This window comes from Mesorhizobium sp. WSM4847, from assembly GCF_055811335.1.
Genome location: NZ_JBVVPY010000014.1, coordinates 56,976 through 114,646, shown reverse-complemented (window position 1 = coordinate 114,646; position 57,671 = coordinate 56,976). Strand labels below are relative to the sequence as shown.

The 57,671-nt window shown below is 64.1% G+C and carries 39 protein-coding genes and 1 pseudogene (2 of these 40 cut by a window edge); 28 read left to right on the top strand and 12 right to left on the bottom strand.

Going from position 1 to position 57,671, the window contains the following annotated elements; all coding sequences use genetic code 11:
* A protein-coding gene (gene pbpC, locus AC0L28_RS20915; RefSeq protein WP_473479973.1) for a penicillin-binding protein 1C crosses the window boundary here: on the bottom strand, positions 1-1,408 show its 5' portion. Its footprint begins 698 nt before the window's first position; only the first 1,408 of its 2,106 coding nucleotides appear in the window; its start codon is at positions 1,406-1,408; the stop codon falls past the left edge of the window.
* Positions 1,409-1,600: 192 nt separating this feature from the next.
* On the bottom strand, positions 1,601-7,081 hold the full coding sequence (locus AC0L28_RS20910; protein WP_473479971.1) for an alpha-2-macroglobulin family protein: 5,481 nt from the start codon (positions 7,079-7,081) through the stop codon (positions 1,601-1,603).
* A 304-nt stretch (positions 7,082-7,385) separates the two neighbouring features.
* Between AC0L28_RS20910 and AC0L28_RS20905 the strand changes: the two genes are divergently transcribed.
* From AC0L28_RS20905 to AC0L28_RS20880, 6 genes are all read left to right on the top strand, one after another.
* On the top strand, positions 7,386-9,314 hold the full coding sequence (locus tag AC0L28_RS20905) for an autotransporter assembly complex protein TamA (protein ID WP_128170172.1): 1,929 nt from the start codon (positions 7,386-7,388) through the stop codon (positions 9,312-9,314).
* Positions 9,314-17,236, top strand: a complete 7,923-nt coding sequence (locus tag AC0L28_RS20900; RefSeq protein WP_473479969.1) for a translocation/assembly module TamB domain-containing protein — start codon at positions 9,314-9,316, stop codon at positions 17,234-17,236. The genes AC0L28_RS20905 and AC0L28_RS20900 overlap by 1 nt, the downstream gene beginning before the upstream one ends.
* A 390-nt stretch (positions 17,237-17,626) precedes the next feature.
* Positions 17,627-19,282, top strand: coding sequence for an ABC transporter substrate-binding protein (locus AC0L28_RS20895; RefSeq protein ID WP_473479967.1), 1,656 nt, complete (start codon positions 17,627-17,629; stop codon positions 19,280-19,282).
* A 223-nt stretch (positions 19,283-19,505) separates the two neighbouring features.
* Positions 19,506-20,540, top strand: coding sequence for an ABC transporter permease (locus tag AC0L28_RS20890; protein ID WP_287292385.1), 1,035 nt, complete (start codon positions 19,506-19,508; stop codon positions 20,538-20,540).
* Between the two features lie 12 nt (positions 20,541-20,552).
* A complete protein-coding gene (locus AC0L28_RS20885) occupies positions 20,553-21,710 on the top strand; it encodes an ABC transporter permease (protein WP_091600286.1) in 1,158 nt (385 codons plus the stop codon).
* 51 nt (positions 21,711-21,761) lie between these two features.
* Positions 21,762-23,990, top strand: a complete 2,229-nt coding sequence (locus tag AC0L28_RS20880; protein WP_473479964.1) for a dipeptide ABC transporter ATP-binding protein — start codon at positions 21,762-21,764, stop codon at positions 23,988-23,990.
* Positions 23,991-24,003: 13 nt separating this feature from the next.
* Here the strand turns inward: AC0L28_RS20880 and AC0L28_RS20875 are convergent, their stop codons facing one another.
* Entirely contained in the window at positions 24,004-24,594 is a 591-nt protein-coding gene (locus tag AC0L28_RS20875; RefSeq protein ID WP_128174262.1) for a transglycosylase SLT domain-containing protein, read from the bottom strand.
* Positions 24,595-24,812: 218 nt separating this feature from the next.
* Between AC0L28_RS20875 and AC0L28_RS20870 the strand changes: the two genes are divergently transcribed.
* Together AC0L28_RS20870 and AC0L28_RS20865 are read left to right on the top strand one after the other, a co-directional pair.
* On the top strand, positions 24,813-26,351 hold the full coding sequence (locus tag AC0L28_RS20870) for a trimethylamine methyltransferase family protein (RefSeq protein ID WP_473479962.1): 1,539 nt from the start codon (positions 24,813-24,815) through the stop codon (positions 26,349-26,351).
* Positions 26,352-26,596: 245 nt separating this feature from the next.
* Entirely contained in the window at positions 26,597-29,038 is a 2,442-nt protein-coding gene (locus AC0L28_RS20865) for a GcvT family protein (RefSeq protein WP_473479960.1), read from the top strand.
* A gap of 105 nt (positions 29,039-29,143) precedes the next feature.
* Here AC0L28_RS20865 and AC0L28_RS20860 read toward each other — a convergent pair whose 3' ends face one another.
* Positions 29,144-29,920 carry a VOC family protein gene (locus AC0L28_RS20860; RefSeq protein ID WP_287249478.1) on the bottom strand — a complete coding sequence of 259 codons (777 nt, stop codon included), beginning with the start codon at positions 29,918-29,920 and terminating at the stop codon, positions 29,144-29,146.
* Positions 29,921-30,137: 217 nt separating this feature from the next.
* Between AC0L28_RS20860 and AC0L28_RS20855 the strand changes: the two genes are divergently transcribed.
* The 5 genes from AC0L28_RS20855 (at position 30,138) to AC0L28_RS20835 (ending at position 34,574) form a co-directional block, all read left to right on the top strand.
* Complete coding sequence (locus tag AC0L28_RS20855; RefSeq protein ID WP_287249480.1) at positions 30,138-31,502, top strand: NAD(P)-dependent oxidoreductase; 1,365 nt, start codon at positions 30,138-30,140, stop codon at positions 31,500-31,502.
* Positions 31,503-31,504: 2 nt separating this feature from the next.
* Positions 31,505-32,818 carry an NAD-dependent dihydropyrimidine dehydrogenase subunit PreA gene (gene preA / locus AC0L28_RS20850; RefSeq protein ID WP_128167225.1) on the top strand — a complete coding sequence of 438 codons (1,314 nt, stop codon included), beginning with the start codon at positions 31,505-31,507 and terminating at the stop codon, positions 32,816-32,818.
* Between the two features lie 324 nt (positions 32,819-33,142).
* Positions 33,143-33,661 (top strand): RrF2 family transcriptional regulator, encoded by a 519-nt coding sequence (locus AC0L28_RS20845; RefSeq protein ID WP_287249484.1) that lies wholly within the window; start codon positions 33,143-33,145, stop codon positions 33,659-33,661.
* Positions 33,662-33,672: 11 nt separating this feature from the next.
* A complete protein-coding gene (locus AC0L28_RS20840; protein WP_091600277.1) occupies positions 33,673-34,131 on the top strand; it encodes a carboxymuconolactone decarboxylase family protein in 459 nt (152 codons plus the stop codon).
* Positions 34,132-34,196: 65 nt separating this feature from the next.
* Entirely contained in the window at positions 34,197-34,574 is a 378-nt protein-coding gene (locus tag AC0L28_RS20835; RefSeq protein ID WP_287228200.1) for a DoxX family protein, read from the top strand.
* Positions 34,575-34,655: 81 nt separating this feature from the next.
* Here AC0L28_RS20835 and AC0L28_RS20830 read toward each other — a convergent pair whose 3' ends face one another.
* Positions 34,656-35,285, bottom strand: coding sequence for a TetR family transcriptional regulator C-terminal domain-containing protein (locus AC0L28_RS20830; protein WP_128174246.1), 630 nt, complete (start codon positions 35,283-35,285; stop codon positions 34,656-34,658).
* A 254-nt stretch (positions 35,286-35,539) separates the two neighbouring features.
* Between AC0L28_RS20830 and aptA the strand changes: the two genes are divergently transcribed.
* The 4 genes from aptA to hydA all read left to right on the top strand — a co-directional run bounded on the left by aptA (position 35,540) and on the right by hydA (position 40,246).
* Complete coding sequence (gene aptA, locus AC0L28_RS20825; protein ID WP_473479957.1) at positions 35,540-36,868, top strand: omega-aminotransferase AptA; 1,329 nt, start codon at positions 35,540-35,542, stop codon at positions 36,866-36,868.
* A gap of 56 nt (positions 36,869-36,924) precedes the next feature.
* Complete coding sequence (locus AC0L28_RS20820; RefSeq protein ID WP_473479956.1) at positions 36,925-38,175, top strand: Zn-dependent hydrolase; 1,251 nt, start codon at positions 36,925-36,927, stop codon at positions 38,173-38,175.
* Between the two features lie 154 nt (positions 38,176-38,329).
* Positions 38,330-38,710 (top strand): endonuclease domain-containing protein, encoded by a 381-nt coding sequence (locus AC0L28_RS20815; RefSeq protein ID WP_280944170.1) that lies wholly within the window; start codon positions 38,330-38,332, stop codon positions 38,708-38,710.
* A gap of 84 nt (positions 38,711-38,794) precedes the next feature.
* Positions 38,795-40,246, top strand: coding sequence for a dihydropyrimidinase (gene hydA / locus AC0L28_RS20810; RefSeq protein ID WP_473479954.1), 1,452 nt, complete (start codon positions 38,795-38,797; stop codon positions 40,244-40,246).
* A gap of 77 nt (positions 40,247-40,323) precedes the next feature.
* Here the strand turns inward: hydA and AC0L28_RS20805 are convergent, their stop codons facing one another.
* Positions 40,324-40,728 carry a cupin domain-containing protein gene (locus tag AC0L28_RS20805; RefSeq protein ID WP_027153830.1) on the bottom strand — a complete coding sequence of 135 codons (405 nt, stop codon included), beginning with the start codon at positions 40,726-40,728 and terminating at the stop codon, positions 40,324-40,326.
* Positions 40,729-40,838: 110 nt separating this feature from the next.
* On the opposite strand from AC0L28_RS20805, the gene AC0L28_RS20800 reads away from it, so the two are divergent.
* The 6 genes from AC0L28_RS20800 to AC0L28_RS20775 all read left to right on the top strand — a co-directional run bounded on the left by AC0L28_RS20800 (position 40,839) and on the right by AC0L28_RS20775 (position 45,947).
* On the top strand, positions 40,839-41,630 hold the full coding sequence (locus AC0L28_RS20800) for an ABC transporter ATP-binding protein (RefSeq protein WP_287237206.1): 792 nt from the start codon (positions 40,839-40,841) through the stop codon (positions 41,628-41,630).
* 111 nt (positions 41,631-41,741) lie between these two features.
* Complete coding sequence (locus tag AC0L28_RS20795; protein ID WP_473479952.1) at positions 41,742-42,260, top strand: endonuclease domain-containing protein; 519 nt, start codon at positions 41,742-41,744, stop codon at positions 42,258-42,260.
* Positions 42,260-43,138, top strand: coding sequence for an ABC transporter permease (locus AC0L28_RS20790; protein WP_023798697.1), 879 nt, complete (start codon positions 42,260-42,262; stop codon positions 43,136-43,138). Before AC0L28_RS20795 ends, AC0L28_RS20790 begins: the two co-directional genes overlap by 1 nt.
* A complete protein-coding gene (locus AC0L28_RS20785; RefSeq protein ID WP_473479950.1) occupies positions 43,135-44,271 on the top strand; it encodes an ABC transporter permease in 1,137 nt (378 codons plus the stop codon). The genes AC0L28_RS20790 and AC0L28_RS20785 overlap by 4 nt, the downstream gene beginning before the upstream one ends.
* A gap of 82 nt (positions 44,272-44,353) precedes the next feature.
* A complete protein-coding gene (locus AC0L28_RS20780) occupies positions 44,354-45,325 on the top strand; it encodes an ABC transporter substrate-binding protein (RefSeq protein ID WP_023798699.1) in 972 nt (323 codons plus the stop codon).
* Between the two features lie 172 nt (positions 45,326-45,497).
* The gene (locus tag AC0L28_RS20775; RefSeq protein ID WP_287249500.1) at positions 45,498-45,947 is read left to right on the top strand and encodes a CHRD domain-containing protein; all 450 of its coding nucleotides are present in this window, start codon (positions 45,498-45,500) and stop codon (positions 45,945-45,947) included.
* Positions 45,948-46,035: 88 nt separating this feature from the next.
* Here the strand turns inward: AC0L28_RS20775 and AC0L28_RS20770 are convergent, their stop codons facing one another.
* From AC0L28_RS20770 to AC0L28_RS20760, 3 genes are all read right to left on the bottom strand, one after another.
* A complete protein-coding gene (locus AC0L28_RS20770) occupies positions 46,036-47,685 on the bottom strand; it encodes a thiamine pyrophosphate-binding protein (protein ID WP_473479947.1) in 1,650 nt (549 codons plus the stop codon).
* Positions 47,682-48,857 carry a CaiB/BaiF CoA transferase family protein gene (locus AC0L28_RS20765; protein WP_128246389.1) on the bottom strand — a complete coding sequence of 392 codons (1,176 nt, stop codon included), beginning with the start codon at positions 48,855-48,857 and terminating at the stop codon, positions 47,682-47,684. The genes AC0L28_RS20770 and AC0L28_RS20765 overlap by 4 nt, the downstream gene beginning before the upstream one ends.
* A 151-nt stretch (positions 48,858-49,008) precedes the next feature.
* Entirely contained in the window at positions 49,009-49,944 is a 936-nt protein-coding gene (locus tag AC0L28_RS20760) for an alpha/beta fold hydrolase (protein ID WP_473479945.1), read from the bottom strand.
* 199 nt (positions 49,945-50,143) lie between these two features.
* Here AC0L28_RS20760 and AC0L28_RS20755 point away from each other — a divergent pair, with 199 nt between their 5' ends.
* The 5 genes from AC0L28_RS20755 (at position 50,144) to AC0L28_RS20735 (ending at position 55,875) form a co-directional block, all read left to right on the top strand.
* Positions 50,144-51,169: a ribonuclease T2 family protein gene (locus AC0L28_RS20755; RefSeq protein WP_473479943.1), complete on the top strand. Its 1,026-nt coding sequence runs from the start codon at positions 50,144-50,146 to the stop codon at positions 51,167-51,169.
* Between the two features lie 157 nt (positions 51,170-51,326).
* Complete coding sequence (gene ettA, locus AC0L28_RS20750) at positions 51,327-52,976, top strand: energy-dependent translational throttle protein EttA (RefSeq protein ID WP_027153822.1); 1,650 nt, start codon at positions 51,327-51,329, stop codon at positions 52,974-52,976.
* 44 nt (positions 52,977-53,020) lie between these two features.
* Entirely contained in the window at positions 53,021-53,791 is a 771-nt protein-coding gene (tam, locus tag AC0L28_RS20745; RefSeq protein WP_473479941.1) for a trans-aconitate 2-methyltransferase, read from the top strand.
* 207 nt (positions 53,792-53,998) lie between these two features.
* A complete protein-coding gene (locus AC0L28_RS20740) occupies positions 53,999-55,120 on the top strand; it encodes a beta-ketoacyl-ACP synthase III (RefSeq protein ID WP_128167198.1) in 1,122 nt (373 codons plus the stop codon).
* A 137-nt stretch (positions 55,121-55,257) separates the two neighbouring features.
* Positions 55,258-55,875, top strand: a complete 618-nt coding sequence (locus tag AC0L28_RS20735; RefSeq protein ID WP_287259754.1) for an MOSC domain-containing protein — start codon at positions 55,258-55,260, stop codon at positions 55,873-55,875.
* Positions 55,876-55,887: 12 nt separating this feature from the next.
* Here AC0L28_RS20735 and AC0L28_RS20730 read toward each other — a convergent pair.
* The 3 genes and pseudogenes from AC0L28_RS20730 to tsaA all read right to left on the bottom strand — a co-directional run.
* A pseudogene (locus AC0L28_RS20730) lies at positions 55,888-56,846 on the bottom strand (aminotransferase class IV).
* Between the two features lie 101 nt (positions 56,847-56,947).
* Complete coding sequence (locus tag AC0L28_RS20725) at positions 56,948-57,259, bottom strand: DUF2293 domain-containing protein (RefSeq protein WP_128167195.1); 312 nt, start codon at positions 57,257-57,259, stop codon at positions 56,948-56,950.
* Positions 57,256-57,671, bottom strand: partial view of a tRNA (N6-threonylcarbamoyladenosine(37)-N6)-methyltransferase TrmO gene (gene tsaA, locus AC0L28_RS20720; RefSeq protein WP_473479938.1) — the 3' portion only. 175 nt of this gene lie beyond the right edge of the window; 416 of the gene's 591 nt are visible here — the last part of the coding sequence; the start codon falls outside the window, past its right edge; its stop codon occupies positions 57,256-57,258. Before tsaA ends, AC0L28_RS20725 begins: the two co-directional genes overlap by 4 nt.

Here is a 57,671-nt window from a genome sequence, read left to right as displayed (position 1 = left end):
CGCCATTGGCGAGCCCGGCATAGAGCTGGACGAGGTCGCGCAACGTCACGCCGACGCCGCCAAGGCCGATGGCGAGACCCGGCGCCTTGTTGACGGGCAGGATCGGCGTGACGCCGGCCTGCCGGAAGCGCGCGAGCAGCCGCGCCGGCCCGACCGCGTCGAGCACACTGATCGCCGGCACGTTGAGCGACAGCTGCAGCGCCTGCCTGATGCTGACGTCGCCCTGATAGCCCATGTCGAAATTCTTCGGCCGATAGCCGGAGAAATCCGTCGGCCTGTCATCGATCAGCGTTTCCTGCGCCACCAATCCCTGCTCGAAGGCGAGCCCGTAGATGAACGGTTTCAGCGTTGAACCGGGCGAGCGGGCGATCCTGGTCATATCGATCCAACCAGAGCGGCTGGCGTCGAAATAGTCGGCGGAGCCGACTTCGCCGAGGATGTCGCCGGTGCGGGCGTCGGCCAGCACCATGGCGACGGACAGGCGAGGGCCGAGCCTGGCGGCGGCATCCCTGGCCACCTGTTCCAGCCCTTCCTGGACACTCTTGCGGATCGTCAGCCGCAGCTTGTGGCCGGGGACGGCCCGGGGCAGCACTGCATAAGCGGCATGGGCGGCGAGTGCCGGCAGCGGGCGGCGGCTGGCGGGAACATCGTCGAGCGCGGCACGTGCGGCCTCGCGCTCGCCGAGCAGGCCTGATGCGACCATGCGCGTCAGCACCCGGTCGCGGGCGGCGTGAGCGATTGCCAGGTTGCGGTCGGGCCGGCGCTTTTCCGGCAGTTGCGGCAGCGCGACGAGCAGCGCCGCCTCCGAGACGTCCAGCCGCTTCGGCTCCTTGCCGAAATAGGCCAGCGAGGCGGCGCGCACGCCTTCGAGATTGCCGCCATAGGGCGCCAGCGTCAGATAGCGTTCGAGGATCTCGCCCTTGCTGAGCCGCCGCTCGATCTGCAGGGCGCGCAGCAGCTGCTTGAGCTTGGAGCCGAGGCTGCGGCTGTCGCGCGGTTCGGTCAGCCGGGCGAGCTGCATCGACAGCGTCGAGCCGCCGGAGACGATACGGCCATTGGTCGCGAACTGGCCGGCGGCGCGGGCCAGCGCCAGCACGTCGACGCCTTCATGATCCCAGAAGCGCTTGTCCTCGTAAGTCACCAGCATGTCGACGAACTGTCTGTCGACCTGGTCGAGGCGGGTGGCGAGCCGCCAATAGCCGTCCGGCGTGGCGAAGGCCCGCAACAGTTGGCTGTCGCGGTCCTGGACTTCGGTCGATACCGTCAGCGCCGCCGGCAGCGGCGGCGGAAAGGCGCGGTCGAGCTGCCAAAGGGTGGCGGCGGCGATTGCTGCGAAGCCGGAGAGGGAGGCGGCGGCGATGGCTGAACGGCGCAGGAATTTTTTGGAGAGCACGGCGCTGCCCCTCATCCGCCTGCCGGCACCTTCTCCCCGTATAGCGACGGGAAGAAAGGGGCTGTCACGGCCCACGGCGGCTTTTCTGCAGCGTTCGAATTTGGCGAAAACTTCGGCGCAGGCCTCTTTCTCCCCGTCACTATACGGGGAGAAATGCCTGGCAGGGCAATGAGGGGCAGCGCCATCGCCATGTTCGTGTTCGCCGCCTTACGGCGCCCTGACCTCCATCATGCCGGTCGCGGTGCGGGCCGAATATTGCGGCCGGTACATGTCCTCGACGGATGCCGCCGGGTGGGCATAGGTGCCCGGCGTCACCGCACGCACGACATAGGCGAGCGTGATGTTGCGCTCGCCTTCGCCGTCGTTCGGATTGAAAGCGGCGACGAAACGGTCGTCGCGGAATTCGAGATGGGCGGCGTCGGTCTGGGCCAGCCAGGAGAAATTCGACAATTGGGCGCTGGAAACCAGGCCCGGATTGTCGATCTCGAAGCCGGCCGGCAGCAGATCGGTAATCACCAGCCGCGACGGCCATTTGTTCTGCTCATAGACATTGAGCACGACGACATAGCGTTCGTTCTGGGTCGCCTGCGTGACATTGGCTTCGGTGCCGTCGAGCTTGTAGTAGGTGCGGCCGATGGTGAAGCCGTCGCCGCTGGCCGGCAGCGGCTGGATCGGCGAGGCCACCGTGGTGACGACCGCCTGCAACGGGTTGCTGCCGTTGTTGGCGACGGTCAGCGGATTGTCGGCAATGTCGCTGCCGGCGATCTGGTCCGAATAGGCGCCGGCATGCGGCGCGCCATTGATGGTCAGCGCGATCGCATCATTGCCGGCCTTTAGGGCACGCGCCGCCAGCAGCATCCAGGACTCGTCCTGCGTGCTGGTCCATCTGACGGCGGCGCGTTCCTGCGTCACCCGCTTGATCAGCACCGGCACGATCGTCGGCACCGGCTTGGATTCGGCGGCAAGCGCCAGCATCGCCGCGCCGTCACGCAGCGGCGAGCCATAATCGGACCTGTAGTAGTCGTATGCCGAGGTCGAATTGGCCAGTTGCAGGGCGGCCTGGAAGGTGGCTTCCGAGCGCTGCGTATCGCCATAGAGCGCCAGGCCCGCCGCCAATTGGGCGACGGCCATCGGGCTGGTAAAGGCTTCGAGCTGGGTGTCGGCATAGTAGCGCAGATCGCCGATCGAGGCCTTCTTGTTGCGGGCCAGCACATAGAGCGCATAGGCGATCTCGCTGCCGCGATCCTTGACGTCCTGGTCATAGCCGATCGCGTTTTGCAGATTGCTCAGCGCCTGGTTCATCGCCAGCGCCGGCACGTCATATTTCTGCTCGTGCGCCCGGGTCAGGAAGTCGGTGACATAGGCGTCGAGCCACAAATCGCCGGAGCCCGGGCCCCACAGGCCGAAGCTGCCGGCCGAGGCCTGATAGCTCAGCACCTTGTAGATGGCGTCCTGGATGCGGCCGTACAGATCGGCGTCGCTGGCCATGCCGGCGCCCGACGCCATCTCGTTGACATAGAGCAGCGGCATGGCGCGGCTGGTGGTCTGCTCGGCGCAGCCATAGGGGTAGCGGTCGAGCGTCATCAGCAGCGAGGGCACGTCGAAGGCCGCCGCCTGTGAAACGCCGACGCTGACCGAAGCACCGTCGAGCAGGCTTGCCGCCAAGAGCTCCTTGTCGACGCGCAGCGAGCCGCCATTGCCCTTGAGGTCAACCACCATGCGGGTGGTCACCGGCAATTGCGCCGGGCGCACCGGGACATAGAGCGTCTGCTCGACAGCGGTGCCGTCGGCATGGGCGAGCTTGATGGTGATCCAGGCGTTGCCCGGCGTCTCAGCGATCAGCGGCACGGTCAGCGTCTGCCGCTTGCCTTTGGCCAGTGTCAGCTTTTCGGGCAGGGCGGCACTGCCGGTCGAAAGATCGCCTGACGTGTCGATCGACAGCGCATAGTCGCCCTCCGGACCGTCGGCGTCGGTGACGTCGAGCCGCATGACGGCCGAATCGCCGGGCGCCAGGAAGCGCGGCAGGCCGGCGGTGATCACCACCGGATCGCGCACGATCACGTCGGATTGGGCATGGCCGACCCCGTCCTCGGTCCAGGCGACGGCCATGACACGCACGGTGCCGTTGAACTGCGGGATGTCGAAGTCGACCCGCGCCTTGCCGTCGGCGTCGAGCTGGACCGGACCGGAGAAGAAGGCGACCAGCTTTTCGGTCGGCGGGCTGCCTTGCGACTGGATGTTGGCGCCGTCGCCGCCGCTGCGCAGCTTGCCGGTCGTGCCCAGCGAGCCGTCGATCAGGCGGCCGTAGAGGTCGCGTACTTCAAGGCCGAGCATGCGCTGGCCGAAGAACCAGGTCTCCGGATCCGGCACCTTGTAGTTGGTCAGGTTGAGGATGCCGACGTCGACGGCCGCGACCATGACATAGGCGTTGGCGCCCGGCTGCACGCCGGCCACCGAAACCGGGATCGACAGCTGCTGGCGCGGCATGGTCCTGTCCGGCGGCGTCAGGCTGACCGCGAGTTTTTTCGAGCCCGGATCGACCTTCAGCCATTTGACGCCGATGGCGCGCGCCGGCATGCGGGTTTCCTGCGCATCACCCGGCCTGAACAGCGTTGCCGTGACATAGGCGCCGGCGCCCCAGTCGTCGCCGACCGGGATGTCGATGGTGCTGCCGCCGGCCGGCACGCTGGCGGTGACGGTCTTCAGGAGCTTGTCGGCGCCGATGGTGACGAGCAGCTCGCCGGCAAAATGCGGCGACACTTTGAGCTTGGCCACTTCGCCGGCCGCATAGCTGTCCTTGTCGAGGGCGATTTCGAGGCCGTCGGGCGTTTCGGTGGTGGTGGAGCTCACATACCAGCCGGCGTCGAACTCGTAGCTGGTCGCCGGGCCCTCCGGGTCAGACGTCTCGATCTCGAGCCGGTAGCGGCCCCAGTCGACCGGCAGCGAGACGGTGGCCTCGCCGTCGGCGGTCATGTCGACCTGGCCGCTGGCCACCGACTTGGTGAAGGTCACCGGCTCATAATTCCAGGAATTGCTGGAGCGGTACCATTGGTAATTGCGTTCGACCTTGACCAGCGACCATTGCGCGCCCTGCAGCGCCTCGCGCTTGCCGTCGGGGTCGACAGCAATCAGGCCGAACTTCGCCGTGCCGCCTTGCGGCACCTCGTCGCCGTCGAAATCCGGGCGGATGCCGATCATCTGGCCCTGCGGCCGGATGGCGATGTTGAGCGAGCGTTCGACGGCGCGGCCGCCGGTCTCGCGCATCCTGACCGTAACCTTGGCGTCGACCAGCCTGGTGGTCGAGGGCAACTGGTCGACGGAAACCGGGAAGGTCGCCTTGCCGTCGTCGCCGACCACCGGCAGGCCGGTGAACGGGGTGACTGACGGTTCCGCCGACTGCTCGTCGGCGAGGCCGAAGGAATAGCCCTTGAAGCGGTCCCAGGCGCGGGTGGTCGACAGCGTCAGTTCGCCTTCGAGCGCCAGCCCGGCGGCCGGCGCGCCATAAAGGAAGCGGCCGTCGACGGTAACGTTGGCGGTTTCGCCCTGCGCGATCTCCTGCTTGTCGGAGGACAGGTCGAACTCGATGCGATCCGGCACGAAATCCTCGACCAAAAACATCTGGCTGGCGACCGCCGCCTGCTTGGGGTCGGTGTGGATCGCCACCGTCCAGGTGCCGCGCATGGCGTTGGCTTCGAGCGGTAGGTCGACGGCATGGCCGCCGGCCGATGCGCCGTCGCTGACGATGCGGCGGTTCTCGACGCCGTCGGGACGGGTGAAGATGAAGGTCAGCGGCAGGTTCTCGACCGCCTTGGCGGCGCTGTCGCGGGCAAGTGCTGCGACATGGACGTCCTCGCCGGCGCGGTAGATGCCGCGTTCGGTCCAGGCATAGACGTCGAGCGCGCCCGGCGCCGGACGCCCGGTGACGCCGCGATCGGAAAGATCGAAGCCGGCGCGGCCCATGTCGAGGAAGACGAAGTCGCTGTCACCCTGCTTGGCTGTCAGCACGGCCGGCACCATGCCGCCGTCGCCGCGCGTCAGTCCGGGGTTGAAGACGGCGCGGCCTTCCGCGTCCGTGGTCGCGGTGCCGAGGATCTCGTTGTTCCTGGCCAGCAGCGTCAGTTCAGCACCTGATATCGGCTTGGCGGTTGCGAGCGAACGGGCAAAGACGTTCAGCCCGTCCTGCCCGGTATAGGTCGACAGGCCGATATCGGAGACGACGAACCATTGCGTGGCGCGCGAATCATAGTCGTCGTCGTTCTCGTCGACCGGTTGCGCGGTCAGCACATAGACGCCGGGCTTGCGCTGCGGCAGCGCCTCGTCGACCGGGAAGGAGGTGGTGACTTCCTTGTTCAGGTCGTTGGCGATGTCGAGCTGGCCCTGCCAAACCGGCTCGCCCATCTGATCGGAAATGTTGGAGATGTCGTAGCCGTCAAGCTGGCGCAGGAACTGGTAGCCGGACAGAAGCTGGGTCAGCGAGCGATCGCCGATGCGAAAAAGCTTCATTTCGGCGGCGCTCATGTTGACGGTGACGACCGGGATGCCGCGGCGCGTGCCGGCCGGCAGCACGAAGCTGTCGCCGGTGAAACGGGCGGACGGGGCGCGGTCCTGCACATAGATCGACAGCACCACAGGGGTGGAGATCACCTCGCCGATGGCGGCCGGCAGGCCGGGACGGAAGGTCACGTCGTAATGCTGGCCGTGCTCGAGCCCCTCGACGCAGATCTGCTTGTCCTTGGCCTCGACGCCCTTGGGGGCGGCGTTGTCGACAGTGACGAATTGCGCGTAGTCGACGCCGGTCTTGACCAGGTCTTCGGAAAATTGCGCGCAGATGCGTGGCGCGCTGGTGTCGGCGTCGACCGTGTGATCGACGACGCGGAAGCCCTTGCGCGCCTTGAGGTCGTGGTAGGCGGCCGTGACCCAGGGCGAACTGACCAGCGCGAGGCTCGCTTCGTAGGCCTGCAGGGCCGGCCGAGCGAGGTCGCGGCGATCGAGCCCGTCGCCAAGCAGTGCCAGCGCTTCGGCACGGGTTTTTGTGGTGCGCAGCAATTTGTAGGCGTTGAAGCCGGCGGAGGTGGCGTTCGTCGGCAGGGTCGACGCCTCGGCGCTGTTGGCGGTCGGCTGCACGGCAAGTGTTTCCCGCGCCAGTTCAAGCCAGAGTTGGCCATCGTCGGGCAATACCGAAACCAAAGCCTCGTATTTTTGAACGGCCAAGCGGTGGTCGCCGGTCTGCGACGCTTGCCTTGCCGCCTCCCGCAGCGCCGTCAGTCCTTCGGTGGGCTTGGTGTAGGCCGGGCCGGTGAGCCTGTTGCGGTATTGCTGGGCCTGGTCGGCCATCCAGGCGGGGAAGAAGGCGAGCGCCGGCGGCGCGCCGATGTCGGGGTCGCCTTCGACGTTGACGACCTTGCCGGCGACGGCGCCCTTGAAGGGCTTCAGCGTGTTATAATCGGATTTGAGAAAACACCATTTGGCCTTGGGGTTGTAGGTGAAGGCGCGGCAGGCGGGATCGCCGAGACATGTCGTCGTGCACTGATCGAGGCTGACGTTCTGGTCGGATCTGAGATCGAAGCCGAAATAATCGGAATTGTCCGATGTCACCACCCGGCGCGCTTCGGCCGCTTGCGCGACACTGCCCCAAGCGAAAAAGAGAAGAAAAAGAATCGACAGACCACGAGCCGCGCGCATTGCCATGACACCCCTCCGGACACTGCTTACGTTACGTCCACGTTACGCCCAGACATGTTCAAGCTTCGGTCCAGCTTGTCAACACAAGGACGCGGCAGGTTCCCGCCTGCCAACGGTTTCCTTTCCGGCCGATGACCGGTAGTACCTCCACAGGACAGGGATCACGCTTTCTTGCGGCGACGCAGAAGGTGTGAATTCCAAGCCCTGTCCATTTCAGACAGTTGGATTGTGGCATTTGGATTGTGGCCCGTTTACGAGCAATTCAGAACTTCATTCCAATTTTAGCTTTGGCCGCTAGTGTAGAGTTGTAATGTCGGCGTATGAAAGGCAGATGTCGGGAGGAACCGCGCCACGGCGCGTGTTTTCGCTCGCCTTGCTTTCCGCCTTGCTATGCTCGACTGCACTGATTGGCGCGAGCGGAAATGCGGCCGCTTTCGAGATCTTCGGGATCAAGCTGTGGGGATCGTCGGAGGATGAAGATGCCGACATCGTCGATCCGCTGCGCTATGCGGTGACCATCGAGGCGCCCGACGCCGACGAGGATCTCGCCGAAAAGCTCGAAAACGCCTCGGCGCTGAAGGACGACGAAGAACGTCCGGTCTCCGGTTCGCTCGGCCTGCTGGCCAAGGCGCGTGCCGACCGCGATCAGCTTGTCGCCGCCCTTTATGCGGACGCCCGCTACGAGGGCGTCGTCACCATTACCATCGAAGGCAAGCCGCTCGACGATTTGCCGCCGGACGCCGAATTCTCGGGTCCGCAGCCGATTCCGGTGGTGATCAACATTGCGGCCGGGCCGAAGTTCACGCTTGGCGACATCAGGCTGGAGGGCGATGCGGCGGGGCTGTCGGGCGCCGATTTCGGCCTGATCGCCGGCGGCGATGCCGGTTCCGGTGCCGTGCTCAAGGCCGAGGCGTCGATCGTGCGGGCGCTCAAGGAGGACGGCAGGCCGCTGGCCAAGGTGACCGCCCGCGAGATCGTTGCCGATCACGCCACCTCGACGCTCGACGTGGCGCTGACCGTGGCCGCCGGGCCGGTTGCCGGCTATGGCGACACCACGGTCGAAGGCACCGAAAAGGTCGACCGCGATTTCACCGAATACATGACCGGCCTGAAGCGCGGCCGCCAATATTCGCCGGAAGAGGTCGATGAGGCGCGCGACCGGCTGCTCCGGCTGGAAGTCTTCAACAGCGTCACGCTGAAGGAGGCCGACAGTCTCGACGCCGGCGGCAACATCCCGATCGGCGTCGAAGTAAGCGAGCGCAAGCCGCGCTATTTCGGCCTTGGCGGTACCTTCTCCAACACCGAGGGGCTCGGCCTCGAAGGCTATTGGGGTCACCGCAATCTGTTCGGCCGTGCCGAAAAACTGCGCATCGAGGGTGAAATCAGCGGCATCGGCAGCAACGAACTGACCGAGCTCAACTACAATGCCGGCATCATGTTCGAAAAGCCGGGCGTGGTCGGGCCGGCGTCTAAATTCTTCGCCGGCGCCAACACCGTGCTGGAGCATCCCGACGCCTACGACCGTTTCTCGGTCAAGGGCAACACCGGCCTGTCGTATGACCTCGACCGGCAGCAGACGGTTTCGGCGGAAGTCGCGCTCGACTATTCGAAGATCACCGATTCCTTCGGCAAGCACACTTTTCTGATCGCCAGCATTCCGCTGCGCTATGTCTACGACAACCGCGACAACCGGCTCAACCCGACGACCGGATTCAGGGCGCTGGCCTATGCCGAGCCGAGCTACGACATTTTGAACGGTGCCGCCTTCGTCAAGCTTAGGGGCGAAGGATCGGCCTATCAGTCGCTCGACGCGGCCTCGAAGTTCGTCCTGGCCGAACGCGTCGTCATCGGCTCGATCATCGGCGCCGGCCTTCAGGATGTTCCGGCCGACCGGCGCTTCTATTCCGGCGGCGGCGGCTCGGTCCGCGGGTATGCCTATCAGGGCATCGGTCCGAAGGACGCCGACGGAGAGCCGATCGGCGGGCTGTCCTTCTTCGAGACCTCGTTCGAGATGCGCATCGCCATCAACGACACGATCGGCGTCGTGCCGTTCGTCGATGCCGGCACCGTCTCGACCGATCAATTCCCGGATTTTTCCGGCATGAAGGTCGGCGCCGGCGTCGGCTTGCGCTATATTACGCCGTTCGGACCGTTGCGCATCGATGCGGCGGTGCCGCTCAACCCGGATCCCGACGACCCGGATTTCGGCATCTATGCCGGTATCGGCCAGGCGTTTTGATGACAATGTTCAAGCGCATCCTTCGCATCGCCCTTTACACGCTGCTCGTCCTGGTGGCGGCGGTGGTCGGTGCGCTCGTCGTGCTGACCAAGACCGAGCGCGGCCGCGCCAATCTCGCCGGCATCATCTCGACCGTGGCGTCGACCGATGACCAGAAGGTCACGGTCAGCGGCATCGACGGCATCTGGTCCGGCGCCCTGACGGTCGACCATGTGGTCCTGGAGGATCGCCAGGGCGCCTGGCTGGTGGCGCGCAAGGTGGCGGTCGACTGGTCGCCGCTGGCGCTTCTGTCGAAAAACTTCAGCGCCGGCCGCATCGGCGCCGATCGCATCGAGCTGGCGCGGCTGCCGGTGGCCGGCACGCAGCCGAGCCAAGGTGGCGCCACCACGCTGCCGGTGTCGCTCGACATCAAGCAGATCGACCTGCCGGAAATCGCGCTCGGGCAGGCGCTGGTCGGCAGCGGTATCGCCGAGCTCGCCGCCAAGGGATCGTTCAAGGCCGATGCGGCGCCATTGGCGCTCGCAACCAGCCTCAACATCACCCGCCGCGACGGCAAGCAAGGCAAGCTCGACGCCAACATCCATTTCGCGCCCGCCGACAACAAGCTGGACCTCGATCTGAAGGCGTCGGAGCCGGCCGGCGGCATCATCGCCAATCTGCTCAAATTGCCGGATGCGCCGCCGGTCAACATCGTCGTCACCGGCACCGGGCCGGTCGCCAATTGGAGCGGCATCGGTACCTTCGTCGTCGACGGCCAGATCGTCACCCAGCTCACAGGTCGCCACCAGCTCACCGACAAGGGCAACTATGTCGAGGCCAAGGGCGACGGCGACTTCCAGCGCTTCTTGCCCGACAATCTGAAATCCTTGTTTGCCGGCAAGACCAGCTTCGACCTCGCCGGAACCGCGATCGTGACGGGCGGCGTCGAGGTCGAGCGCGCCAGCATCGACAGCGATGCCGTGCATGGCACCGCCGCGGGCATCATCGACCCCAACGGCGCCAGCGACCTTTCGGTGGAACTCGCCGCCAAGGGTCCACCAATCGTGCTCAGCCTCGGCGCCGCGGCGCAGCCGGTGACGGTCGCGATCACCGGCGCCACGGCTCGCGCGTTCGGCGGCGGCAAAGCGCCGATAATCGACATCGGCGCGTCCCTGGTCTCGGTGGTGGCGGGCGGCACGCGGGTGGACGATCTGGTGGCCGAAATCCATTCCGACGGCTTTGACATCCAGGACCGCAGCGGACCGGTCACCATCAAGCTTATCGCCGGCGGCCTGAACACCGACGTGGCGACGCTGGCGCCGCTGGTGACCGGCAGGGTCACCGCCGACCTCGCCGGGTCGGTCAGCAATGACGAGATCGTCGTCGATCAAGGCACGCTGCGCAGCGATGCGCTCAATGCCTCGGTGACATCCAAGGTGACGCTGGCCGATCTGGCGATGACGCTCAAGATGAATGCCGATGCCGTCTCGACTGCGCTGCCGCCGCAGATCCGCCCGGTTCTCGGCGAGCGTGTGACATTCTCGGCGACCGCGACCCGCGACCCGCAAGGCTTGTTTGCCGCCAATGCGCTGCAACTCAATTCGGGCTCGCTCAGCGCCAGCGGCACCGCCAGCGCGACGGGCACCGACATCCAGGCCGACATCAGGGGCACGCTCGGCGATGTCTCGGTGCTGTCGCCGATCGTTGGCGTACCGGTCGGCGGGGCCGTCAATTTCGCGCTGACGGCGAGCGGCGCGCGCTCGGCACCGGATTTCTCGGTCTCGGCCGACAGCGACAGCCTGACCGCGTCGGGCCGGACGGTCAAGACGATCAAGCTGACAGCGACGGGCAAGGCCGACATCGTCAATCCCGCTGCCGATGTCGCACTGACAGGGTCCGTCGACGACCAGCCGCTCGATCTCAGGGCATCTTTGGTGACGCGTGACGGAACGCGTTCCCTCAACGGGCTTAGCCTGTCGCTGGCCGACAACAAGGTCTCGGGCGATCTCGTGCTCGACGACAGCTTGCTGCCGCTCGGCACGCTGACCCTCGAAGCGCCCGATATCGGCCCGCTGGCCGCGCTTGCCGGGCAGACGGCGGCCGGCGACGTGCAGGGCAGCATCCGCCTCTCGAATGATAATGATGGTGGCGCGCCGACGGTAGTCATCGATATGACGAGCGGGTCTATTTCCCGCGGCGATCTGGCGGCGAAGACCATCGCCGTCAACGCGCTGGTCGCCAACTTTCTCAAGGCGCCGGCGATCTCCGGCACGATCAAGGCCGATACGGTCACATCAGGCGCCACCGTGATCAGCGGCATCGGTGTCGATTTGAAGCGCGACGGCGACTGGACCGGGTTTTCCGGCGGCGCCACCGTCGCCGGCATTCCGGCCAGGGCCGAAGGCAGGGTGAAGATCGCCGACGGCACGACAAGCGTCGAGATCGCTTCCGGCGAAGCGACCATTCGCGGCATCAAGGCGGCGATCGCGCAGCCGTCGACCCTGAGCATCGCCAATGGCAACGCCAGCATCGAGAAGCTGATGCTCGATGTCGGCGGCGGATCGGTGACCGTATCCGGCACCGCCGGCCAGACGCTCGACCTTGCGGCAGAGTTTTCCCGGCTGCCGGCCGCCCTGGCCAATGATTTTTCACCCGGCCTCGACGCCGTGGGCACGCTCGGTGGAACGGCGCAAGTGACGGGACCGTCGGCAGCCCCTGACATTCGTTTCGATGCGCAGCTCAACGACGCCGAGACCAGCCAGACCCGCCAGGCGGGGCTTGGGCAGCTCAACCTCGATGCGGCAGGCAGCTTCTCCTCCGCCGGCGGCGTCGCCATCGACAACGCGACGCTTGCCGGGGACAAAATTTCCGGCAAGGCTGCCGGCACCATCAATCCGAACGGCGCCAGCGATTTTTCGCTCGACCTGGCCTCGACCGGCCCGAGCCTGCCGCTGGCGCTTGGCAGCACCGAGAGCCCGATCAAGCTCGAGTTGCAGGCGCTGTCTGTGGAGGTCGCGGGGCAGGGCACGCAATCGACGCTGAATATCTCCGCGACACTGCCGTCGGTCGCCACCAACCTCGCCAAGGCCGAAGGCATCGCGCTTGCGCTCCATTCCGACGCCTTCGATCTGAAGAGCCGAACAGGGCCGATCTCCGGTACGGTGACGGCGGGCAAAATCGGCCTGGACAATCCGACCATCGCGCCGCTGCTCGCCGGAAAGATTACTGCCAAGGTCGCCGGCGATCTCGCTACCGATACCATCGTCATCGACAGCGGCTCGGTAACGAGCGAGGTACTGGACAGCGGCTTTAATGGAAGGGTCTCCCTGGCCGATGGCGCCATCGATCTCAACCTCAGGGCGGTTGCGGCTTCCGCGGCACTGCCGGCGGCAGTGCGCGGCGTGCTCGCCGAGCGGACGCAGCTCAGCGCTGCACTGAAGCGCGACGCCAACGGCAATGTTATCGCCAACGCCATCAGGCTGGTATCAGGTGCATTCAGCGCCGACGGGCAGGCCAGCCTCGCCGACAACAAGGTCAGCGCCGACGTCAAGGGCGCGCTCGCCGACATCTCGCTTCTGTCCGGGGATGCCAAGGGCGCCATCACCTTCGCGCTGAACGCGCAAGGCGCCAACACCGCGCCCGACCTGTCGCTGACGGTCAACAGCGACCGGCTTTCGGTGGCGGCGCGAGAAATCACCGGGCTAAAGCTCACCGCGACGGGGAAGGGCGACATCGCCAGCCCGGCGGCCGATATCTCGCTCACCGGATCCGTCAATGACGAGCCACTCGATTTCAAGGCGTCGCTGGTAACGCGCCAGGGAAAGCGGTCCATAAACGGACTAAGCCTGTCACTGGGCGACAACAAAGTTTCGGGCGACCTTGCTCTCGACGATCGATTCCTGCCGCTCGGCACGGTTGCGCTGGATCTACCCGATATCAGTCCGCTCGCAGCCCTGGCGCTGGAAAAAGCTGACGGCGACGTGCGTGGCACGATCGTCTTCTCGAAGACCGGCAATGCGCCTCATGTCGCCATCAAGGCGACCACAGATTCAATTTCGCGCGGCGATCTTTCGGCAAAGACGGTCACCATCGATGCGCTGATTGCCAACTATGTCGCCGCACCGGCGATCTCCGGTAAAATCCGTGCCGACAGCGTCACCTCCGGCGGCACCGTGATCAGCGGCATCGATGTCGATTTGACGCGCGACGGCGACTGGACCGGGTTTTCCGGCGGCGCCACCGTTGCCGGCATTCCGGCCAGGGCCGAAGGCAGGGTGAAGATCGCCGACGGCACGACAAGCGTCGAGATCGCTTCCGGCGAAGCGACCATTCGCGGCATCAAGGCGGCGATCGCGCAGCCGTCGACCCTGAGCATCGCCAATGGCAACGCCAGCATCGAGAAGCTGATGCTCGATGTCGGCGGCGGATCGGTGACCGTATCCGGCACCGCCGGCCAGACGCTCGACCTTGCGGCAGAGTTTTCCCGGCTGCCGGCCGCCCTGGCCAATGATTTTTCACCCGGCCTCGACGCCGTGGGCACGCTCGGTGGAACGGCGCAAGTGACGGGACCGTCGGCAGCCCCTGACATTCGTTTCGATGCGCAGCTCAACGACGCCGAGACCAGCCAGACCCGCCAGGCGGGGCTTGGGCAGCTCAACCTCGATGCGGCAGGCAGCTTCTCCTCCGCCGGCGGCGTCGCCATCGACAACGCGACGCTTGCCGGGGACAAAATTTCCGGCAAGGCTGCCGGCACCATCAATCCGAACGGCGCCAGCGATTTTTCGCTCGACCTGGCCTCGACCGGCCCGAGCCTGCCGCTGGCGCTTGGCAGCACCGAGAGCCCGATCAAGCTCGAGTTGCAGGCGCTGTCTGTGGAGGTCGCGGGGCAGGGCACGCAATCGACGCTGAATATCTCCGCGACACTGCCGTCGGTCGCCACCAACCTCGCCAAGGCCGAAGGCATCGCGCTTGCGCTCCATTCCGACGCCTTCGATCTGAAGAGCCGAACAGGGCCGATCTCCGGTACGGTGACGGCGGGCAAAATCGGCCTGGACAATCCGACCATCGCGCCGCTGCTCGCCGGAAAGATTACTGCCAAGGTCGCCGGCGATCTCGCTACCGATACCATCGTCATCGACAGCGGCTCGGTAACGAGCGAGGTACTGGACAGCGGCTTTAATGGAAGGGTCTCCCTGGCCGATGGCGCCATCGATCTCAACCTCAGGGCGGTTGCGGCTTCCGCGGCACTGCCGGCGGCAGCGCGCGGCGTGCTCGCGCAGCGGACGGAACTCAGTGCCGCGCTGAAGCGCGACGCCAATGGCAATGTCACCGCCGATGCGATCAGGCTGGTATCCGGCGCGCTGACCGCCGACGGGCAGGCCAGCCTTGCCGACAACAAGCTCACCGTCGACATCAAAGGCGCGCTGGCCGACATCTCGCTTCTGTCAGGGGACGCCAACGGCGCCATCACCTTTGCGCTGAACGCGCAAGGCGCCAGCACCGCGCCCGACCTGTCGCTGACGGTCAACAGCGAGCGGCTTTCGGTTGCCGAACGCGAGATCACCGGGTTGAGCCTCACCGCCACCGGCAAGGCCGATGCCGCCAACCCCTCGGCCAATGTCCAACTGACCGGAAACGTCGCGGGCCAGCCCCTGCAAGGCAGCGCCGTGCTGGCGACGTCAGACGGCAAGCGCGCCATCGACGGGCTTTTGCTGTCGCTCGGCAAGAATCGGATATCAGGCGACCTGGCGCTTGACGAGGCGTTCGTGCCTGAAGGCACCGTGGCGCTCGACCTACCTGACATCGGACCGCTGGCAGCGCTTGCGCTGGAAAAGGCGGAAGGCGACGTGCGCGGCACGATCGTGTTCTCGAAGACCGGCAATGCGCCTGGCGTCACCGTCAAGGCTTCGACGGCGTCGATTAAACGCGGTGATGTTTCGGCGAAGACGGTGACCATCGATGCATCGATCGGCAACTATCTCGCGGCACCGGTGATCTCCGGAAAAATCCGGGCCGACAGCGTCACCTCCGGCGACACCGTCATTCGCGGCATCGATGTCGATCTCACCCGTGACGGCGACTGGACCGGCTTTTCCGGCGGCGCCACCGTCAAGGACATTCCGGCCAAGGCGGCCGGCCGCGTCAGGGTCGCCAATGGCACGACGACGGTTGAGCTCGCCTCCGGCCAGGCGACGATGCGCGGCATCAAGGCGGCGATCGCCCAGACCTCGACCATCACCATCGCCAACGGCACCACCAGCCTGGACAGGCTCGCACTCAACCTCGGCGGCGGCACGGCGACGGTTTCGGGCAAGGTCGGGGAGGCGCTCAATCTCAACGCGACGCTGGCGCGGGTGCCGATGTCGCTCGCCAACAGTTTCTCGCCCGGCCTCGATGCCGCCGGCACGATCTCGGGCACGGTGAAGGTGACGGGCGCGCCGGCCAATCCGGCCGTCGCCTTCAAGGTCGACGCCGCAGGCGTCCAGACGTCGCAGACCCGCGGCGCCGGTTTCGGCGGCATGGGCGTTTCGTCCTCCGGCACGTTTTCCGGCAACCGACTGACCTTCGAGGCCAACATGAGCGATGCCGCCGGTCTCGGCCTCAAGGGCGGCGGCACGATGACGACATCAGGCACGCCGACGCTTGATCTCGACTTTTCCGGCAAGGTGCCGTTCGCCTTCCTGACCCGGACACTGGCCGCACAAGGCCTGTCGTTGAGCGGCACTGCCGACGTCAATCTGAAGGTGCGCGGCCCGGCGACGGCGCCGGTGATCACAGGCACGGTCCGCACGTCAGGTGCCCGCCTGATCGATGCGCGCTCGGGACTTGCAATCAACGACATCACCGCCGATGTGGCGATCGGCGATGGCGTCGCCAGGATCAACCGCCTGACCGGCAATTTGTCGACGCGCGGCAGCCTGTCGGCCAGCGGCACGGTCGGCATCAATCCGGCGCAAGGCTTTCCGGCCGACCTGTCGGTCAAGCTCGTCGACGGTCGCTACACCGACGGCAGGGTGGTCACCGCCAATCTCGGCGGCGACCTGACCATCAAGGGGCCACTCGCATCGGCGCCGTTGATCTCGGGTACGATCAACCTGGCCAAGACCGTCATCACCGTTCCCGAAAAGTTGCCGGGCTCGCTGGCGGCGCTCAACATCAGGCACAAGAACGCACCGGCCGCCGTGCGCGCGCAAGACAAGGCGTTGCGTCCGGCGACGGCGAGCAGCAGCAGCGGTGGTGGCGGCCTCAACCTCGATGTCACGGTCAACGCGCCCAGCCAGATCTTCATCCAGGGCAGGGGCGTCGATGCCGAGCTTGGCGGTTCGCTGCGGCTGACCGGCCCGGCATCGTCGCCGCAAGCGGTCGGCACCTTTGACTTGCAGCGCGGTCGGCTGTCGATCCTGGCCAAGCGGCTGACCTTCACCGAAGGCACGGTCGGCTTTTCGGGGTCGCTGGTGCCCTATCTCAATCTCACGGCGACATCGACGACGAGCAGCACCACCGTCACCATCGTGGTGTCGGGCGAGGCGACCAATCCGAAATTCAACTTCTCGTCGGTGCCGGCATTGCCAGAGGACGAGGTCCTGGCGCAACTGATTTTCGGCCGCTCGATGTCGAACCTGTCGCCGCTGCAGATCGCCCAGCTTGCCGAAGCCGCCGCGCAACTGGCCGGCATCGGCGGCTCGACCTCGCTGCTCCAGAACCTGCGCAGCGCCATCGGCGTCGACGATCTCGACGTCGTCACCGACGAGGAGGGCGGCACCGCGGTCTCGGCCGGCAAATATCTCAACGACCGCACCTATGTGACGATCCAGAAGGGCGACAAGCCGGGTTCGGGCAAGGCGGCGATCGATCTCGACGTCGGCCGCGGCGTCAAATTGCGCGGCGAAGCCACCGATGCCGGCGAAGCCAAGGGTGGCATTTTCTACGAACGCGAGTACTGAAGCCGGCCTGCGTGATAGGGGCCGGCAGTCCGACAGGCCTCGTCGCCGTTCTGGCACTCATCCGCGATCGGCCGGCGCGGTGCAAAGCTTCGCGCATGACCGCGAGAATCGAAATCGATTTCGGCGCAAAATCAAACCGCTACAGCGTCCGTTGCGCGCCCGACGGGACGTGCGGCGCGGTAGTGAATGTCTCAGTTTGATCGATGCCGGAGATTCGAACGAAATCTGCCGGGCAATAGCAATTTTGCGCCAAGACTGTCGTTATCACGCGAACTGCTTCCCTTCCAAAGTTGCACATTCCTTGGCATGTTCCCAATCCGGTGCCGTTTTTGACATCACGGCCCGGATGCGGAATGGTAAAAGGCAGAAAGCCAACAATGGGAGTTCTCGATGACAATCTACAAGAGTAATGGCGACCGCGTTCCGGATCACATCCATGCGATGGCCCAGGAAGCCAGGGCCGGACGTGTCGATCGCCGCGAGTTTCTCGCTTTGGCCAGCATCTTCGGCGCGTCCACGGCGATGGCCTATGGCATGCTCGGCCTCGCCGACCCGACGCCGGCGAGAGCGCAGGACGCGCAGGGCAAGAAAGGCGGCATACTGAAGGTCGCTATGTGGATCAAGGATCCGAAGGATCCGCGCAAGGCCGACTGGTCGGAGATCGCCAATGCCGAGCGCCAGGCGCTCGAGCCGCTGGTCAAGTACACGAACGAATACACGTTCCGCCCCTACCTGCTCGAGAGCTGGGACGTCAACGACGACGCCACCGAATACACGCTGCATGTGCGCAAGGGCGTCACCTGGAACAACGGCGATCCGTTCACCGCCGACGATGTCATCTTCAACTTCAAGCGTTGGGCCGACAAGAAGGCCGAAGGCAATTCCATGCCCGGTCGTCTCGGCTCGCTGGTCAAGGACGACAAGCTGGATGAGAGCGCCGTCACCAAGGTCGACGAACACACGGTCAAGCTGACGCTCAGCTCGCCGGATATCGCGCTCATCCCCAACGTGTGCGACTATCCCGGTCTCGTCGTCCACAAGACCTTCGACGAAAAGGGCGGCGATTTCAAAGCCTGCCCGATCGGCACCGGCCCATTTGAACTGGTCTCCTACGATGTCGGCCAGAAGGTCGTCTACAAACGCCGCGAAGACAACAAGTGGTGGGACGGTGAGGTGTTTCTCGACGGCGTCGAGTTCATCGACTATGGCACCGATCCGGCGGCGATGGTCAGCGCTTTCGAAGCCGGCGAAGTCCATACCAATTTCGAGACGTCGGCCGACTATGTGTCGATCCTCGACGGTGTCGACCTGGTCAAGTCCGAGGTGGTCACCGCTTCGACGATCGTCTGCCGCACCAATGTGACCAACAAGCCGTATGACGATCAGAAGGTTCGCAACGCGCTGCAGCTTGCGGTCGACAACGCTGTCGTCCTGCAGCTCGGCTACGGCAATGCCGGCACAGTTGCCGAAAACCACCATGTCTCGCCGATCCATCCGGAATACTTCGAGCTGGCGAAGATTGCCCGCGATCCGGCCAAGGCTAAGGCGCTGATGGCTGAAGCCGGCCAGGCCGACTTCGAGCACGAGCTGATCACGGTCGACGAAGACTGGCACAAGAACACCGGCGATGCGATCGCCGCGCAGATGCGCGACGCCGGCATCAAGGTCAAGCGTACGGTGCTGCCGGGCTCGACCTTCTGGAACGACTGGACCAAATACCCGCTGTCGATGACCAACTGGAACATGCGGCCGCTCGGCGTCCAGGTTCTGGCGATCGGCTATCGCACCGGTGAAGCCTGGAACGAGACAGGCTGGGCGAATGCGGAGTGGGATGCCAAGCTCAACGCTGCGCTCGCCGTTGCCGACCCCGCCAAGCGCAAGGAAATGATGAAGGACATCGAGCAGATCCTGCAGGATGCCGGCATCATCATCCAGCCTTACTGGCGCAAGCTCTACAGCCATTCGGTCGCTTCCGTTAAGAACTACGCCATGCACCCGACCTTCGAGCGCGACTACGGCAAGGTCTGGCTCGACGAGGAGGCCTGATCGGATCGATCGTGGAAGGGGCGGTTCGCCCCTTCCACCCACGCCATGCATGATCCCACAACCGCAGGTCGGCGCAGAAAAAAGCGCAGACTCTTCGGAAAGGGGCGTGCAATAAGACAGGGTTGATCGCATTCTGAGGGTCCGTTTGACAGCCAGCTCTGCCGATTGCGGCCGAACTGGCTCCGAGCCGGCCTCAACCCCAACCAGCCGGCAGGGGACCGCCATGCTTTCTTTCATCCTTCGACGCCTCGGCACCATGGCATTGACGATGCTGTGCCTGACGATGGTCGTGTTCTTCCTGATCAATCTCGATCCCAATCTGAAAAAGCTGGCGATTAGCCAGACCGAAATGCACACCTCGGCCGAGCAGCTCGAAAACTGGCTGGTCAACCATGGCTATCGCCAGAATTTCTTCTCCCGCTATGGCCAATGGCTGGGTATCGTGCCCAAACAGCCGGTCACAGATCCGGCGACGGGCAAACCCACGCGACGTTTTGCCTTCTGCAACGATCCTGTCGAGCCGACCTTCTCCGGCGTGCTGCAGGGTGACTTCGGCTGCTCGACCAAGTTCAAGACGACGGTGGCGTCAAAACTTTTCCCGGCGCTCAGCGCCACCGGAATCCTGATGTTCTGGGTGCTTGTGGTGATGGTGCCGATCTCGCTGCTGATCGGCATACTCGCCGGCATGCGCGAAGGCTCGCGAACCGACCGGACATTGTCGGTCGCCTCGATCGCCTCGACGGCGACGCCCGAATATGTGTCCGGCGTCATTTTCACCGTTATCTTCGCCTCATGGCTCGGCCTGCTGAACGGTTCGGCGGCTTCCGCCAGCCGGGGCATCACCTTCTACAACTTCACCTTGCCTGTGATGACGCTGGCGATCTATGGCATCGGCTATATCGCCCGCATGACCCGCGCCTCGATGGTCGAGGTGATGACGCAGCAATATATCCGCACCGCCCGGTTGAAGGGCCTCTCCTTCGGCAGCGTCGTGGTCAAGCACGCGCTGCGCAACGCGCTGATCGCGCCATTCACCGTCATCATGCTGCAATTTCCCTGGCTGCTCACCGGCGTCGTCATCGTCGAGGTGATGTTCCGCTACCAGGGGTTTGGCTACACGCTGGTCGAAGCGGCCGGCAACAACGATATCGATCTTTTGCTCGGCTGCTCCCTGGTCTCGGTGTTCATCGTCCTGATCACGCAGCTCATTTCCGATGTCGGCTACGCGTTTCTCAATCCGCGTATCAGAGTTCAATAGGGGATCGAGCGGATGCAGCTTGAATATATCGGCGCCTTCAATGTGGTGCTTGGCGTGCTTGCGCGTTTCTGGCCGGTCTGGATCGCTCTCGTCCTGGTGATGGGGGCGAGCTTCGCCTACAAGAAGAGGCTTGGCCTCTACGGTCAGCTCTTCGACAGCAGCGTCGGCATCGTCGGCGTCGGCATCTGTCTATTCTGGCTGTTCACGGCGATCTTCGCGTCGACCGTCTCGCCCTTCAATCCGCTTGTCCAGATCCCGATCATGAAGGACGCGCTGCCGGGCGCGGTCGAGCCGCAATCGGGACTTGTCTACCTGTTCGGCGGCGACAAGCTTGCCCGCGACGTGTTCAGCCGCATGGTCTACGGCAGCCAGATCGTGCTGATCATCGCGCCGGCGGCGACCGGTTTTGCGCTGATGGTCGGCATCACGCTCGGCCTGCCGGCCGGCTATTATGGAGGCAGGATCGATACGGTGCTGTCATTCCTCGCCAATCTGGTGCTCGCCTTCCCGGTGATCCTGCTGTTCTACCTCCTGGTGACGCCGGGCATCATGGAGACACCGATCCCCTATGCGATGGCCGGCCTGTTCTTCATGTTCCCGATCATCTTCTTCAGCGTGCTGTTCTGGACGCGCTACAAGAAACGGCCCGACCGCCTTTACATCCTGCTGGGGCTGACGCTGATCATTGGCGGCTGGGTCTATGCCGGCCTGGTCTTCGATGCCGATCCGTTCAGGATCATCCATATCGATCCCAACCAGCTCAACATCTTCGTGGCGGTGGTGTTCGCCTCCAGCCCCGGCGTGTTCCGCATCGTGCGCGGCCTGGTCATGGACATCAAAACGCGCGACTATGTGGCGGCGGCGCAGACGCGCGGTGAATCGCCCTGGTACATCATGCTGTGGGAGATCCTTCCCAACGCACGCGGGCCGCTGATCGTCGATGCCTGCCTGCGTATCGGCTACACCACGATCCTGCTCGGCACGCTCGGCTATTTCGGCCTGGGGCTGGCGCCCGAGAGCCCGGACTGGGGCACTGCGATCAAGGATGCCAGCCGGCTGCTGCGCTCCTTCATCCATCCGGCGCTGCCGCCGACGATCGCGCTGATGTCGTTCGTGCTGGGCCTTAACCTGCTGGCCGACTCGCTGCGTGAGCAATCGATGAAAGATTGATGGACGGGTTCTCGACCCGATATGCTGAAAGAACAAGGATTGGAGCGACCCATGAATGAGGCAGTTCGAAATCCCCCCAAGCCGACCAACGGGCCGACCAACGGGCCGATCATCGAGATCGAGAACCTGTCGATCTCCTTCTTCACCCGCAAGGGCGAGATACCGGCCGTCATGGATTTTTCCTGCACGGTCATGCCTGGCGAAGCGATGGGCATCGTCGGCGAATCCGGCTGCGGCAAGTCGACCGTGTCGCTCGGCATCATGCGCGACCTCTCCAACATCGGAAAGATCGTCGGCGGCCGGATAAAATTCCAGGGCAAGGACATGGGCGAGCTGTCCGACGAGGAACTGCGCGCCATCCGCGGCAACAAGATCGCGATGATCTACCAGGAGCCGATGGCCAGCCTGAACCCGGCGATGAAGGTCGGCCAGCAACTGATGGAAGTGCCGCTGATCCACGACAAGGTGTCGAAGGAAGAGGCTTACAGGCGCGCGCTGGAAATGGTGCGCGCGGTCAGGCTGCCCGATCCGGAGCGCATGATGCGCTCCTTTCCGCACCAGCTTTCCGGCGGCCAGCAACAGCGCATCGTCATCGCCATGGCGCTGCTGTCGAAGCCGGCGCTGCTGCTGCTCGACGAGCCGACGACGGCGCTCGACGTGACGGTCGAAGCCGGCATCGTCGACCTGGTCAAGGGGCTCGGCGAGAAGTTCGGCACCTCGATGATCTTCGTGTCGCACAATCTCGGCCTGATCCTGGAAACCTGCGACCGCATCACGGTGATGTATTCGGGCGAAGCGGTGGAGACCGGCAAGATCAAGGACGTCTTCGACCGGATGCGCCATCCCTACACGCAAGGCCTGTTCCGCTCGATCCCGCTGCCCGGCGCCGACAAGAATTCGCGGCCTCTGATCTCAATCCCAGGGCAATTGCCGCTGCCGCATGAGCGGCCGAAGGGCTGCAATTTCGGCCCCCGCTGCCACCATTTCGTCGAGGGCGTCTGCAACGCTGCAGAAATCCCGATGATCACGGTCGACGGCCATGAAGGCCATTTTTCGCGTTGCGTGCGCTTCAACGAGATCGACTGGGAAGCGCTGCCGCCCGGCGCCAAGAAGGTCAACGAGCGCGTCGAGCCCGGTGCGCCGGTGCTCAAGATCGAGGATCTCAGAAAGTACTACAAGGTCGGCGGCAGCGAGGTGTTCGGCTCGAGCGAGGGCCGCGTCGTCAAGGCCAATGAGACGATCTCCTTCATGGCGCGCGAATCCGAGACCGTCGCCATCGTCGGCGAGTCCGGCTGCGGAAAGTCGACGCTGGCCAAGGTGCTGCTCGGACTGGAGACGGCAAGCTCCGGCAGCGTGACGCTCGGCAACCAGCAGATCCAGTCGATCGGGGTCGAGAACCGCAGCGTCGAGACGGTGTCGTCGATCCAGATGGTGTTCCAGAATCCGTTCGACACGCTCAATCCCAGCCATACGGTCGGCTCGCAGATCATCCGCACGCTGGAAAAATTCAATGTCGGCAACACCGTTGCCGATCGCCGCAAGCGCATGCTGGAACTGCTCGACCTGGTGAAGCTGCCGCGGGCGTTCGAGACCCGCAAGCCGCGCCAGCTTTCCGGCGGCCAGAAGCAGCGCATCGGCGTGGCGCGGGCTTTTGCCGGCGATGCCAAGGTGGTAGTGGCCGACGAGCCAGTCTCGGCGCTCGACGTGTCGGTGCAGGCGGCGGTGACCGAACTGTTGATGGACATCCAGCGCAAGAACAAGACGACGATGCTGTTCATCAGCCACGACCTGTCGGTGGTGCGCTACATCGCCGACCGCGTCGTCGTCATGTATCTCGGCTATATCGTCGAGCAGGGCACGACCGACCAGATCTTTTCGCCGCCCTATCATCCCTATACCGAGGCGCTGCTGTCGGCGATCCCGATCGCCGATACCAGCGTGATCAAGAAGCACATCGTGCTGGAGGGCGACATCCCGTCGGCGATGAACCCGCCAACCGGCTGCCCGTTCCAGACCCGCTGCGGCTACAAGAAGCTGGTGCCGGACAATCTTTGCGAGACGCAGGTGCCGCCGGTCAAGCATCTCGGCGACGGTCATATGAGCCTGTGCTGGCTTGCCGACGACGTGCTGGCGAAAATGGAGCCGGTGATCAAGTTCGACAAGGAGCATGCCGCCAATGAAGGCGTGCCCGACGACGCGCCGCAAGGCATCGGTCCGGGCTTTGCCGGCGCTCCGCCGCAGCGTCCGCACGGCAAGAGGCCGAAGCTGACGGACGATTAGATCCGTGGCGCCATCAACGCGCGCATTGGCGTAGCTGCGCGGCGTAGTCCCGAGCCATCTGCTCGGTGGCCCGCGCATAGCGCTGCACGCCGGCATCGCCGCGGTTGCCGCGGCCATAGGCCGTCCAGCCGAGATAATAGGCCAGATAGAGATTGTAGGTGTCGTTGCGGGCGACGCCGAGCGTGTCTGATGTCTTGGAATGATACCAGCCGACGAAATCGACGGCATCGGCGAAGCTGGTGCGGCGCGCCGCCCAACTGCCGGTCTCGCTCTGATATTGCGCCCAGGTGCCGTCAAGCGCCTGCGAGAAGCCGGTGGCGCTGGAGGCACGTTTCCAGGGAATGAAGCCGAGCAGCTTCTTGCGCGGCGGCCTGGCGTTACTCTTGAAGCCGGATTCCTTGCGCACCGTCGCCATCAGCACGGGAACCGGCACGCCGTGCTTCCGTTCGGCGCGTTCGGCCGCCGCCTGCCAGTTGTCGAACCAGCCGTCATTCTGGTCGAAGACGGCGCAGACATTGTTGATATGGCTCGGCGGCGTCGCGCAGGCCGACAGCGCCAGCAGCACGGTAACGGCTACAATTTTGCTAAAACTCGACCTACCCATTGGAAGAGGATTAGGCTGGAATCATAAAGGGAATCTTGCAGCGTTCCTTAACGGCTGATCGGCCGCTTTGGCCGGGACACAGCGAGGATAGATATTCCGACGTTTTCCGTCGCTTTTGTCGGCACGAAAATCCCAAAATGCCGCCTTGGCTAAAATCGCGCCCGCAGGTGGCGGATTTCTGACAGCCCGATCGTCGTGCCGGCGCTTTGATGCGCCGCATGACCGAACCGAGACGCAAGCGCGGCGCCGAGCGAACCAGCAACAGGGGACCGGCCGCCATCCCGCAACTGCCGTTGCGCCGCGTGACAAATCCCTATCCGCCGATGGCGATGCTCTCGGCCGATCAGATCGAGGCGATCCACCAGGCGTCGATGCACATTCTGGAGAATTTCGGCATCGAGGTGATGAGCCCGCGGGCGCTTTCGCTGTTCGAGAAGGCCGGCGCCAAGGTCAATCATGCGTCGATGACTGTCCGCATCGACCGCGGCATGGTCGACGAGGCACTGAAGACGACGCGGTCCAGCTATACGCTGACGCCGCGGAACCCGGCCCACACAGTCCATCTCGGCGGCAACACGATCAATTTTACGCTCGTCGCCGGACCGCCGAACGTGCATGACATGGAACGCGGCCGGCGCGCCGGCAATTTGCGCGACTATTGCGACCTCACCCGGCTGGCGCAGCATTTCAACTGCATCCACATGCTCGGCAATCAGGTCTGCGCACCGGTGGAACTGCCGGCCAATTCACGCCACCTCGACACCTATTTCGCCAATCTGACGCTGACCGACAAGAGTTTTCACGTCTCGGCGATCGGCCGCGGCAGGGCGCTGGACGGCGTCGAAATGATGGCGATTTCGCGGGGCTTGAGCCTCGACCAAATGCGCGACGATCCCGGCGTCACCACCATCATCTCGGTCAACTCGCCGCGCCGCTTCGACGAAATGATGGCCGAAGGCCTGATGACCATGGCCGAGTTCGGTCAGTCGGTTGCGGTGACGCCGTTCACGCTGATGGGGGCGATGAGCCCGGTGACGCTTGCCGGCGCGCTGGCGCAACAGAACGCCGAGGCGCTGTTCGGCGTGGTCTTGACGCAGCTTGTCCGCCCCGGCGCCCCGGTCATGTATGGCGCCTTCACCTCCAATGTCGACATGAAGTCCGGTGCGCCGGCCTTTGGCACGCCGGAGAACACCAAGGCCAACATCGCCTCCGGGCAATTGGCGCGGCGCTATGGACTGCCCTACCGGACGACGCCGGGCTCGGCCTCCAACGCCGCCGACGCGCAAGGCGCCTATGAGACGCTGATGGCGCTGTGGGGCGCGGTGCTCGGCCACGGCAATCTCGTCTACCACGCAGCCGGCTGGCAGGAGGGCGGGCTGACCGCGTCGTTCGAAAAGTTCATCATCGACGTCGAGATGATCCAGCACATGATGGAGTTTTTGCGCCCGATCGAAGTCAACGAGGCGGAACTCGCCGTCGAGGCGCTGGGTGCCGTGCCGACCGGCGGCCATTTCTTCGGCGAGCCGCACACGCTGGAGCGCTATGCAACCGCCTTCTACCAGCCGATGCTCTCCAATTGGCAGAACTACGAGGCCTGGCAGGAGGCCGGCGGGCTAGACGCCACGGCGCGGGCGACGCGGCTGTGGAAGAAGGCGCTGGAGGATCATGTCGAACCGACGATTGATATTGCCGTGCGCGAGGCGCTGGAGGCGTATGTGGCCAGGCGCAAGGAAGCGATCGGGCAGGGCGAGCCGTGATGGTCGAAGGCTTGCGCTCGTGTACCCCCCCTCTGTCCTGCCGGACATCTCCCCCTCAAGGGGGGAGATTGGCTGTCACGTTCTCCTTCGCCAATCACCACCGTTGAAAAGAGCGCGGCGGCGTTGAAACTGCCAATCTCCCCCCTTGAGGGGGAGATGGCTGGTAGGCCAGAGGGGGGTGGCTTGGCTCCTCCCGCACCGATTCATCCCACCCCTCCAACTCCCTGAAATAACGAGAAAAACCCATGAAATCGCATGCGAAGGTCGTGGTCATTGGCGGAGGCGTCGTCGGCTGTTCGGTGCTGTTCCATCTCGCCCGTCACGGCTGGACCGACATTGTGCTTCTGGAGCGCGACGAGCTGACTTCCGGCTCGACCTGGCACGCGGCCGGCGGCATGCACACGATCAATGGCGATCCCAACGTCGCCAAGCTGCAGAAATACACGATCTCGCTCTACAAGGAGATCGAGGAGCTGTCCGGCCAGGCGACCGGCGTGCATCTGACCGGTGGCGTGCTTTTGGCGGCGACCGAGGCGCGGCTCGACTGGCTGCGCGGCGTTGTCGGCAAGGGCCGCTATCTCGGCATCGACCTCGAGGAGATCTCGCCTGATGAGGCGGCCGAGTTGATGCCGCTGCTCGACCCGAAACAGTTCGTCGGCGCGGTGCGCAACAAGGAGGACGGTCATCTCGACCCGTCCGGCGTCACCCACGCCTATGCCAAGGCGGCCAGAAAACTTGGCGCCGAGGTCGAGCGCTTCACCAAGGTCGAGGATATCGTGCGCCGCGCCGACGGGTTCTGGCGGATCATCACCAACAAGGGCGAGGTGGTGGCCGAGCATGTCGTCAACGCCGGCGGCCTGTGGGCGCGCGAGGTCGGCCGCATGGTGGGCCTCGAACTGCCGGTGCTGGCCATGGAGCACATGTACCTGATCACCGAGGACATGCCGGAGGTCGCCGCCTGGAACCAGAAGACCGGCACGGAGATCATCCACGCGGTCGATTTCGACGGCGAGCTCTATCTGCGCCAGGAGCGCGGCGGCATGCTGATGGGCACCTATGAGAAGGCCAACAAGCCATGGTCCGAGCTCCAGACACCGTGGAATTTCGGCCACGAGCTGCTGGAGCCCGACATCGACCGCATCGCGCCGTCATTGGAAGTCGGGTTTCGGCATTTCCCGGCCTTCCAGAACACCGGAATCAAGCAGATCATCAACGGCCCCTTCACCTTCGCGCCCGACGGCAACCCGTTGGTCGGGCCGGTGCGCGGCCTGCCTGGCTTCTGGGTCGCCTGCGGCGTCATGGCCGGCTTTTCGCAGGGCGGCGGTGTTGGCCTGGCGCTGTCGAACTGGATGATCGAGGGCGATCCCGGCGCCGACATCTGGGCGATGGACGTCTCGCGCTACGGCGACTGGGCAACGATGGCCTACACCAACGCCAAGGTGCGCGAGAATTATTCGCGGCGTTTTTCCATCCGCTTTCCCAATGAGGAGCTGCCTGCCGGGCGGCCGCTCAAGACCACGCCGGTCTACGACCTCTTGTCGGCCAAGGGCGCGCAGTGGGGCGTGGCCTATGGGCTGGAAGTGCCGCTGTGGTATGCGCCCGAAGGCGTAAGGGACGAGTTCTCGTGGCGGCGCTCGAGCGATTTCGAGCATGTCGCAAAAGAGGTGAGGACGGTGCGGACAAGTGTCGGCCTGTCGGAAATCTCGTCCTTCGCCAAATACAGGGTGACGGGCGCGGGCGCGGCGGCCTGGCTCGACCGCCTGCTTGCCTGCAAGCTGCCAAAGCCCGGCCGCATGACGCTGGCGCCGATGCTGAAGCAAGACGGCAGGCTGATCGGCGACTTTTCGCTGGCCAATCTCGGCAGCGGCAATTCCAGCGGGGAGGGCTGGTTCCTCGCCGGTTCCGGCATTGCCGAGCAGTATCACATGCGCTGGTTCGAGGCGCATCTGCCGCAAGATGGCTCGGTCCATATCGAGGCGCTGGGGGCGAGACTGACGGGCCTGTCGATTGCCGGTCCGAGGGCGCGGGACGTGCTGGCAAAAGCCACGCGGGCGGATGTGTCGAATGCGGCGTTTCCGTTCATGGCGACGGCCAGGATGGATATCGGCATGGCGCCGTGCCTGGTCGGCCGCGTCAGCTACACCGGCGATCTCGGCTACGAGATCTGGGTGGCGCCGGAATATCAGCGTGCCGCGTACCAGACCCTGATGGCGGCCGGCGAAGACTTCGGCATCGGCCTGTTCGGCGCGCGCGCGCTCAACGCGCTGCGGCTGGAGAAGAATTACGGCTCGTGGGCGCGCGAATACCGGCCGATCTACGGACCGCTGGAGGCCGGGCTCGACCGTTTCGTCGCCTACGGGAAAGAAACCGATTTCATCGGCAAGCAGGCGGCACTCGCCGAGCGCCAGCAAGGCGGCAAGCTGCGACTGCGCGCCTTTGTCGTCGATGCGGCAGACGCCGACGTCATCGGCGACGAGCCGATCTGGTTCGACGGCGCGGTGCGCGGCTGGGTCACGTCAGGCGGCTACGCACATCATTCGAAGACGTCCGTGGCCCTGGGCTATGTGCCGAAGGAGATCGCCGACGAGGCCGATGGTTTCGAGATCGAGCTCCTGGGCAAGCGCTACACCGCCCGGGTGCAGCCGACGCCGCTGTTCGACGCGAATCTCGTGCGGATGCGCGGGTGAGGGCGCTGCCATTGCGCGGGGCCGGCGGGACAGCGCCCCCTCTGTCCGGCAGGACAGAGGGGGCGCGAAGGATCGCCCACTTCGACAAGCATGACGCCGGCCCAGCTACCGCACCGGCGCCGTCAGCGCGAAATGAGCACCCTGTGGGTCCGTGCACATCACGATCCAGCCGCCGCCGGGAACCTCCATCGGTCCCATCAGGATCGTGCCGCCATTATCGGTGACACGCTTGGCCGCCGCGTCGATTGCGGGGACATTGAAATAGAACTGCCAGACCGGCACCGGAACCTGCTCGGGCTTGTTCATCATGCCGCCGACAGGTTCGCCGCCGGCGGCAAACAGCTGGTAGGTGCCCATCGGCCCCATATCCATGGCGTCGCCCTTGGTCCAGCCGAATTGCCCGGCATAGAAATCGAACGCGGCGTGCCAGTCGGTCGTGTAGAGTTCATGCCAGCCGATATTGCCGGGAGTAGTAGCCGGCAACGGCGGCTGGTCAGGGCCAATCGGCTGCAGGAAGTTGAACACCGCGCCTTGCGGATCGGCGACGACGGCAAAGCGGCCGACGCCCGGAATGTCATCGGGTTCGCGGTGAACCGCACCGCCGGCGCCCTTCAGCGATTTCGTGGAAGCATCGACATCCCCGGTATGGATGTAACCGACCCAGGCTGGCGGCATGCCCGTCTTGCGCACTTCGTCCGGCTGCGTCATCAGCCCGCCGACGCCGCGCTGGCCGACATTCATCACGATATAGCGCGGCATGCCGGGCGCGCCGTCGAAGGGCTGCGCCTTCCAGCCCACCACATCGGTGTAGAACGCTTCGGCAGCGTCGAGATCGGTGGTCATCAGCTCGTACCAGAAGAAGGACATCGGGGAGTTTGGCATTGTCGTGCTCCTTGGGTTTCCAGTCAGCGATCATGCGTGATCCATCTAGGACGATCTTCGCGACGGAATTCCGACAGCCAAGGCCAATATAGAAAACATGAGTATTGATATCATGTTTTTTCGTGGCTTTTCAGCGGCTTGCGTCGAAAATTGACCAATTGATAAAAAAACAAAACGTGCTAGCCTTCCGCAAAACAACAAGGAATGGGGAAGCGGAATGGCGACTGGTCATTTCAAGCAGGGCATTGCCGGTGGGCGGCTTTCGCCCGAGCAATATGCCGATAATTTTTCCGACCTGCATCCGCCGCTCGATCATCACGAGGCGCTGGTCGAGTCCGATCGCTGCTATTTCTGCTACGATGCGCCGTGCATGAACGCATGCCCGACCTCGATCGACATCCCGCTGTTCATCCGCCAGATCTCGACCGGCAATCCGATCGGCTCGGCCAGGACGATTTTCGACCAGAACATTTTGGGCGGCATGTGCGCCCGCGTCTGCCCGACCGAGACGCTGTGCGAAGAGGTCTGCGTGCGCGAAGTGGCTGAAGGCAAGCCGGTGCAGATCGGCCGCCTGCAGCGTTATGCCACCGATGTCGCGATGGCTGAGAACAAGCAGTTCTATGCGCGCGCCGCTCCGACCGGCAAGACGGTCGCCGTGGTCGGCGCCGGACCGGCCGGGCTTGCCGCCGCCCATCGGCTCGCCCGCCACGGTCACGACGTGACCATCCTCGAGGCCCGCCCGAAAGCCGGCGGTCTCAATGAATACGGCATCGCCGCTTACAAGAGCATCGACAATTTTGCCCAGGCCGAGGTCGACTATGTCATTTCGATCGGCGGCATCGACATCCAGAACGGCAAGGCGCTTGGCCGCGATTACCAGCTGTCGGACCTGACCAGGAATTACGATGCAGTGTTCCTCGGCATGGGACTTGGCGGCGTCAACGCGCTGCGCGCCGACGGCGAGGACGCGCAAGGCGTCACCAATGCGGTGGAGTTCATTGCCGAGCTTCGCCAGGCCAGCGATCTTGCCAGCCTGCCGGTCGGCCGGCGCGTCGTCGTCATCGGCGGCGGCATGACGGCGATCGACGCGGCGGTGCAATCAAAGCTGCTCGGCGCCGAAGAGGTGACGATCTGCTACCGGCGCGGTCAGGAGCACATGAACGCTTCCGAATTCGAGCAGGACCTGGCCGCCGCCAACGGCGTCATCATCCGTCACTGGCTGCAGCCGAAGCGGGTCATTGCCGAAGGCGGCAAGGTCTCGGGCATCGAGCTCGAATATACGGCGATGGATGGCGAGAAACTCGTCGGCACCGGCGAGCGGCTGACGCTCACTGCCGACCAGGTGTTCAAGGCGATCGGCCAGAGCTTTGTCCCGGCTGCGCTCAACGGCAGCGGCGCCTTGCTGGCGCTGGAAGCCGGCCGCATCAAGGTCGACGCCGAAGGCCGCACCTCGCTGCCAAACGTCTGGGCCGGCGGCGACTGCATCTATGGCGGCGACGACCTCACCGTCTCGGCAGTCGCGCAGGGGCGCGACGCGGCCGAATCGATCCACCGGGCACTGACCTCGAACGGGAGGGCATGAGCATGGCAGATATCAGAAACAATTTCGTCGGCATCAAATCGCCGAATCCGTTCTGGCTGGCCTCGGCGCCGCCGACCGACAAGGCCTACAATGTCATCCGCGCCTTTAGGGCGGGCTGGGGCGGCGTTGTCTGGAAGACGCTCGGCGAAGAGGGGCCGCCGGTGGTCAATGTCAACGGCCCGCGCTATGGCGCGATCTGGGGCGCCGATCGCCGCCTGCTCGGCTTGAACAACATCGAGCTGATCACCGACCGCGACTTGCAGACCAATCTGCGCGAGATCAAGCAGGTCAAGATGGACTGGCCCGAGCGCGCCATCGTCGTCTCGCTGATGGTGCCTTGCGAGGAGCATGCGTGGAAGGCGATCCTGCCGGTGGTCGAGGAGACCGGGGCCGACGGCATCGAGCTCAATTTCGGCTGCCCGCACGGCATGTCGGAACGCGGCATGGGCGCCGCCGTCGGCCAGGTGCCGGAATACATCGAAATGGTGGTGCGCTGGTGCAAGGCCAACACCCGCATGCCTGTCATCACCAAGCTGACGCCGAACATCACCGATATACGCAAGCCGGCGCGTGCCGCCCTTGCCGGCGGCACCGACGCGGTGTCGCTGATCAACACCATCAATTCGATCACCGGCGTCAATCTCGACAGTTTCGCACCGGAGCCGACCATCGACGGCAAGGGTTCGCATGGCGGCTATTGCGGCCCGGCGGTGAAGCCGATCGCCATGAACATGGTCGCCGAGATCGCCCGCGATCCGGAAACGCACGGCTTGCCGATCTCCGGTATCGGCGGCATCACCACCTGGCGCGACGCTGCCGAATTCATGGCGCTCGGTGCCGGCAATGTGCAGGTGTGCACGGCGGCGATGACCTATGGCTTCAAGATCGTGCAGGAGATGATCGCCGGCCTGGAAAACTGGATGGACGAGAAGGGCCATGCCTCGCTCGACGACATCGTCGGCCGCGCCACGCCCAACGTCACCGACTGGCAATATCTCAACCTCAATTACGTCGCCAAGGCGCATATCGACCAGGAGGCGTGCATCAAATGCGGCCGCTGCCACATCGCCTGCGAGGACACTTCGCACCAGGCGATCACCAGCATGGTTGACGGCAAGCGGCATTTCGAGGTGATCGAGGCCGAATGCGTCGGCTGCAACCTCTGCGTCAATGTCTGCCCTGTCGAGAACTGCATCACCATGGAGCCGCTGGCGGCCGGCGTCATCGACCAGCGCACCGGCAGACCGGTGTCGCCGGTCTACGCCAACTGGACGACGCATCCAAACAACCCGATGGCCAAGGTGGCCGCGGAGTAAGTTTGGTCGAAGCGCCAGATCGGTTTCGTCCGGTTGAATTGTCGAGGTTGGCGCTGCCCCTCATCCGCCTGCCGGCACCTTCTCCCCGTATCGTGACGGGGAGAAGGGGGATTGCCGCAACCTCGCCGCCCTTTTTGCACCGCCGACAATTGGCGAAATCATCGGTGATAGCGTCTTTCTCCCCGTCACTATACGGGGAGAAATGCCCGGCAGGGCAATGAGGGGCAGCGCAACCCTTTGAAAAGGAACCGTAGGCCCGGATATTCCTATTGCGGATAAAAATTATCCACGATAAGATATATCCATGAATTGGAATTCAGAAAAATGAAGCTGGGCGAGGGCGTTGAAGCGGCCATCCACTGCGCCGCCATGCTTGCCGGCGTGGAAGGCGCGTCGACCATGCCGGGTGCTGCCATGGCGGAAGCGTTCGGCCTGTCGCCAAGCTATCTGCTCAAGCATCTCAACGCGCTCACGGCGTCGGGCATCCTGGAATCGGTGCCCGGGCCATCGGGCGGTTTCCGGCTGGCGCGGCCGGCGGAGCGCATAACGCTGCTCGACATCGTGCTCGCCGTCGAAGGACGCGAACCGGCCTTCCGTTGCGGCGAAATCCGTCAGCGCGGGCCGGCCAGGCTCGATGCCTCGGCCTATGTCAAACCCTGCGGCATCAGCGTCGCGATGCTGAAGGCCGAGCGCGCCTATCGCGCCGCTCTTGCCGAGTCCCGGCTGTCCGACATCGTTGCGGAATACGTGAGCGATGCCGATCCCCGTTCAGTCGCCGCCAACTGCGCCTTTGTCGAGCGTCATCAACGACCGCAGAAATCCAGTTCAACCAAGCAAGCGTGAAGGGAAAGAGAATGAAGCAGAGGCTGCAATTCTTCGGCGCGGCGCCGGAAATCATGAAAGCGGTATCGGCGCTCAACAAGGCGGTCGACGAGTGCGGGCTCGAGGAAGGCCTGCTGCATCTGATCAAGCTGCGGGCGTCGCAGATCAATGGCTGTTCGTACTGCGTCGAGATGCACAGCCGCGAGGCGCGCCGAGATGGCGAGACCGAGCAGCGGCTCTATCTCGTCTCCGCCTGGAAGGAATCGCCGTTGTTTTCCGAGCGCGAACGTGCTGCCTTCGCCTGGACCGACGTGGTGACGAAGATCGCCGACAGCGGCGTGCCGGACGATCTCTATGCTCGCACGCTTGAACACTTCTCGGAAGAGGAATTGGTCAAGCTGTCCGTCGCGATCGGCATGATCAACACCTGGAACCGGCTCTGCGTTCCCTTCCACGCCATTCATCCGGTAGCGGCGGCCAAGGCCGCCTGAGCAGACGAAACTGGATGCGCGGCCTTAACGCCCCGCGCGTCTCTTTTTGCTTTGGGATCAAGACCATGTTGTCGAATTTTGAGAATGAGATTCTGGTTGCCGCACGCCTGCTGCTTGGCGGCGCCTTTGTCTTTGCCGGCCTGCGCAACATCCAGAATGCAGGCTTCCTGACCCAACTGATGACGACGCGAGGCGTGCCGCAGGCGCGGCTGATGCTGTGGTTGGGGATCGTCCTGCAAATCGTTTCCGGAGCGCTGGTGATATCAGGTGTCTGGACCGCTGCCGCGGCTCTGTGCCTGGTGCTGTTCCTGATGGTGGCCACGCCGATGTTCCACAATTTCTGGGATCATCAGGGCCCCGAGCGCGCGTCGCGCATCAACGGCTTTGTCGGCAACGTGGCGCTGACTGGAGGTTTCCTGGCGCTGGCGGCGCAGCCGCTTTGAAGGTTCGGTGGCCGCCTCGCGGAGGCAGCCGCCGCAGCCTCTGGCAAACGGTCTCAATCTGTCAAACCAATTGCTGAAGTTTCAGCTCTTCGGCTTCAGCCCGTCGATGAACAATTGTTCGAGAAACCTTGCAGCATCCTCGAAGCGGCCGTCGCCGCCGCGGTCGGGGCCGAGCACGGCGCGGACCTGAACGTCGAAATCGGCATAGTGCTGCGTCGTCGCCCAGATCGAGAAGATCAGGTGCCAGGGGTCGGTGGGCGCGATCTTGCCGGCGCGCATCCAGCCCTTGATGACGGCGGCCTTCTCGTCGACCAGCGTCTTCAGCTCGCCTTCCAGCATCGGCATGATGCGCGGCGCGCCCTGCAGGATCTCGTTGGCGAACAGGCGGCTTTCCCTGGGGAAATCGCGCGCCATTTCGAGCTTGCGCCTGATATAGCTGCGCAATTCGGTCAAGGGATCGCCGATGTCGTCGAGTTCGCGCAGCGGCGCCAGCCAGGTGTCGAGAAGCCGCTGCATCAGCGTCTCGTGGATGTCCTCCTTGCGGCGGAAATAGTAGAGCAGGTTCGGCTTCGACATGCCGGCGGCTTCGGCGATCTGGTCGATGGTCGAGCCGCGAAAGCCGCTGGTCGAGAACACCTCGAGCGCCGCCTCCAGGATCAGCTCGCGCTTTTCCTGCTGGATGCGGGTACGGCGAGGAGCCGGAATTTCCATGTCGGCCGTCACCGCGGCATACCATGGCTTGGAGAGCCATCTGGACCAATTCTCTGGACCAGTTTTTCTCCGGCCTGTGGAGCGCGCCTCAGCTGCCGCATTTCCGCTAGTAATCCCTTGACCGCCGACAGGGCGGTGCTAACGTTTGTCCAATCGGTCAAAATTTGCGTAGCACGAAAACGCAGCAGAGACCAAGTGTCGGGAAGACCAAGCGTTAGCCGCACCGAAACAGGTTACAAGGGGAAGTCTTGGTCATGTCCAACCGGCTGAAAGTCACGCCGAACGATCTCAGCGCATTCTGGATGCCGTTCACGGCAAACCGGCAGTTCAAGCAGGCGCCGCGCATGATGGTGTCCGCCAAGGACATGCATTACACGACGAGCGACGGTCGCACGGTTTTAGACGGCACTGCCGGCCTGTGGTGCGTCAATGCCGGCCACTGCCGGCCGAAGATCACCGATGCGATCCAGAGCCAGGCCGCCGAGCTCGACTATGCGCCGGCGTTCCAGATGGGTCACCCGATCGTCTTCGAATTGGCGAACCGTTTGGTCGACCTGGCGCCGGAGGGCATGGACCACGTGTTCTTCACCAATTCCGGATCGGAATCGGTCGAGACCGCGTTGAAGATGGCGATCGCCTATCACCGCGCCAGAGGCGAGGGCTCGCGCACCCGCCTGATCGGCCGCGAGCGCGGCTATCACGGCGTCAATTTCGGCGGCATCTCGGTCGGCGGCATCGTCACCAACCGCAAGATGTTCGGCACGCTGCTCGGCGGCGTCGACCACATGCCGCACACCCACCTGCCGGAGAAGAATTCGTTCACCAAGGGCGTGCCCGAGCATGGCGCGGAACTGGCCAACGAGTTGGAGCGCATCGTCGCGCTGCACGACGCCTCGACCATCGCGGCCGTTATCGTCGAGCCGGTGGCGGGTTCCACCGGCGTCATCCTGCCGCCGAAGGGCTATCTCGAGAGGCTGCGCGAGATTTGCACCAGGCATGGCATCCTTTTGATCTTCGACGAGGTCATCACCGGCTTCGGCCGTCTCGGCACGCCGTTTGCCGCCGACTATTTCAGCGTCACGCCCGACATCATGACCACCGCCAAGGGCGTCTCCAACGGCGTCATCCCGATGGGCGCGGTGTTCGTCAAGAAGGAAATCCACGACGCCTTCATGACCGGCCCCGAGCATATGATCGAGTTCTTCCACGGCTACACCTATTCGGGCAATCCGATCGCCTGTGCGGCGGCGCTCGGCACGCTCGATACCTATAAGGAAGAGGGCCTGCTGACCCGCGGCCAGGAACTGGCGCCGTATTGGGAAGACGCGCTGCATTCGCTGAAGGGCGAGCCGAACGTCATCGACATCAGAAACATCGGCCTGATCGGCGCGATCGAGCTGGCGCCCATCCCCGGCAGTCCGACCAAGCGTGCCTTCTCGGCTTTTGTGAAAGCGTTCGAGCGCGGCGCGCTGATCCGCACCACCGGCGACATCATCGCGCTGTCGCCGCCGCTGATCATCACCAAGGGCCAGATCAACGAATTGATCGACCATGTGCGTGAAGTGCTGAGGGCGGTGGATTGAGAAACGCGGCGCAGCTTTCCCGGGGGGACGCTGCGCCATCGATGAGGTTTTAGAAAATGGCCGCTCCGGGCGAGAATCTGCGAATCAATTCAGACCGTTTGTGGGATTCGATAATGGAGATGGCGAAGATCGGCCCCGGCGTTGCCGGCGGCAACAATCGCCAGACGGTAACCGACGCGGACGGCGAGGGGCGGCAGCTGTTCAAGCGCTGGTGCGAGGCGGCGGGACTTGAAATGGGCCTCGACGAGATGGGCACGATGTTTGCCCGCCGCGAGGGCACCGAGCCCGATCTGCCGCCGGTCTATGTCGGCAGCCATCTCGACACCCAGCCGACCGGCGGCAAGTATGACGGCGTGCTTGGCGTGCTCGGCGGCCTGGAGATCGTGCGCTCGCTCAACGAGCTCGGCATCAAGACAAAACATCCGATCGTCGTCACCAACTGGACCAACGAGGAAGGCGCGCGTTTTGCGCCGGCGATGATGGCATCCGGCGTATTCGCCGGCGTCCTCGACCAGGCCGACGTGTACGAACATGTCGACAAGGACGGCAAGAAATTCGGCGAGGAGCTCGAACGCATCGGCTGGAAAGGCAGCGAGAAAGTCGGTGAGCGCAAGATCCACGCCTTCTTCGAGCTGCATATCGAGCAGGGCCCGATCCTCGAGGACGAGGGCATCGACATCGGCGTTGTCACCCATGGCCAGGGATTGAAATGGCTGCAGGTGACGCTGACCGGCAAGGAGGCGCATACCGGCTCGACGCCGATGCCGAAGCGCCGCAATGCCGGGCTCGGCATGGCGCGGGTGATCGAACTGGTGCACGAGATCGCCATGGACTACCAGCCCGACGCCGTCGGCGCGGTCGGCCACATGGAGGTCTATCCGAACTCGCGCAACATCATCGCTGGCCGCACCATGTTCACCATCGACATCCGCTCGCCGGAAAAGGAAGTGCTCGACGCCATGGACGGGCGCATCCGCGAAGGCATCGACACGATCTGCGAAGCGCTCGACATCAAATATCAAATCGACCAGGTCGGCCATTTCGATCCGGTGACTTTCGATCCGGGCTGCGTCAAGGCTGTGCGGGATGCGGCCGAGCGCCTGGGTTATACGCATCGCAACATCGTCTCCGGCGCCGGCCACGACGCCTGCTGGATCAACCGCGTCGCGCCGACGGCAATGGTGATGTGCCCCTGCGTCGACGGGCTGTCGCACAACGAGGCCGAGGAAATCACCAAGGAATGGGCGGCCGCCGGCGCCGATGTGCTGTTCCACGCGGTGCTGGAGACAGCGGTGATTGTGGAGTGAGACGTCGGCGCTGTACCCCCACCCCTAACCCCTCCCCACAGGGGGGAGGGGGACTGGCAATGCCGGCTCCTCTTCCTGTGGCGAAAGCTTTGATGGGTTCAGCTGTGATAGTGCGACGAAAAGCCTCCCTCCCCCTTGTGGGGAGGGATTGAGGGTGGGGGTACTCGTCTTGGCACCGACCCCGATCGATCCAACCGCCATAAAGCGTGCCAGGGCACTGCGCCGGAACATGACGGAAGGCGAGCGCAAGCTCTGGTCTGAATTGAAAGAGTTCCGTCGCCTCTACGGCCTGCATGCCAGGAAGCAGGCGCCGATCGGACCTTATATTGCGGACTTCGTGTTGCATGAGAAGAACCTCGTCATCGAGGTCGATGGAGAGCATCACTTCACGCCGGAGCAGATGGACAAGGATCGAATACGCGATGCATGGTTTGGCCGACAGGGCTATCGTGTGCTGCGGTTTTCGACAGGAGACCTGGCAAATTCTTTCGACGGTTGCGTCGAGGAGATATTGCGGGAAGTTGGAGTCATGTAGAGGCCGTTCAGGGCTCGATCCCGAACCGATCTGATCAAGCAGGCCGCTCACCAAGAAGCGCGAAGAGAACAAGGGAACAAAAAAATGTCCAAAGTCATCAAGAACGGCACCATCGTCACCGCCGATCGAAGCTGGAAGGCCGACGTGCTGTTCAAGCACGGCAAGATCATCGCCATCGGGCCGGACCTGCATGGCGATCACGAGTTCGACGCCACCGGCTGCTACGTGATGCCGGGCGGCATCGATCCGCACACCCATCTCGAAATGCCGTTCATGGGCACCTATTCGGCCGACGATTTCGAGAGCGGCACCCGCGCCGCGCTTGCCGGCGGCACCACCATGGTTGTCGATTTCTGTCTGCCGGCGCCGCAGCAGTCGCTGCTCGAGGCCTTGCAGATGTGGGACAACAAGACCTCGAAAGCCTCCTGCGACTATTCCTTCCACATGGCGATCACCTGGTGGGGCAAGCAGGTGTTCGACGAGATGGCCACCGTCGTCGACAAGGGCATCACCTCGTTCAAGCACTTCATGGCCTACAAGGGCGCGCTGATGGTCGACGACGACGAGATGTATTCGTCGTTCCAGCGCTGCGCCGACCTTGGCGCGCTGCCGCTGGTCCATGCCGAGAATGGCGACGTGGTGGCGGCGCTGTCGCAGAAGCTGCTGGCCGCCGGCAATAACGGCCCCGAAGGGCACGCTTATTCGCGGCCGCCGGAAGTGGAAGGCGAGGCGACCAACCGCGCCATCATGATCGCCGACATGGCCGGCGTGCCGCTCTATGTCGTGCATGTCTCCTGCGAGCAGGCGCACGAAGCCATTCGCCGGGCGCGGCAGAAGGGCATGCGGGTGTTCGGCGAGCCGCTGATCCAGCATCTGACGCTCGACGAGAGCGAATATTTCAACAAGGACTGGGACCATGCGGCGCGCCGCGTGATGAGCCCGCCGTTCCGCAACAAACTGCACCAGGATTCGCTGTGGGCCGGCCTGCAGGCCGGATCGCTGCAAGTGGTGGCGACCGACCATTGCGCCTTCACCACCAGCCAGAAGCGCAACGGTGTCGGCGATTTCACCAAGATCCCGAACGGCACCGGCGGGCTTGAGGACCGCTTGCCGGTGCTGTGGACGACGGGCGTCAACACCGGCCGGCTCACGATGAACGAATTCGTCGCGGTGACCTCGACCAACATCGCCAAAATCCTCAACATGTATCCGAAGAAGGGCGCCATCGTCGAAGGCGCCGACGCCGACATCCTCGTCTGGGACCCGAAGCGCAAGAAGACGATCACCTCCAAGAAGCAGCAGTCGGTGATCGACTACAACGTCTTCGAAGGTTTCGAGGTGACCGGCCTGCCGCGCTTCGTCTTTTCGCGCGGCGAATTGTCGATCCAGGAGAACGAGGTCAAGGCGAAGCCCGGCCATGGCGAGTTCGTCGCTCGCGAGCCGAATGCCGCGGTCAACCGGGCGCTGTCGACCTGGAAGGAAATTTCCGCGCCGCGCAAGGTGGAACGATCAGGCATTCCGGCGACCGGGGTGTGAGCTTGCGCGGGTTTGTCGAAGTCGGCGCCGCCCCTCAGGGGCAGCGCAAACCTGAAGCGATTGCACTGAAGCCGGCCTCAGGCGACCAGCCCATCCAGTTGCGGCAGCAGCACGACGCTTTCCTGTTCGTTGGGATCGGTGCGGGCGATGACCGCCGAGGCCGGGCTGTCGCTCAGATTGGCCGGCAGATGCGGCACGCCGGCGGGAATGTAGAAGAGGTCGCCGGCCTTGGCCACGGTCTGCTGCTCGAGCCGGTCGCCATACCAGGTATGGACCTCGCCGGAGAGCACATAGATCGCCGTCTCATGGCTTTCGTGCATATGCGCCTTGGCGCGGGCACCGGGCGGCATGGTGAGCAGGTGCATGCAGATGCCGGTAGAGCCGACCGTCTCGGCGGCGATGCCGGTGAAATAACTCAATCCCTGCTTGCCTTCATAAGAGCCTTCGGGGCGGATAAGATGGCAGGTGGGTTTGGACGACATCGGGCAAACTCTCGATCGAGTGGGACAAGATAAGTGGAAAGCAGCATTTTGGCAAAAGCAACGGGAGTGCGGCCGGCGCGGCGGCGGTGCGAAAAGCCAGGCTGCGGCCTATGACCGGACAGTCGCCAGCCGTCGTTTCGGCAAGCAAGCTCGGCCTGACCTTCCAGACCAGCGACGGTCCGGTGCAGGCGCTGTCGGATGTCGACCTGACCATCGGCAAGGGCGAATTCGTCTCCTTCATCGGGCCGTCCGGTTGCGGCAAGACGACCTTGCTGCGGGTCATCGCCGATCTCGAGAAACCGACATCGGGAAGCATCTCCGTCAATGGCGTGACGCCGGAGCAGGCGCGCGAAAACCGCGCCTATGGCTATGTCTTCCAGGCGGCCGCACTTTATCCGTGGCGCACGATCGAGCGCAATGTGGCGCTGCCGCTGGAGATCATGGGCCTGTCGAAGGCAGAGCAGGCGGCGCGCATCAAGCGCACGCTCGATCTCGTCAACCTGGCCGGCTTCGAGCAGAAATACCCGTGGCAGCTTTCCGGCGGCATGCAGCAGCGTGCCTCGATCGCGCGGGCGCTGGCGTTCGATGCCGATCTTCTGTTGATGGACGAGCCGTTCGGCGCGCTGGACGAGATCGTGCGCGACCACCTCAACGAACAGCTGCTGGAGCTTTGGGATCGGACCAACAAGACCATCTGCTTCGTCACCCATTCCATTCCCGAGGCGGTCTACCTGTCGACGCGGATCATAGTCATGTCGCCGCGCCCGGGCCGCGTCAGCGATGTCATCGAATCGACGCTGCCGAAAAAGCGGCCGCTCGACATTCGCGAGACGCCGGAGTTTTTGGCGATCGCGGCGCGGGTGCGTGACGGGCTCAGGGCAGGGCACAGCTATGAGGATTGAGCGGGATGGGCTCTCTCCTCTCCCCGACGGTGCCAGCGGGCCCACCCATGCCTTCGTCATCCTAGGGCGGAGCAAGGAGCGAAGCGACGCGGCGCAGGGCAGGGCACAGCTATGAGGATTGGGCGGGATGGGCTCCCTCCTCTCCCCGACGGGGAGAGGGTGGCCGGAGCGAAGCGGAGGTCGGGTGAGGGGGCGGCGCCGACAGATCCGACCAAAAGAAATGCCGGGGCAACCGCTCGCGCTCGAAAGCTGCGGGTCGACGAAACCGAGGCTGAGTACCGACTTCGGGGGGATCTGAGAGGACGTCATCTCAACGGCTACAAATTTGTGAGGCAAGTGCCGCTTGGACCTTTCATCGCGGATTTCGTTTGTCGCGAGAAGGGTCTGATTGTCGAACTCGATGGCAGCCAGCATGCGGATTCACCAACCGACCCCGCCAGGACGGCCTGGCTGAATGGGCATGGTTATTCCGTTCTCCGGTTCTGGAACCATGAAGTTTTGGCCGAGCGCCGAGCGGTCCTTGATACGATCCTGGCTTGCCTCGACGGAAAGATTTCTACCCCCTCACCCGGCCTCCGCTTCGCTCCGGCCACCCTCTCCCTGTTGGGGAGAGGAGGGGAGCTTCGCTGATGGACTCCTTTCGCGACAAGATCGTTCCGGTGACCTCGATCCTCGCAGGCGTGGTGGTCGTCTGGTATGTTTTCGCCGTCATCCTCAACGCGCCGTTCCAGCGCGATCTCGACCGCCGTGCCGGCGAGACGCCGGGGATCGTGGAGTTCATCGGCAAGACGATGGCGCAGCCGAAGCCGACACTGCCGGCGCCGCATCAGGTGGCGGTGAATTTCTTCGAGAACACGTTTCTGCGCAAGGTCACCAGCAATCGCAGCCTTGTCTACAATGCCTGGGTGACGCTGTCCTCGACGCTGCTCGGCTTCGCTTTCGGCACGGCGCTCGGCATCCTGATTGCCGTCGGCATCGTCCATGTGGCGACGCTCGACCGCAGCCTGATGCCGTGGATCATCGCCTCGCAGACCATTCCGATCCTGGCGGTGGCGCCGATGATCATCGTCGTGCTGGCGGCGATCGGCGTTACCGGCCTGATCCCGAAGGCGCTGATCTCGACCTATCTGTCGTTCTTCCCGGTGGCGGTCGGCATGGTCAAGGGGCTGCGTTCGCCCGAACTCACCCATCTCGACCTGATGCACACCTACAATGCCAGCCCCTCGCAGACCTTCTGGAAGTTGCGGGTGCCGGCATCGGTGCCGTTCCTGTTCACCTCGATGAAGGTGGCGGTGGCCGCCAGCCTGGTCGGCGCCATCGTCGGTGAACTGCCGACCGGTGCCGTCGCCGGCATCGGCGCCAAGCTGCTCGCCGGCGCCTATTACAGCCAGACCATCGATATCTGGTCGGCGCTGGTGGCGGGCTCGGTGGTGGCGGCCCTTTTGGTGATGGTGGTCGGCATAGCCGGGCGCCTCGTCGACCGCGCCATGGGCGGGAGACCGGCATGAGCGATCTCCTCAGCCTTTCGTCGATCACCCCCCGCTCGTGGCAAGGGTATGCCTCGGTTGTCCTTCTTGCCGGCGCGCTGCTTCTTTGGCCGCTTGTCGATGCGGCGCCCGGCTACGGTGTCGGTACTGCGGCTTTGATTTTCTTGTTGCTGCTCCTGGCAATTGGGGCCGATAATTTCCCGCCGGCAATTGGGGTGGTGTTGCTCTTCCTTGGCGCGCATGGCGCAGCGTGGCTGCTGCTCGCCGGTATAACCGGCAATGAGGGCACCGCCCGCGCGTCGTTCTATCTGCTGCTTGCCGCGGCATGGCTCCTGGCCTGGCGCTGCGTGACGGTGCTGTCCGCGCTTCGCCCGGCCTCGCGCTGGGCGGCGACCGCTTTGAGGCTGATCATTCCGGCGATCTTCGGCGCCTGGATCCTGATCATCTGGGAGGCGGTGACGCGCGGCGCCGGCATTCCCTTCATCCTGCTGCCGCCGCCAAGCGCCATCGGCGTGCGCATCGCCAATTCGCTGCCGGTGCTGGCGGCCGACGTGCGGCAGACCATCTTCAAGGCGGTGATCTTCGGCTACATCGTTGGCAGCGGTGCCGGCTTCCTTGCCGCCATCGCGGCCGACCGCGTGCCGTTCCTGCGCCGCGGGCTTTTGCCGATCGGCAATATGGTGTCGGCGCTGCCGATCATCGGCGTAGCGCCGATCATGGTCATGTGGTTCGGCTTCGACTGGCAGTCGAAGGCCGCCGTCGTCATCATCATGACCTTCTTCCCGATGCTGGTGAACACGGTCGCCGGGCTTGCTGCCTCCGGCCATATGGAACGCGACCTGATGCGCACCTATGCGTCGAGCTACTGGCAGACGCTGTTCAAGCTGCGGTTGCCGGCGGCAGCGCCCTTCATCTTCAACGCGCTGAAGATCAATTCGACGCTGGCGCTGATCGGCGCCATCGTCGCGGAGTTCTTCGGCACGCCGGTGGTCGGCATGGGATTCCGGATTTCGACCGAAGTCGGACGGATGAATATCGACATGGTCTGGGCCGAAATCGCAGTTGCAGCACTTGCGGGTTCGGTCTTTTATGGCGTGGTCGCTCTTTTCGAGAGAGCAGTCACGTTTTGGCATCCCTCCGTCCGTGGTGGATAGGGCGGTGGCGGGTTTGGAATCAGGGTTGGATTGAAGGTCCTGGTCCTAAAAGGGTGAACACTTAACTCCAGAGGGTAAAAGCATGAAAAGACTTGTTGTTTCGATGCTGGCCGGCGCGATGTCGCTTGCCGCGTTCCAGGCGATGGCCGCAGACAAGGTGACGCTGCAGCTGAAATGGGTCACACAGGCCCAGTTCGCCGGCTACTACGTCGCCAAGGACAAGGGTTTTTATGAGGCCGAGGGCCTCGACGTCGAGATCAAGCCGGGCGGTCCCGATATCGCGCCCGAGCAGGTGATCGCCGGTGGCGGCGCCGACGTCATCGTCGACTGGATGGGCGGCGCGCTGGCCGCACGCGAAAAGGGCGTGCCGCTGGTCAATATCGCCCAGCCGTTCAAGAAGGCCGGCATGCAGCTGGTCTGCCCGAAGGACGGCCCGGTCAAGACCGAGGCCGACTTCAAGGGCCATACGCTCGGCGTCTGGTTCTTCGGCAACGAGTATCCGTTCTACGCCTGGATGAACAAGCTCGGCCTGAAGACCGACGGCGGCCCGGATGGCGTCACCGTGCTGAAGCAGAGTTTCGACGTGCAGCCGCTGATCCAGAAGCAGGCGGATTGCATTTCGGTCATGACCTACAACGAATACTGGCAGCTCATCGATGCCGGCTACAAGCCGGAAGAGCTGATCGTGTTCAACTACTCGGCCATGGGCAACGACCTGCTTGAGGACGGGCTCTATGCCCTGGAGGACAAGCTCAAGGATCCGGCCTTCGAGGACAAGATGGTGCGTTTCGTGCGCGCCTCGATGAAGGGCTGGAAATACGCCGTCGACAATTCCGACGAGGCGGCCGGCATCGTCATGGACAATGGCGGCCAGGACGAGAACCACCAGAAGCGCATGATGGGCGAAGTCGCCAAGCTGATCGACAATGCCGACGGCAAGCTCGACCCGGCGACCTACGCGCGCACCGCCAAGGCGTTGCTCGACCAGAAGATCATCACCAAGGAGCCGACCGGCGCCTACACGACCGCTATCACCGACAAGGCCATCAAGTAAGGGCCATCAACCGGGGCCTCTGGGGCCCGCAATTCGAAAAAAAGGGGACGGGCGACCGCCCCCTTTTTTTGGCATGTAAAATAGCCGTTACCGGTGGAAACATCCGCTCGCCACAACCGTTGTTCCAGTGCATCCTGCTTCAGCGGATGTCATCGCCACAACGGAGAATTCCATGCGCATGCAATCCTTCTCGCCGATGCTTTCGGCGCTGGCCGTTTCGGCTGCCTTCCTGTGCGGTTCACCGGCCTTGGCCGACATGATGAAGATGAAGGCGACGCTCGATGGCGCTCAGCAGAATCCACCTGTCACCACGGAGGGCAAAGGCGAGGCCACTCTCGGCTTCAACACCGACACGAAACAGCTAACCTGGAACGTGATGTATTCAGGTCTCAGTGGACCGGCGACGGCCGGACATATTCACGGTCCGGCAGCAAAGGGTGAAAATGCCGACGTCGTCGTCCCGTTCAAGGGCGCTGCGAAAAGCCCGTTCAAGGGGGCCGCGATCCTGACCGACGCGCAGGCTGCCGACCTGATGGCCGGCAAATACTACATCAACATCCATACGGCGGCCCACAAGGACGGCGAGATCCGCGGGCAGATCGAGAAGGCGGCGACGATGTAGCGCAACGTCGGCCCGGCGGAGCGCTGCACTAGCCTGTCGAAGTTTGCGGCACAGCGCCGCGAAGAAATTCGGCCTATGCCTCTGCCGCTCAGGTCCTGTCCCGTATCTGGGTCATCGTCCGGGTCGGCGTGATCGCCTCGGGGTCGAGCCTGATCTCGACGATCGACGGCTTGCCGCTGGCGCGGGCGCGTTCGAAGGCCGGCGCGAAGTCGGCCGTCTTCTCGACGATTTCGCCATGGCCGCCATAGGCGCGGGCGAGCGCCGCGAAGTCGGGATTCTTCAGGTCGGTGGCGACGACGCGGCCCGGATATTCGCGTTCCTGGTGCATGCGGATGGTCCCGTAGATGCCATTGTTGACGACGATGACGATGATCGGCAGATCGTACTGCACGGCGGTGGCGAATTCCTGGCCGTTCATCAGGAAGCAGCCGTCGCCGGCGAAGGCGATCACGTCGCGCTCGGGAAACAGTTCCTTGGCGGCGACCGCTGCCGGCGTGCCGTAGCCCATCGAACCGGAGGTCGGCGCTGCCTGCGTGGCAAAGCGCCGGGAACGGTGGAAACGGTGCACCCAGGTGGCGTAGTTGCCGGCGCCGTTGGTGAGGATGGCGTCGTCGGGCAGCATTTTTTCGAGATAGTTCATGATCGGCCCCATCTGGACGGCGCCGGGGCCGCTTTCGGGCGGTGTCGACCAGTCGAGATAGGCGGCGTGCAGCTTCGCTGTTTCATCCGCCCAAACCGGCGAGGCGGCCGGCTTGCGCCCGGCAAAGGCTTCGACGAAGGCGGACGGCGAGGCGTTGATCGCCAGTGTCGGCCGATAGACACGGCCGAGCTCGCCGGCGTCGGCATGGACATGGACCAGCGTCTGGTCGGGATAGGGGCTTTTGAGCAGCGTGTAGTCGGAGGACGGCATCTCGCCCATGCGGCCGCCGATCAGCAGCACGATGTCGGCCTGGTTGATGGCGGTCGCCAGCTTCGGGTTGATGCCGATGCCGACATCGCCGGCATAGTTCGGGTGGAGATGATCGAACAGCATCTGGCGGCGGAAGGAACAGCCGACCGGCAGGGACCAGGCTTCGGCGATCGTCCGCATCCGCGCGACGGCCTCCGCATCCCAGCGCGTGCCGCCGAGGATGACGAAGGGGCGCTTTGCCTTGTTGAGAAGCTTTTCCAGAGCATCGAGCTCGGCCTCGCCCGGCCGCGTTTCGACAGGCGTGTGGGGCAGGGCGGCCGGCGCTTCGGCCAGGCTGGTCAGCATGTCTTCCGGCAGCGAGATGACGACCGGGCCGGGACGGCCGGATGTCGCCACCGCGAAGGCGCGGGTGACGAATTCGGGAATGCGCGCGGCGTCGTCGATCTCGACGACCCATTTGGCGATGTCGCCGAAGAACCTGACGTAGTCGACCTCTTGAAAAGCCTCGCGCTGCATGGCGTGGCTGGCGACCTGTCCGATGAACAGGATGACGGGCACCGAATCCTGCATGGCGATGTGGATGCCGGCCGAGGCGTTGGTGGCGCCGGGGCCGCGGGTGACGAAGCAGATGCCTGGCTTGCCGGTCAGGCGGCCATGGCAGTCGGCCATCATCGCAGCACCGCCCTCCTGGCGGCAGACGATGGTGCGGATCGGCGAGTCGTGCAGCGCGTCGAGCACCGCAAGGTAGGATTCGCCGGGCACGCAATAGATACGGTCCGTTCCGTTGGCTTCGAGCGCATCGACAATCAGTTGTCCGCCGGTCTTCATTTTCCTGACCTCTCCAGTTCGGCAAGGATTTCTTCGGTGTGTTCGCCGAGACGCGGCGAGGGCCGTTCATAGAACAGCGGCGTGCCCGACATGACCATCGGCGCGCGCACCGAGGGCAACAGATTGCCATGGCCGTCGTCGAGGTCGAGCCGCATGCCGCGCGCGATGGTCTGCGGGTCGGCGAACATCTCGCCGATCGTGTTGATCGGGCTGGCAGGCACGCCTGCCGCCTCCAGCCTGGCCAGCAGCGGATCGCGATCGAAGGTTTTCAGCGCCTCGATTATATGCCCGCGCAGCTTGGCCCGGCTGGCGACGCGGGCGGGATTGGTGGCGAAATCGGGGTTCGATGGCAGCTCGTCCAACCCGACGGCCGCGCAGAACTTGGCGAACTGGCCGTCATTGCCGATGGCAAGGATGATGTGGCCGTCCTTCACCGGCACCACTTCGTAGGGCGCGATGTTCATATGCGCGTTGCCCATCTGCACCGGCGATTTTCCCGAAACCAGATAGTTGAGATTCTGGTTGCCGAGCGCCGAGATCTGGCTGTCGTAGAGCGCCATGTCGATATGCTGGCCCTCGCCGGTCTTCTCGGCATGGCGAAGTGCGGCCTGGATGGCGATCACCGAATAGAGGCCGGTGAAAATGTCCGAAATGGCGACACCGGCCTTTTGCGGCTCGCGGCCAGCCTCGCCGGTGATCGACATCATGCCGGCCATGCCCTGGATGATGAAGTCATAGCCGGCGCGTGGCGCATAGGGCCCGTCCTGGCCGAAGCCGGTGATGGAGCAATAGATCAGCCGCGGGTTGATATTGCGCAAGCTGTCATGGTCGAGCCCGTATTTCTTCAGCCCGCCGAGCTTGAAGTTCTCGATCAGCACGTCCGATGTCGCGGCCAGTCGGCGCACTGTCTCGGCGCCCTCGGGCGTCGAGAAATCGATGGCGATGGAGCGCTTGCCGCGATTGCAGGAATGGTAGTAGGCGGCCGAAAGGTTTTCGCCGTCATGGCTCATGACGAAGGGCGGACCCCATTTCCGGGTATCGTCGCCGCCATCAGGGCTCTCGACCTTGATCACGTCGGCGCCTAGATCGGCAAGCAATTGCCCCGCCCACGGCCCGGCCAGGATGCGGGCGAGTTCGATTACGCGGATGCCTTTCAGCGGAGGCTCGGTCATGGATCACCGTGATTGATCGAAAGCGCAGGCTCTGGTTTTCTTTTTATGCATGTCCTTATCCCAAAACCGCTGCGCACTTTTGGGCAACATGCACTATCAATCCCGCGTGCCGAAGTCACGGCTCTTGCAATGGGCCAACCGGACCTCTCGATCAGGCTTGTTTCAGCACGCTGTCGGCCCATGCGGCGAAATCGTCCATGATGATATTTCGATTCACCTCGTTCAGGCTTTCGTGGCGGGCCTCGGCGTAAACCTTTGAAACGAGATTCGAAAAGCCCATCCTGTGCAGGCGCCCAGCGAGATGGCTGACCGCCTTGCCACGATCGGTAGCAGGATCCTTTTCGCCGCCGACCAGGCAGATCGGCAGGGTCTTGCGGATGCCGGAAAAATTAGCGTCGTCGGCGCCGTCGAAGACAAAGCCGAACAGGTCGCGCCACATCGACACCGACGCATCCCAGCCGCACAGCGGATCGGCGATGTATTTGTCGACTTCCGCCGCGTCGCGCGACAGCCAGTCGAACGGAGTGCGGTGACCGGGGACGGCCTTGCCCCAGGCCTGGAAGGTCAGTCTCGGCAGCATGCGCGACGGCATGTCGGAGCCGAGCCGGAATTTTTCCCAGGCCAGGATGACTTGCGCTGCACGGCTGGCGAGCCCGGCGGAAAAATTGGCGTTCCAGATGGCGGCGGCGTGCAGCCGGTTGGAATGGTGAAGCATGAAATTCACCGCGACGAGGCCGCCCATGGAATGGCCGAAGACGATGACCGGCAGGCCGGGATGGTCGCCGGCGATCAGATCATGCACGGCGGCGACATCGGCGATGACCTTGGCGCCGCCATCCACATTAGCGAATCTGCCGAGCGGAGCGTCTGGCGCCTTGGTTGCGCCATGGCCGCGATGGTCATGGGCATAGACGTGGAAGCCGCACTCGCCCAGAAAGGTAGCGAATCGGACATAGCGCGCGGCATGTTCGGCCAGTCCGTGATTGATCTGGACGACCGCACGCGGGCGGCCCTCGGCGCGTTTCACGTAAAGGTTGAGCTCGGCGCCGGTCGGCGATCGCAGCACGCGCTGCTGGCTGAATGACATTGTCGCTTCGTCTCCAACGCGTCTTTAGCGCCTGCGAACGTTTGTGTGCGCCGACGCCGGTTTTGCGTCAATCCGTTCGCGGTGTTTTGCAGCGCTGTTCTTGCGTCGCAACGCGGGTATCGCAATTCTGACATGGAGAATTTGCTACCCAGAGAGGGCGGCAGTCTGTTGCCCAGCATTATTCAACCGGAGAGTACCTATGCGTACGCTGACAGGTCTTGTTTTCGGATTGGCGCTTGTCGCCGCGCCGCTGACGGGTGCTGCGCGGGCCGAGGTCAAGATGAGCGGCTCTTTCGTCGCCGACGCCACCTGTCCAGCCACCCAGGCCATCAGGAGCGGCAGGAACCCCGGCAATATCGCGACCGATGCGGGACAGAGCTACGAGCTTCTGGCTGGCAACAAGGATGCTCCCACCCACTATCTGATCCGCGTCCCCGGTGCCGATCCGGAGCGTCGGTGGGTGAAGGTCGATTGCGGCCATGTTTCGGGTGGCAGCGCGTCTACAGAACCGGCAGCACCTGTGCCGGCCGATCGGAAGAAGCCTGCTGCGCCGGCGTCGCGAAAGCCCGAATATGTCCTCGCGCTGAGCTGGCAGCCGGCGTTTTGCGAGACCAAGCCCGGCAAGACCGAATGCAAGGCGCAGACCGCGGCCGGTTTTGACGCGACGCATTTCACCTTGCATGGGCTGTGGCCGCAGCCGAACGGAAATTTCTATTGCCAGGTGGCAGCAGCCGACAAGGCGAACGACAATCCGGCGCGCTGGCAGGACCTGCCGCCGGTCGAGCTCGAGCCGAACACGCGGTCGGAGCTCGATCGGGTGATGCCAGGCACCGCATCCGCTCTCGACAGGCATGAATGGATCAAGCATGGCACCTGTTACGGCAAGAGCCAGCAGGCGTATTTTTCCGATGCGCTGAACTTGACGCGCGCGGCGAATGCTTCACCGGTGCGTGATCTTTTCACGCAAAACATTGGCCGGGATCTGACCTCTGGCCAGATCCGCGCCGCCTTCGACAGTGCCTTTGGTCCCGGCGCGGGCGATCGGGTTCGCGTCTCCTGCGTGAACGATCCTTCGAGCGGCAGGCGGCTGATCGGCGAACTGACGCTCGGCCTGACCGGCCCAATCGGTCCGAACTCTTCGCTCAGTGAGCTGCTGCTGGCCTCAGTGCCGACGAACAATGCCGGCTGTCCGAAAGGCATCATCGATCCGATCGAGTTCCAGTGACACTGGATGCCTATGCGCCGATGCCGATCGCGCCCGTCTCGGCCGGAAGACAAACCCGAAATGCCAAAACAGTTTGCCGTTCGGCGCGGCATCGCCTACATAGCGCGCAACTTCCATTCAATCCGACATTCCAGTCGACTTTTCAGGGAAAGCGCGCGTGGCACGCCAGTTCATCTATCACATGGCCGGCCTCAACAAGGCCTATGGCACCAAGAAGGTGCTCGAGAATATCCACCTCTCCTTCTACCCGGACGCCAAGATCGGCATCCTCGGGCCGAACGGCGCCGGCAAGTCGACCATCCTCAAGATCATGGCCGGCATCGACAAGGAGTGGAGCGGCGAGGCGTGGCTGGCCGAAGGCGCCACCGTCGGTTACCTGGCGCAGGAGCCGGCGCTCGATGCGAGCAAGACCGTGTTCGAGAACGTCATGGAAGGCGTCGCCGCCAAGACCGCGATCATCGAACGCTACAACGAATTGATGATGAACTATTCCGACGAGACGGCCGACGAGTCGGCCAAGCTCCAAGACGAGATGGACCGGCTCAACCTGTGGGATCTCGAACAGCAGGTCGAGATGGCGATGGAAGCGCTGGGCTGCCCGCCCAAGGAAGCCGACGTCACCAAGCTGTCGGGCGGCGAGCGCCGCCGCGTGGCACTGTGCCAACTGCTGCTGCGTCAGCCCGACCTTCTGCTGCTCGACGAGCCGACCAACCATCTCGACGCCGAGACGACGGCGTGGCTTGAAAAGCATCTGCGCGCCTATCCGGGCGCGGTGATGATCATCACCCACGATCGCTACTTCCTCGACAATGTCACCGGCTGGATCCTCGAGCTCGACCGCGGCCGCGGCATTCCCTATGAGGGCAACTACACCAAATATCTCGAAGCCAAGGCCAAGCGGCTCAAGCAGGAGGGCCGCGAGGACGATGCGCGCCAGCGGGCGATCGGCCGCGAGCGCGAGTGGATCCAGTCCAGCCCGAAGGCACGGCAGACCAAGTCGAAAGCGCGCATCCAGGCGTTCCAGGATCTGCTGGATGCGGCCGACAAGCGGCGTCCGAGCGACACCCAGATCGTCATTCCGCATGGCGAGCGGCTCGGCAATGTGGTGATCGAGGTCGAGGACCTGTCGAAGGGCTTTGGCGACACGCTGCTGATCGACGACCTCGAATTCAAGTTGCCGCCCGGCGGCATCGTCGGCGTCATCGGCCCGAACGGCGCCGGCAAGACGACGCTGTTCCGCATGATCACCGGCCAGGAAAAGCCGGATGCCGGCACGATCCGCGTCGGCGAGACGGTCAAGCTCGGTTACGTCGACCAGAGCCGCGATGCGCTCGACCCGACCAAGACCGTCTGGGAAGAAATCTCGGGCGGCGCCGAAGTGGTCAAGCTCGGCAAGTTCGAGGCCAACACCCGAGCCTATTGCGCCTCGTTCAATTTCCGCGGCGGCGATCAGCAGCAGAAGGTCGGCAATCTGTCCGGCGGCCAGCGCAACCGCGTCCATCTGGCCAAGATGCTGAAGACCGGCGGCAATGTGCTGCTGCTCGACGAACCGACCAACGATCTCGATACCGAAACGCTGGCGGCGCTCGAAGACGCGCTGGAAAACTTCGCCGGCTGCGCCGTCATCATCTCACACGACCGCATGTTCCTCGACCGGCTGGCGACGCACATCCTTGCCTTCGAAGGCGACAGCCATGTCGAGTGGTTCGAGGGCAATTTCGAGGATTACGAGCAGGACAAGATCCGCCGGCTCGGTCCCGATGCCGTCAACCCGCACCGCATGACGTACAAGAGGTTGACGCGATAGGGGTTTTTAGGGCGGCGAATTCTCAAATGATCTGAGGAGCTGAAATGGCAGACTGGTCCGCCGCCCAATATCTCAAATTCGAGGACGAGCGCACGCGTCCGGCGCGCGATCTCGTCGCGCAGGTGCCGGTGGCGGCGCCACGCCGGGTGGTCGATATCGGCTGCGGGCCGGGCAACTCGACCGAATTGCTGGTTGAGCGCTGGCCGGGCGCGCAGGTCAGCGGTTTGGACACCTCGGCTGACATGATCGAGAAGGCGAGGGCACGTCTGCCGGAAGTGGCCTTCGAACTGGCGGATGCGGCGGCGTGGCAGCCCGAAGAGCCGGTCGACGTGATCTTCGCCAATGCGGTGTTCCAGTGGCTGCCCGAGCATCCGGCGATCTTCCAGCGGCTGATGGGATTTTTGGCGCCCGGCGGCGCGCTTGCCGTGCAGATGCCCGACAATATGGGTGAGCCGTCGCACCGGCTGATGCGCGAGACGGCGGCCGAAATGCCGTTTGCCGAAAAGCTCGAGTGTGCTGCGCGCGGGCCGCTGCCGCTAGTGTCGTTCTACTACGATCTTTTGTCGCCGTTCTCCGACCGGCTCGACATCTGGCACACCGCCTACAATCATCCGCTGGCCGATGCCGGGGCAATCGTCGAGTGGCTGAAGTCGACGGGGCTGAAGCCGTTCCTCGATCCGCTCGACGAGAACGAGCGACGGTTTTTTCTCACGCGCTACACCGCTGGGATAACCGAAGCCTATCCGAAGACGGCGAACGGCAAGGTGTTGCTGCGTTTCCCGCGCCTTTTCATCGTAGCACGGCGCGCTGCCTAGAAACGATTGGCGACACCGAGACGCACTGCCTGGCTGCGCTTGATTCGGTTTCGCCACAATGCGTATTTCAGCCACGCAAGGTTGTGGTCTTTTGCCTCAGGCCCTTGATTTAAGCCGGCTTAAACTAGCTTGATGCGAATCATGTTGCGCCGAACTCTCGCGGCGCCCACATCAAGCCGCAGCGCCTGCGCATGGGACGAACTGAAAATGCATCGCGTCATCATCAGCGGCATCGGCGTTGAAATCCCCGAGCCTTCGATCACCAATGAGGAATTGGTCGACAGCTTCAATGCCTGGGTCGAGATGGAGAATGTCCGCCGCCAGGCTTCGGGCGAGACGCTGCTGCAGAAATCGGACAGCGCCTTCATCGTCCATGCTTCGGGCGTGCAGACGCGCCATGTGATCGAGCGGGAAGGCATTCTCGACCCGACCCGCATGGCGCCGCGCATTCCGGCGCGGCCGGACGACGCACTGTCGCTGGAAGCCGAGTTCGGCATCGCATCGGCCAGGAAAGCGCTCGACCATGCCGGCCTGGAGCCACCTGATATCGACCTGGTGATCTGCTCGGCCTCGCATCACCAGCGGCCCTATCCGGCGATCGCCATCGAGATGCAGCAGGCGATGGGCACGAGGGGCGCCGGCTTCGACATGGGCCTTGGCTGTTCGTCGGCGGCGGCGGCGTTGCATATCGCGGTCAATCTGGTGCGGGCGGGCGCACACAGGCGCGTGCTGGTGACGACGCCCGAAATCATCACCGGCCATCTCAACTTCCGCGACCGGCAGACGCATTTCATCTTCGGCGATGCTTCGGTCTCGATGGTCGTCGAGGGGCTTGCCCAGGGCGACAAGCGGCCGGGACGTTTCGAGGTGCTCGACACCCGGACCTGGACGCAGATGTCCAACAACATCCGCACCAATCTCGGCTACTACACGCGCACCGCCCAGGACGATCCGTATATGATCAACCTGGAAGGCAACCTGATCAATCAGGTCGGCAACAAGGTGTTCAAGGAAGTCACCGTCGCCGGGCACAAATTCATCGTCGAGTTCCTGGCCGAGCATGGGCTGACGCCGCAAGCGATCCGGCGCTTCTGGCTGCATCAGGCCAATGCACGTATGAACGCCATGATCCTGAAGCTGTCGTTCGGCCACGAGGTCGACCATGACCGCGCGCCGATGGTGCTGGAGCGCCTCGGCAACACCGCCGGCGCCGGTGCGGTCGTCGCCTTGTCGGAAAACCACGCCGACATGAACGCCGGCGACTATGGCCTGCTCTGCGCCTTCGGCGCCGGCTATTCGATCGGCGGGGCGCTGTTGCGCATGCTCTGATTGGCGCGAACGGCACCGGCATTGGAAGGCGCCGGTGTAATCGCATCAGCCTGCTTGACTGGAGCATCAGTGCTTTAGGCTGGACCTGATGAACTCACTGCGGCTAATTGCTTGGCATCACGCACGGAGCGAAGCCTATGCTGGACCTCTTCCCCGAGACGGTAAACCCGGTCGAAATCATCCCGGCGCGGAAACTTGTCGCGCGGGTGGCCGCGCTTTACGTCGCGCCATCGGATCATTTCGAGACACGCGCGGTGGATGAATTGCGTCTTGGCTTCGACGGCATCGACGGCGATTTCCACGCCGGCGCGACGCGGCGCTCCGGCGGGCGCGAGCCCTGGTATCCACGCGGCACCGAGATGCGCAACGAGCGGCAGCTGTCGATCGTGGCCGCGGACGAGCTGGCGATCGTGGCAGGGCGGATGGCCATCGCCGAGATCAAGCCGGAGTGGATCGGCGCCAATCTGTTGATCGAAGGCCTGCCGCATCTCTCGATGCTGCCGTCCGGCACGCTGCTGTTCTTTAAAGGAGGCGTCACCGTCAAGGTCGACGCGCAGAACGGACCTTGCCGCATCGCCGGACGATCGGTCGCCGAAAATGCCGGAATGGCCGACCGTGAAGCCGGCGCGCTGTTGTTCCCGAAGACGGCAAAGCGGTTGCGCGGCCTTGTCGCCTGGGTGGAAAAACCAGGACGCATCACGGCCGGCGAGGAGATTTCGGTGCGTGTGCCCGAGCAGTGGATTTACCGGGCCTGAGGCCAGGGATGGTCAGGGATAGTGCACCGGGCTGCACCAGGTCGGATCTCGGTGCTTTTGCCAATAGATCGCCATGAGGCGCCTGGTAATCGCACCGACCTTGCGGTCCGCGACCGGAACACCGTCGATCATCGTTACCGGCATGATGCCGCCGGCGGTCGAGGTGATGAAGACCTCATCGGACTGACGCAGCGCAGCGACGCTGACATCGGCCGCGGCAACGGCAAGCCCTGCCTCCGCGCAGAGATCGAAGACGGTGCGGCGGGTGATACCTGGCAGCACGCCGACAGCCGGCGTCGACAGTTTGCCGTCATCCACGCAAAAGACGTTGAAGCCGGGGCCTTCCGCGACATTGCCGTTGAAATCGAGGAGCAGTGCGGTCTCGGCGCCGCGGTCATAGGCGTCGTAGAGGCCTCGCACCAGGTCGAGCCAGTGGTAGTTCTTGATTGTCGGGTCGATCGAGGCTGGTGGGATACGCACTTTGTCGCTGATCGCCACATGCAGGCCGCGCTGCAATTGCTCGGCGTTGGCGACCGAGCCGAAGGGAACGGCGAACGCCATGAAGCGTTGACGGCGTCGCGCGGGTCGCGGCTGAAGGTCGGCGAGGCGCCGCGCGTGCACAGCATCTCGACATAAGCGGCGCGATGACCCGACAGCGCCACGCAATTGTGGAGGATTTCGGCCACGCCATCGCGGTCGAACGGGACCGTCATGCGCAGCTTGTCCAGCCCGCCGAAGAAGCGATCGAGATGCAGATCGAGGCGGAAGAAACGACCGTCCCAGACATGCACTGTGTCGTAGGTGGCGTCGGAATGCAGGAAGCCCCAATCCAGCACCGAGATCTTGGCTTGCGACATCGGCAGATACTGCCCGTCCAGGAAGGCAACACCATCGGGATGGGAGTGCGGGTCTATATGATGGGCGGAGAGCGAGGGCAGTGGTTTGGCGTGCGGATCGATCAAGTTGCTCATCACGTCCTCCGTCAGGTCGTCTTCGTCGAACGCGATAGAGCGCTGCGGCGGTTGGCACAAGACACAGGCCGGGGTTGCGGATGAGCCATCGGGGTATCTGGTTATTCCTCGTCCTCATCCTGTAGCAGACGGGTGGCGCGCCAACGGGTCAGCACCCTGTTGGTCTGTTCCATGACGAAGAAACGCGCCGAGTCGCGATCGTAGCCTTCGGCCAGCAGTTTCTCGTAGTCGGTGTGCACATGACGGATATGGGCTATTGTCGCCAGCCATACGGCAATGCTCGGCGGCAAGCTCTTCATATGCACCGCGCCGGCGTCGGCGCGGATCTTCTCCATGTCGGCATAGGGCGCCAGCGGCAAAAGCGCTGTCAGCGCCTTGGCGATGGCGCGGCGGCGACCGGTCGGCGCGTTCATCGCCCGACCTGTCCGGGTATGACCTGTCCGGGCTCGTCCCGTCCGGCAATGGTCGCGTCGGCAAAGGCATCGGTCGAAGCGAAATAAGGCTTGATGTCGATCACCGGCGTGCCGTCGAGCAGGTCGATGGCATCGACATCGATACGACCCGTTTCGATGTTGAGGGCGACGAGCCTGGCGATATGCAACCCGACCGGGTTCGGCCGGGCCGGGGAGCGCAGCGAAAAAACGCCCGTCGGTTCAGCCGCATGGCGGGGTTTCTGAACAATCAGGGTCCGCGGGGCGTGGTGCAGCCAGGACAGGATGATGACGTGACTGGCGCGTGCAAGCCCGAGCAGACCCTCGCGATAGGGCAGGTCGATGGTGAGAACCGCCGGCTGTCCGGTTTCGCGCGCGGCTTTCATGTTCTTGG

Coding starts and splice junctions, on each gene's coding strand:
- preA (WP_128167225.1), top strand. CDS start 31,505: ATGGCAGATATCAGAAACAATTTCGTCGGCATCAAATCGCCGAATCCG.
- AC0L28_RS20790 (WP_023798697.1), top strand. CDS start 42,260: ATGGACTCCTTTCGCGACAAGATCGTTCCGGTGACCTCGATCCTCGCA.
- AC0L28_RS20785 (WP_473479950.1), top strand. CDS start 43,135: ATGAGCGATCTCCTCAGCCTTTCGTCGATCACCCCCCGCTCGTGGCAA.
- AC0L28_RS20905 (WP_128170172.1), top strand. CDS start 7,386: ATGTCGGCGTATGAAAGGCAGATGTCGGGAGGAACCGCGCCACGGCGC.
- AC0L28_RS20740 (WP_128167198.1), top strand. CDS start 53,999: ATGCATCGCGTCATCATCAGCGGCATCGGCGTTGAAATCCCCGAGCCT.
- AC0L28_RS20780 (WP_023798699.1), top strand. CDS start 44,354: ATGAAAAGACTTGTTGTTTCGATGCTGGCCGGCGCGATGTCGCTTGCC.
- AC0L28_RS20820 (WP_473479956.1), top strand. CDS start 36,925: ATGGCCGCTCCGGGCGAGAATCTGCGAATCAATTCAGACCGTTTGTGG.
- AC0L28_RS20865 (WP_473479960.1), top strand. CDS start 26,597: ATGAAATCGCATGCGAAGGTCGTGGTCATTGGCGGAGGCGTCGTCGGC.
- AC0L28_RS20735 (WP_287259754.1), top strand. CDS start 55,258: ATGCTGGACCTCTTCCCCGAGACGGTAAACCCGGTCGAAATCATCCCG.
- aptA (WP_473479957.1), top strand. CDS start 35,540: ATGTCCAACCGGCTGAAAGTCACGCCGAACGATCTCAGCGCATTCTGG.
- AC0L28_RS20775 (WP_287249500.1), top strand. CDS start 45,498: ATGCGCATGCAATCCTTCTCGCCGATGCTTTCGGCGCTGGCCGTTTCG.
- AC0L28_RS20755 (WP_473479943.1), top strand. CDS start 50,144: ATGCGTACGCTGACAGGTCTTGTTTTCGGATTGGCGCTTGTCGCCGCG.
- AC0L28_RS20910 (WP_473479971.1), bottom strand. CDS start 7,081: ATGGCAATGCGCGCGGCTCGTGGTCTGTCGATTCTTTTTCTTCTCTTT.
- tam (WP_473479941.1), top strand. CDS start 53,021: ATGGCAGACTGGTCCGCCGCCCAATATCTCAAATTCGAGGACGAGCGC.
- AC0L28_RS20800 (WP_287237206.1), top strand. CDS start 40,839: ATGACCGGACAGTCGCCAGCCGTCGTTTCGGCAAGCAAGCTCGGCCTG.
- AC0L28_RS20855 (WP_287249480.1), top strand. CDS start 30,138: ATGGCGACTGGTCATTTCAAGCAGGGCATTGCCGGTGGGCGGCTTTCG.
- AC0L28_RS20845 (WP_287249484.1), top strand. CDS start 33,143: ATGAAGCTGGGCGAGGGCGTTGAAGCGGCCATCCACTGCGCCGCCATG.
- AC0L28_RS20885 (WP_091600286.1), top strand. CDS start 20,553: ATGCAGCTTGAATATATCGGCGCCTTCAATGTGGTGCTTGGCGTGCTT.
- AC0L28_RS20880 (WP_473479964.1), top strand. CDS start 21,762: ATGAATGAGGCAGTTCGAAATCCCCCCAAGCCGACCAACGGGCCGACC.
- AC0L28_RS20795 (WP_473479952.1), top strand. CDS start 41,742: ATGAGGATTGGGCGGGATGGGCTCCCTCCTCTCCCCGACGGGGAGAGG.
- AC0L28_RS20895 (WP_473479967.1), top strand. CDS start 17,627: ATGACAATCTACAAGAGTAATGGCGACCGCGTTCCGGATCACATCCAT.
- AC0L28_RS20770 (WP_473479947.1), bottom strand. CDS start 47,685: ATGAAGACCGGCGGACAACTGATTGTCGATGCGCTCGAAGCCAACGGA.
- AC0L28_RS20870 (WP_473479962.1), top strand. CDS start 24,813: ATGACCGAACCGAGACGCAAGCGCGGCGCCGAGCGAACCAGCAACAGG.
- AC0L28_RS20835 (WP_287228200.1), top strand. CDS start 34,197: ATGTTGTCGAATTTTGAGAATGAGATTCTGGTTGCCGCACGCCTGCTG.
- AC0L28_RS20725 (WP_128167195.1), bottom strand. CDS start 57,259: ATGAACGCGCCGACCGGTCGCCGCCGCGCCATCGCCAAGGCGCTGACA.
- AC0L28_RS20765 (WP_128246389.1), bottom strand. CDS start 48,857: ATGACCGAGCCTCCGCTGAAAGGCATCCGCGTAATCGAACTCGCCCGC.
- AC0L28_RS20805 (WP_027153830.1), bottom strand. CDS start 40,728: ATGTCGTCCAAACCCACCTGCCATCTTATCCGCCCCGAAGGCTCTTAT.
- AC0L28_RS20840 (WP_091600277.1), top strand. CDS start 33,673: ATGAAGCAGAGGCTGCAATTCTTCGGCGCGGCGCCGGAAATCATGAAA.
- AC0L28_RS20890 (WP_287292385.1), top strand. CDS start 19,506: ATGCTTTCTTTCATCCTTCGACGCCTCGGCACCATGGCATTGACGATG.
- AC0L28_RS20830 (WP_128174246.1), bottom strand. CDS start 35,285: ATGGAAATTCCGGCTCCTCGCCGTACCCGCATCCAGCAGGAAAAGCGC.
- AC0L28_RS20900 (WP_473479969.1), top strand. CDS start 9,314: ATGACAATGTTCAAGCGCATCCTTCGCATCGCCCTTTACACGCTGCTC.
- AC0L28_RS20860 (WP_287249478.1), bottom strand. CDS start 29,920: ATGCCAAACTCCCCGATGTCCTTCTTCTGGTACGAGCTGATGACCACC.
- AC0L28_RS20875 (WP_128174262.1), bottom strand. CDS start 24,594: ATGGGTAGGTCGAGTTTTAGCAAAATTGTAGCCGTTACCGTGCTGCTG.
- AC0L28_RS20760 (WP_473479945.1), bottom strand. CDS start 49,944: ATGTCATTCAGCCAGCAGCGCGTGCTGCGATCGCCGACCGGCGCCGAG.
- hydA (WP_473479954.1), top strand. CDS start 38,795: ATGTCCAAAGTCATCAAGAACGGCACCATCGTCACCGCCGATCGAAGC.